At 71.6% G+C, this 56,272-nt stretch carries 52 protein-coding genes and 2 riboswitches (2 of these 54 only partly in view); of the genes, 20 read left to right on the top strand and 32 right to left on the bottom strand.

Features of this window, described 5'->3' with window-relative positions; translation table 11 throughout:
* Positions 1 to 2,433: the start of a DUF7927 domain-containing protein gene (locus AC4IJH_RS02875; protein ID WP_490849858.1), read on the bottom strand. 8,538 nt of this gene lie to the left of the window's left edge; only the first 2,433 of its 10,971 coding nucleotides appear in the window; its start codon is at positions 2,431 to 2,433; its stop codon lies off the left edge, out of view.
* A 205-nt stretch (positions 2,434 to 2,638) separates the two neighbouring features.
* Between AC4IJH_RS02875 and AC4IJH_RS02870 the strand changes: the two genes are divergently transcribed.
* Entirely contained in the window at positions 2,639 to 4,006 is a 1,368-nt protein-coding gene (locus AC4IJH_RS02870) for a glycosyltransferase 87 family protein (RefSeq protein ID WP_490849857.1), read from the top strand.
* Positions 4,007 to 4,019: 13 nt separating this feature from the next.
* Here AC4IJH_RS02870 and AC4IJH_RS02865 read toward each other — a convergent pair whose 3' ends face one another.
* Positions 4,020 to 4,631, bottom strand: a complete 612-nt coding sequence (locus AC4IJH_RS02865) for a fasciclin domain-containing protein (RefSeq protein ID WP_490849856.1) — start codon at positions 4,629 to 4,631, stop codon at positions 4,020 to 4,022.
* Positions 4,632 to 4,911: 280 nt separating this feature from the next.
* Between AC4IJH_RS02865 and AC4IJH_RS02860 the strand changes: the two genes are divergently transcribed.
* On the top strand, positions 4,912 to 6,237 hold the full coding sequence (locus AC4IJH_RS02860; RefSeq protein WP_490849855.1) for an MFS transporter: 1,326 nt from the start codon (positions 4,912 to 4,914) through the stop codon (positions 6,235 to 6,237).
* Positions 6,186 to 6,905, top strand: a complete 720-nt coding sequence (locus AC4IJH_RS02855) for a class I SAM-dependent methyltransferase (RefSeq protein WP_490849854.1) — start codon at positions 6,186 to 6,188, stop codon at positions 6,903 to 6,905. The genes AC4IJH_RS02860 and AC4IJH_RS02855 overlap by 52 nt, the downstream gene beginning before the upstream one ends.
* Positions 6,906 to 6,946: 41 nt before the next feature.
* Here the strand turns inward: AC4IJH_RS02855 and AC4IJH_RS02850 are convergent, their stop codons facing one another.
* From AC4IJH_RS02850 to AC4IJH_RS02815, 8 genes are all read right to left on the bottom strand, one after another.
* Positions 6,947 to 9,085, bottom strand: coding sequence for a putative bifunctional diguanylate cyclase/phosphodiesterase (locus tag AC4IJH_RS02850; protein ID WP_490849853.1), 2,139 nt, complete (start codon positions 9,083 to 9,085; stop codon positions 6,947 to 6,949).
* Positions 9,086 to 9,241: 156 nt separating this feature from the next.
* A complete protein-coding gene (ligA, locus tag AC4IJH_RS02845) occupies positions 9,242 to 11,449 on the bottom strand; it encodes an NAD-dependent DNA ligase LigA (protein ID WP_490849852.1) in 2,208 nt (735 codons plus the stop codon).
* A gap of 43 nt (positions 11,450 to 11,492) precedes the next feature.
* On the bottom strand, positions 11,493 to 12,524 hold the full coding sequence (locus AC4IJH_RS02840) for a methionine synthase (protein ID WP_490849851.1): 1,032 nt from the start codon (positions 12,522 to 12,524) through the stop codon (positions 11,493 to 11,495).
* A gap of 160 nt (positions 12,525 to 12,684) precedes the next feature.
* Complete coding sequence (locus AC4IJH_RS02835) at positions 12,685 to 14,112, bottom strand: MFS transporter (RefSeq protein WP_490849850.1); 1,428 nt, start codon at positions 14,110 to 14,112, stop codon at positions 12,685 to 12,687.
* Positions 14,113 to 14,251: 139 nt separating this feature from the next.
* Entirely contained in the window at positions 14,252 to 14,695 is a 444-nt protein-coding gene (locus tag AC4IJH_RS02830) for a MarR family winged helix-turn-helix transcriptional regulator (protein WP_490849849.1), read from the bottom strand.
* Positions 14,696 to 14,747: 52 nt separating this feature from the next.
* Positions 14,748 to 15,437 carry an SDR family oxidoreductase gene (locus tag AC4IJH_RS02825; RefSeq protein WP_490849848.1) on the bottom strand — a complete coding sequence of 230 codons (690 nt, stop codon included), beginning with the start codon at positions 15,435 to 15,437 and terminating at the stop codon, positions 14,748 to 14,750.
* Positions 15,438 to 15,495: 58 nt separating this feature from the next.
* Positions 15,496 to 16,038: an LOG family protein gene (locus AC4IJH_RS02820; RefSeq protein ID WP_490849847.1), complete on the bottom strand. Its 543-nt coding sequence runs from the start codon at positions 16,036 to 16,038 to the stop codon at positions 15,496 to 15,498.
* A gap of 68 nt (positions 16,039 to 16,106) precedes the next feature.
* Complete coding sequence (locus AC4IJH_RS02815; protein ID WP_490849846.1) at positions 16,107 to 17,117, bottom strand: GlxA family transcriptional regulator; 1,011 nt, start codon at positions 17,115 to 17,117, stop codon at positions 16,107 to 16,109.
* 109 nt (positions 17,118 to 17,226) lie between these two features.
* Here AC4IJH_RS02815 and AC4IJH_RS02810 point away from each other — a divergent pair, with 109 nt between their 5' ends.
* The gene (locus tag AC4IJH_RS02810) at positions 17,227 to 18,219 is read left to right on the top strand and encodes an NADP-dependent oxidoreductase (protein WP_490849877.1); all 993 of its coding nucleotides are present in this window, start codon (positions 17,227 to 17,229) and stop codon (positions 18,217 to 18,219) included.
* Positions 18,220 to 18,354: 135 nt separating this feature from the next.
* Here the strand turns inward: AC4IJH_RS02810 and gdhA are convergent, their stop codons facing one another.
* The 8 genes from gdhA to mnmA form a co-directional block, all read right to left on the bottom strand.
* The gene (gdhA, locus tag AC4IJH_RS02805) at positions 18,355 to 19,743 is read right to left on the bottom strand and encodes an NADP-specific glutamate dehydrogenase (RefSeq protein WP_490849845.1); all 1,389 of its coding nucleotides are present in this window, start codon (positions 19,741 to 19,743) and stop codon (positions 18,355 to 18,357) included.
* 160 nt (positions 19,744 to 19,903) lie between these two features.
* On the bottom strand, positions 19,904 to 21,142 hold the full coding sequence (locus tag AC4IJH_RS02800; RefSeq protein ID WP_490849844.1) for a sensor histidine kinase: 1,239 nt from the start codon (positions 21,140 to 21,142) through the stop codon (positions 19,904 to 19,906).
* Between the two features lie 49 nt (positions 21,143 to 21,191).
* Positions 21,192 to 22,244: a glycoside hydrolase family 113 protein gene (locus AC4IJH_RS02795; protein WP_490849843.1), complete on the bottom strand. Its 1,053-nt coding sequence runs from the start codon at positions 22,242 to 22,244 to the stop codon at positions 21,192 to 21,194.
* A complete protein-coding gene (locus tag AC4IJH_RS02790) occupies positions 22,244 to 23,005 on the bottom strand; it encodes a VC0807 family protein (RefSeq protein ID WP_490849842.1) in 762 nt (253 codons plus the stop codon). Before AC4IJH_RS02790 ends, AC4IJH_RS02795 begins: the two co-directional genes overlap by 1 nt.
* A 274-nt stretch (positions 23,006 to 23,279) precedes the next feature.
* Positions 23,280 to 23,957, bottom strand: a complete 678-nt coding sequence (locus AC4IJH_RS02785; protein WP_490849841.1) for a tRNA-dependent cyclodipeptide synthase — start codon at positions 23,955 to 23,957, stop codon at positions 23,280 to 23,282.
* Positions 23,958 to 24,026: 69 nt separating this feature from the next.
* The gene (locus AC4IJH_RS02780; protein WP_490849840.1) at positions 24,027 to 24,344 is read right to left on the bottom strand and encodes a DUF6092 family protein; all 318 of its coding nucleotides are present in this window, start codon (positions 24,342 to 24,344) and stop codon (positions 24,027 to 24,029) included.
* On the bottom strand, positions 24,304 to 24,894 hold the full coding sequence (locus AC4IJH_RS02775; RefSeq protein WP_490849839.1) for a nitroreductase family protein: 591 nt from the start codon (positions 24,892 to 24,894) through the stop codon (positions 24,304 to 24,306). Before AC4IJH_RS02775 ends, AC4IJH_RS02780 begins: the two co-directional genes overlap by 41 nt.
* A gap of 537 nt (positions 24,895 to 25,431) precedes the next feature.
* Positions 25,432 to 26,559: a tRNA 2-thiouridine(34) synthase MnmA gene (gene mnmA, locus AC4IJH_RS02770; protein WP_490849838.1), complete on the bottom strand. Its 1,128-nt coding sequence runs from the start codon at positions 26,557 to 26,559 to the stop codon at positions 25,432 to 25,434.
* Between the two features lie 54 nt (positions 26,560 to 26,613).
* Between mnmA and AC4IJH_RS02765 the strand changes: the two genes are divergently transcribed.
* Both AC4IJH_RS02765 and AC4IJH_RS02760 read left to right on the top strand, forming a co-directional pair.
* Positions 26,614 to 27,312, top strand: coding sequence for an N-acetylmuramoyl-L-alanine amidase (locus AC4IJH_RS02765; protein ID WP_490849837.1), 699 nt, complete (start codon positions 26,614 to 26,616; stop codon positions 27,310 to 27,312).
* An 82-nt stretch (positions 27,313 to 27,394) separates the two neighbouring features.
* On the top strand, positions 27,395 to 27,925 hold the full coding sequence (locus AC4IJH_RS02760) for a hypothetical protein (RefSeq protein ID WP_490849836.1): 531 nt from the start codon (positions 27,395 to 27,397) through the stop codon (positions 27,923 to 27,925).
* A 31-nt stretch (positions 27,926 to 27,956) separates the two neighbouring features.
* Here the strand turns inward: AC4IJH_RS02760 and AC4IJH_RS02755 are convergent, their stop codons facing one another.
* Complete coding sequence (locus AC4IJH_RS02755; protein WP_490849835.1) at positions 27,957 to 29,126, bottom strand: cysteine desulfurase family protein; 1,170 nt, start codon at positions 29,124 to 29,126, stop codon at positions 27,957 to 27,959.
* A 146-nt stretch (positions 29,127 to 29,272) separates the two neighbouring features.
* On the opposite strand from AC4IJH_RS02755, the gene AC4IJH_RS02750 reads away from it, so the two are divergent.
* A complete protein-coding gene (locus AC4IJH_RS02750) occupies positions 29,273 to 30,097 on the top strand; it encodes an alpha/beta fold hydrolase (RefSeq protein ID WP_490849834.1) in 825 nt (274 codons plus the stop codon).
* Positions 30,098 to 30,271: 174 nt separating this feature from the next.
* Entirely contained in the window at positions 30,272 to 30,871 is a 600-nt protein-coding gene (locus AC4IJH_RS02745; protein ID WP_490849833.1) for a TIGR03086 family metal-binding protein, read from the top strand.
* Positions 30,872 to 30,890: 19 nt separating this feature from the next.
* Here the strand turns inward: AC4IJH_RS02745 and AC4IJH_RS02740 are convergent, their stop codons facing one another.
* Positions 30,891 to 31,739: a thioesterase family protein gene (locus tag AC4IJH_RS02740; protein WP_490849832.1), complete on the bottom strand. Its 849-nt coding sequence runs from the start codon at positions 31,737 to 31,739 to the stop codon at positions 30,891 to 30,893.
* Positions 31,740 to 31,870: 131 nt separating this feature from the next.
* On the opposite strand from AC4IJH_RS02740, the gene AC4IJH_RS02735 reads away from it, so the two are divergent.
* Complete coding sequence (locus AC4IJH_RS02735; protein WP_490849831.1) at positions 31,871 to 32,383, top strand: nuclear transport factor 2 family protein; 513 nt, start codon at positions 31,871 to 31,873, stop codon at positions 32,381 to 32,383.
* Between the two features lie 107 nt (positions 32,384 to 32,490).
* Positions 32,491 to 33,105: a trimeric intracellular cation channel family protein gene (locus AC4IJH_RS02730; protein ID WP_490849830.1), complete on the top strand. Its 615-nt coding sequence runs from the start codon at positions 32,491 to 32,493 to the stop codon at positions 33,103 to 33,105.
* Positions 33,106 to 33,182: 77 nt separating this feature from the next.
* Here AC4IJH_RS02730 and AC4IJH_RS02725 read toward each other — a convergent pair whose 3' ends face one another.
* The 8 genes from AC4IJH_RS02725 to AC4IJH_RS02690 form a co-directional block, all read right to left on the bottom strand.
* Positions 33,183 to 34,595 (bottom strand): M1 family metallopeptidase, encoded by a 1,413-nt coding sequence (locus tag AC4IJH_RS02725; protein ID WP_490849829.1) that lies wholly within the window; start codon positions 34,593 to 34,595, stop codon positions 33,183 to 33,185.
* A gap of 118 nt (positions 34,596 to 34,713) precedes the next feature.
* A complete protein-coding gene (locus tag AC4IJH_RS02720; protein WP_490849828.1) occupies positions 34,714 to 35,826 on the bottom strand; it encodes an ABC transporter ATP-binding protein in 1,113 nt (370 codons plus the stop codon).
* On the bottom strand, positions 35,823 to 36,923 hold the full coding sequence (locus AC4IJH_RS02715; RefSeq protein WP_490849827.1) for an ABC transporter ATP-binding protein: 1,101 nt from the start codon (positions 36,921 to 36,923) through the stop codon (positions 35,823 to 35,825). The genes AC4IJH_RS02720 and AC4IJH_RS02715 overlap by 4 nt, the downstream gene beginning before the upstream one ends.
* Positions 36,920 to 37,930, bottom strand: a complete 1,011-nt coding sequence (locus AC4IJH_RS02710; protein WP_490849826.1) for an ABC transporter permease — start codon at positions 37,928 to 37,930, stop codon at positions 36,920 to 36,922. The genes AC4IJH_RS02715 and AC4IJH_RS02710 overlap by 4 nt, the downstream gene beginning before the upstream one ends.
* Before the next feature lie 95 nt (positions 37,931 to 38,025).
* Complete coding sequence (locus AC4IJH_RS02705) at positions 38,026 to 39,771, bottom strand: ABC transporter substrate-binding protein (protein ID WP_490849825.1); 1,746 nt, start codon at positions 39,769 to 39,771, stop codon at positions 38,026 to 38,028.
* Between the two features lie 66 nt (positions 39,772 to 39,837).
* Positions 39,838 to 40,836 (bottom strand): ABC transporter permease, encoded by a 999-nt coding sequence (locus tag AC4IJH_RS02700; RefSeq protein WP_490849824.1) that lies wholly within the window; start codon positions 40,834 to 40,836, stop codon positions 39,838 to 39,840.
* Between the two features lie 473 nt (positions 40,837 to 41,309).
* Positions 41,310 to 42,098: an enhanced serine sensitivity protein SseB C-terminal domain-containing protein gene (locus tag AC4IJH_RS02695; protein ID WP_490849823.1), complete on the bottom strand. Its 789-nt coding sequence runs from the start codon at positions 42,096 to 42,098 to the stop codon at positions 41,310 to 41,312.
* A gap of 126 nt (positions 42,099 to 42,224) precedes the next feature.
* The gene (locus tag AC4IJH_RS02690) at positions 42,225 to 42,986 is read right to left on the bottom strand and encodes an enhanced serine sensitivity protein SseB (RefSeq protein WP_490849876.1); all 762 of its coding nucleotides are present in this window, start codon (positions 42,984 to 42,986) and stop codon (positions 42,225 to 42,227) included.
* Between the two features lie 308 nt (positions 42,987 to 43,294).
* On the opposite strand from AC4IJH_RS02690, the gene AC4IJH_RS02685 reads away from it, so the two are divergent.
* A complete protein-coding gene (locus tag AC4IJH_RS02685; RefSeq protein WP_490849822.1) occupies positions 43,295 to 43,927 on the top strand; it encodes a hypothetical protein in 633 nt (210 codons plus the stop codon).
* A gap of 41 nt (positions 43,928 to 43,968) precedes the next feature.
* Here the strand turns inward: AC4IJH_RS02685 and AC4IJH_RS02680 are convergent, their stop codons facing one another.
* Positions 43,969 to 44,628, bottom strand: coding sequence for an AAA family ATPase (locus AC4IJH_RS02680; protein WP_490849821.1), 660 nt, complete (start codon positions 44,626 to 44,628; stop codon positions 43,969 to 43,971).
* A gap of 311 nt (positions 44,629 to 44,939) precedes the next feature.
* Positions 44,940 to 45,032: riboswitch (glycine riboswitch) on the top strand.
* Positions 45,033 to 45,143: riboswitch (glycine riboswitch) on the top strand.
* A gap of 33 nt (positions 45,144 to 45,176) precedes the next feature.
* Here AC4IJH_RS02680 and gcvT point away from each other — a divergent pair.
* From gcvT to AC4IJH_RS02655, 5 genes are all read left to right on the top strand, one after another.
* A complete protein-coding gene (gene gcvT / locus AC4IJH_RS02675) occupies positions 45,177 to 46,301 on the top strand; it encodes a glycine cleavage system aminomethyltransferase GcvT (protein ID WP_490849820.1) in 1,125 nt (374 codons plus the stop codon).
* Between the two features lie 94 nt (positions 46,302 to 46,395).
* Positions 46,396 to 46,773 carry a glycine cleavage system protein GcvH gene (gcvH, locus tag AC4IJH_RS02670; RefSeq protein ID WP_490849819.1) on the top strand — a complete coding sequence of 126 codons (378 nt, stop codon included), beginning with the start codon at positions 46,396 to 46,398 and terminating at the stop codon, positions 46,771 to 46,773.
* A gap of 27 nt (positions 46,774 to 46,800) precedes the next feature.
* On the top strand, positions 46,801 to 48,060 hold the full coding sequence (gene glyA / locus AC4IJH_RS02665; protein WP_490849818.1) for a serine hydroxymethyltransferase: 1,260 nt from the start codon (positions 46,801 to 46,803) through the stop codon (positions 48,058 to 48,060).
* Positions 48,061 to 48,277: 217 nt separating this feature from the next.
* Positions 48,278 to 49,957: an APC family permease gene (locus tag AC4IJH_RS02660; RefSeq protein ID WP_490849817.1), complete on the top strand. Its 1,680-nt coding sequence runs from the start codon at positions 48,278 to 48,280 to the stop codon at positions 49,955 to 49,957.
* A 105-nt stretch (positions 49,958 to 50,062) separates the two neighbouring features.
* Positions 50,063 to 51,448: an L-serine ammonia-lyase gene (locus AC4IJH_RS02655; protein ID WP_490849816.1), complete on the top strand. Its 1,386-nt coding sequence runs from the start codon at positions 50,063 to 50,065 to the stop codon at positions 51,446 to 51,448.
* Between the two features lie 19 nt (positions 51,449 to 51,467).
* Here AC4IJH_RS02655 and AC4IJH_RS02650 read toward each other — a convergent pair whose 3' ends face one another.
* Positions 51,468 to 51,719 (bottom strand): hypothetical protein, encoded by a 252-nt coding sequence (locus tag AC4IJH_RS02650; protein WP_490849815.1) that lies wholly within the window; start codon positions 51,717 to 51,719, stop codon positions 51,468 to 51,470.
* 150 nt (positions 51,720 to 51,869) lie between these two features.
* The gene (locus AC4IJH_RS02645; RefSeq protein ID WP_490849814.1) at positions 51,870 to 52,571 is read right to left on the bottom strand and encodes a phosphatase PAP2 family protein; all 702 of its coding nucleotides are present in this window, start codon (positions 52,569 to 52,571) and stop codon (positions 51,870 to 51,872) included.
* A 259-nt stretch (positions 52,572 to 52,830) separates the two neighbouring features.
* On the opposite strand from AC4IJH_RS02645, the gene AC4IJH_RS02640 reads away from it, so the two are divergent.
* Both AC4IJH_RS02640 and nadE read left to right on the top strand, forming a co-directional pair.
* A complete protein-coding gene (locus AC4IJH_RS02640; RefSeq protein WP_490849813.1) occupies positions 52,831 to 53,388 on the top strand; it encodes a GH25 family lysozyme in 558 nt (185 codons plus the stop codon).
* Between the two features lie 79 nt (positions 53,389 to 53,467).
* Complete coding sequence (gene nadE / locus AC4IJH_RS02635; RefSeq protein ID WP_490849812.1) at positions 53,468 to 54,298, top strand: NAD(+) synthase; 831 nt, start codon at positions 53,468 to 53,470, stop codon at positions 54,296 to 54,298.
* A 10-nt stretch (positions 54,299 to 54,308) separates the two neighbouring features.
* Here nadE and kilB read toward each other — a convergent pair whose 3' ends face one another.
* Complete coding sequence (gene kilB, locus AC4IJH_RS02630) at positions 54,309 to 54,779, bottom strand: plasmid transfer protein KilB (protein ID WP_490849811.1); 471 nt, start codon at positions 54,777 to 54,779, stop codon at positions 54,309 to 54,311.
* A 158-nt stretch (positions 54,780 to 54,937) separates the two neighbouring features.
* On the opposite strand from kilB, the gene AC4IJH_RS02625 reads away from it, so the two are divergent.
* On the top strand, positions 54,938 to 55,258 hold the full coding sequence (locus AC4IJH_RS02625) for a hypothetical protein (protein WP_490849810.1): 321 nt from the start codon (positions 54,938 to 54,940) through the stop codon (positions 55,256 to 55,258).
* A gap of 9 nt (positions 55,259 to 55,267) precedes the next feature.
* On the top strand, positions 55,268 to 56,272 hold the 5' portion of the coding sequence (locus tag AC4IJH_RS02620) for a deoxyguanosinetriphosphate triphosphohydrolase family protein (protein ID WP_490849809.1). 321 nt of this gene lie beyond the right edge of the window; 1,005 of the gene's 1,326 nt are visible here — the first part of the coding sequence; it begins with the start codon at positions 55,268 to 55,270; its stop codon lies off the right edge, out of view.

Here is a 56,272-nt window from a genome sequence, read left to right as displayed (position 1 = left end):
GCTGGGCACGGTGATGGTGGCGCTGTTGTCCACGGTGCCGACGTGATCGGAGGGAACGGTCCCGGTGACGGTGTAGGTGACCGTCCGTCCCGCCGCGACGTCCGCGGTGGTGTCGATGTTGCCCGAGCCCGACGCCGCGCCGCACTTGCTGACACCGTCGCCGTCGGCCGAGCACGTCCACCGGGCATTGCGGTAGGCGGCCGGGAAGGAGTCGCGCACCTGCACGCCGGTGGCCGGGGAAGGGCCGCCGTTGAAAACCCTGATGCGGTAGGTGAGTTCGCCGCCCGGTACGTACGTACCGGAGGCCGGGGACTTGGTCACCGACAGGGCGGTCCTGGTGACCCACTCGATGGTGGTTTCGCCGTTGCCGCCGTCGCCGGTGCCGCCTCCGTCGCCGATGCCGGAACGGTAGAGGGGGTCCGACTTGCCCGCCGCTGCGCCTCCCTGGCCACGGGCCTGGCTCTCGCCTCCGGTGGTCGTACTGGCACCGCTCACCCCTTCACCGCCGATGTAGCCGGATCCGCCGCCGCCCATGCCGTTGGCGTTGCCCGTCCCGCTCGTGCTGCTGTTGACCTGGCAGGCGCCGCCACCGCCGCCGTAGTAGCCGCCGCCCCCGCCGCCACCGCCCTCAAAGCCACTGCCGCCCCCGCCGCCCCGGAACTTGCTGCCCGAGATCGCAGGCGAGCTGCACCCTGATTGGGTGGCGGCCGCGCCGCCCTGCGTCTGTGTGCCCTTGCGGCCGGAGATGGCGGGATATCTGTCCTCGGTGCCCTCGGTGCCACCACCGGCCCCCGGCCACGGGTTGAAGATGTCCGCACCCGGTGAGGCGCCGCCGCCGCCACCGGCGACGAGCAGCGCAGTGCCGCCGTAATCGCCGTCCCACAGCGCGCTCATGCCGCCGCCGGCGGAGCCGACTGCCGTATTGCTCTGTCCGGCGAACCTGCCGTTGCCGCCGCCACCGCCGCCCCCGTACACATCCCTGGTCAGGCCCGCTACGCCACCGCTGCCCGAGGTGACGGTCAGTTTCTGGCCCGGCGTGACCGCGACGGTGCCGGTGGTGTAGCCGCCACCACCGCCGCCGTACTGGTTTCCGTAGTAGTTGCCGTTACCCCCGGCCCCACCGCCGGCCCACAGCCGTACCTTCAGGCTCGTCACGCCCGCCGGCACCGTGAACGTCTGGTCGGCGCCGCTGTGGGTGAACCGCGTGCAGTTGGTGAACCCGGACGTCGGTGAGCACGCCTGTGCCGCGCGCTCACCGCTGCGCCGCCCGGTGCGGGGAAGGGGCCCGGCGGCCTGCCCGGCGCCCGCAGTGGCCGAGGCTCTCGCCCGGGGCGCCGCCGCCGCGATACGCACCGGCCGTACCGTCAGATCCCGCAACTCGCCCCCGGCGCCCGCCTCGACGCTCCCCTCCACGCCCTCGTCCCCGCCGGCGGCAGCCGTACCGGTCGGCACCTCGGTCCGGTACCCGGCCTGCGGTGCGTCACCGGTGAACGCGACGACCAGCCGGCCGCCGGCCAGGCCCGCCGCCCGGCGCTGCGCCGCACGGGGCGCGGCGAACGCGTCACGGGACGGCACGGCGGAGGCGGACGGGGACGGCGATCCGGAGGCGGAGGCGGCAGGGGACGGCGATCCGGAGGCAGCCACGGACGGAGAGGCAGCCGAGGAAGCCGAAGCAGCGGAGGCAGCGGACGCGGGAGCGCCGGAAGCCGCCGCGCGCTCCTCGTCCGCCACCGCCACCGCCCCCGCCGCGGCCACCGTCAGCCGCGAGGTGTCGTACGCCCGCCCCGCCCCGTAGTGGACGGGGAACCCGATGCCGTCCAGCCCGATCGCGTCGCCCGTCACCTCCCGCCCGTCGTAGCCGGGCAGCACCGCGCCCCGCGCGTCCCGCACGGTGACCCGCAGCAAAGCCGCTGCACCGCCGCGGGCCCGGTCGATGCGGATCGCCCGCCAGCCGGTGACGTGCTGGGCGGCCGGGCGCCCGTCGGCGTAGAAGTCCTCGGGCCGTACGGTCAGTTGGGCCGCACCGTCCTGGAAGGGGGCGGCGGCCACGGTCGCGGGGCCCTGCACCCCGGCCGGGTAGCTCCCGGTGAGCCGCACGGCGCCGCCCGAGACGTCCCCGGTCACGCCCGGCGGCAGCCGCAGCGAGCCGGGGACGTACCGCAGGCGCCGGTCGATCCGGTCGGTGAGCCGCAGCCCGGCGCCGTCCGCCCCACCGGCTTCCAGGTCGGGCAGGTTCAGGACCCACTGCGCCGGCTCGCCGGGCCGGAGCCGGTCCAGGGCCTGGCCTGCGGGTCCCACGGGGTACTTGGCGCCGGGCCCGGCGGGCGCGGCCGCGCGCGCGGGCAGGCCGAGGCTGCTGCCCGCGCCCACCGGCAGGCCGGTGAGCAAAGCCAGGACGAGCACCACGACGTAGAGACGACGCGCCAGAGTCATGCAGGGCTCCCGCTGGTGAACTGGCCGCCGCACGGGCGCGCAGGTATGCACGGCGGCGGCCGTATGAATCCACCCCATAGATGCCTATATCACCCGGCTTGCTCAGTGGTCTGACACTCAGGCAGACACACTTTTCACGCGTCCGGTCCACAGCCCACGAGCCGCAGACCGCGGCCCGGGCGCGGCGCTGCGGAGCATGAGCGCCATGACAACTCTCCTGCCGCACGCGCCGTCTTGGCGCGGTCCGGCGCTCCTGGCGGGCGGCGCGGGCGCGCTGGCCCTGTCGCTGGCCGGCTGGTTCGACGTGGTCGGCGACTCCCCCTTCGCGCACACCGCGCTGCGCGCCCCCGCCGATCTGAGCGTGTATCAGGACGCGGCGTCCTTCGTGGCCTACGGAGGGGCACCGCCGGACGGGGCGCCGCCGGCGGGCGCGCAGGAGCAGTTGTACGGGCGCCCCTTCGGGGTCGCCGGGCTGCCGTTCCTGTATCCCCCCTTCGCCGCCGTCCTCTTCCGGCCCTTCGCCGCCGTCCCCCTGGACACCCTGGCGCTGTGGACGGCGCTCGCCTCGCTGGCGGCGCTGCTGCTGACGCTGTGGGCGGCGACGGGGATGCTGGGCCGGGCGCGCACGGCGGGCCGGGCCGGGGCGTGTCTGCTGGTGGCCGCCGGGGCGCTGTGGCTGGAGCCCGTACAGCAGAATCTGACCTTCGGGCAGGTCAATGTGGTGCTGATGGCGCTGGTGACCATGGATCTGGCGGTGCCGGATCACCGCTGGTGGAAGGGTGTGGGGATCGGCCTCGCGGCGGGGATCAAGCTCGCGCCGGGGCTGTTCCTCCTCTATCTGCTGCTGACCCGGCGCTTTCGGGCGGCGGCGGTGGCGGCGGGGACGATGCTGGCCACCGTCGGGGCGGGCTGGCTGCTGCTGCCGCGGGCCTCGCGGATCTTCTGGACCAGCGCGGTCGGCGGGTCGCCCGACGGCCGGACGTACCTGCCCAACCAGTCCCTCAACGGCGCGCTGCTGCGGCTGTCGCACAACGCCGTGGACGCCACCGCCGGGCTCCCCTGGCTCCTGATCTGCGCGTCGCTGGCCGCCTTCGGCCTGCTGGGCGCGGTGGCCGCCGCGCGGCACGGCCGGGAGCTGCTGGCGGTGTGTGTGATCGCCGCGCTGATGCTGCTGTGCTCGCCGCTGTCGTGGACGCACCACTGGGTGTGGGTGGTCCCGGCGCTCGCGCTGGCGGGGGACGCGGCGCTGCGCCGTCTGCCGCTGGGTGTGTGGGCACTGCTGGGGATCTGCTGGCTGTTCGCCGCCTGGCCGATGCGGATCACCGGGAGCGGCGCCTGGGACCCCGTCATGCCGCTGCTGCCGTACGGGCTGCTGTGGTACGTACCGCACGTCGGGGAGCGGGAGTTGCAGTGGGACCCGTTCCAGATGATGGCGGGCAACCTGTATGTGCTGCTCGGGGTGGTGTTCGTGGTGGGGGCCGCCCACGCGATGCTGGGGCGGCCCCGGCCCGTACGGCCCGCGAGGGTTCCCGCGCCCGCCACCGAGGCCCCCGTGCCGGCGGCCAGGACCTAGGCGGATCCGGGACTCACGCGCCGCTTCCGGGAAGGGAGTTGAGCAGGTGCAGCCGGGCGTCCTTGGTGGTGACGCTGCCGCACACCACCTGGGCGCCGCCCACCCGGAAGTTCCCGCCGGCGCCGGTGACGCTCACCGACACGCCCGTCTGCAGCGTGCTGTAGCTGCGGTTGGACAGGTCCTCGCGGGTCAGGTCCTCGGGGACGATCAGCGAGCGGATGAAGTCCCCTGCCTTCACCGGGTCTTTCAGGGCCGCCCGCCGCTCGGCGGTGAGGTGGGCGAACGCCTGGTCGGTGGGGACGAAGACGGTGACGTTCTCCATGGACAGGAACATGTCCCGGGCCTTGGCCGTCTTGATCAGGGCGGCGAAGGCGGCCAGCTGCGGGGTGCGGCCGATCAGCTCCAGCGCGCTGGTCCTCGCGGTGTCCGCACCCGCCCGCCCGCCGTGCGCCGCCAGCTGCGCGCAGGCGTCGCCGAAGGGCTTGTCGTCGCGGCGGGGGCCGACGGTGTGGGTGGGATAGCCGTCCGTCCGCACGCCAGCGCACCCCCCGACCGTCATCACCAGCGCGAATACGGCTGCTCCCGTGGCGAGACGGCGGCGGGGCGACCTGCGGGAAGACACCATGACGAGCCCTTTCCTGAGGTGGCCGCCGCGAACGGATGGGAGGGGGCGAGCGGGAGCGGCCGGGGAAACGATGCCACCCCAAGCGGGATGCAACCGGCATATCGCCGCCGCCTTCCCGCCGCCGCCACCCGTGCGCCGTACGCCGCCGCACGGCACACAGGGGCGCACCATGATCGTCGTACCGGTGTCAACGCGCCCCCGCAGCACGTCAGTTCACACTCGGCAGGCGCCGGTGCGCCCAGTAGCGTCCACACCCCGCCCATCCACAGGAGGGATGTCCATGTCCAGTGAGGACGCCACGGCTCAGGTCCTGTCCGCGGCACCTGCCATCGAGGTGCGGCCGCAGGGGATGCGCCGGGTCGCCGGTGCCGCCTTCATCGGCACCGCGATCGAGTTCTACGACTTCTTCATCTACGGCACCGCGGCCGCACTGGTGCTGAACAAGACCTTCTTCCCGACCCTGTCCCCGGTCAACGGCGTCCTGGCGTCGCTGTCCACCTTCGCGGTGGCCTTCCTGGCCCGGCCGCTGGGCTCGGTCCTGTTCGGGCACTTCGGCGACCGGGTGGGGCGCAAGTCCACCCTGGTGGTCTCGCTGCTGCTAATGGGCCTGTCCACGGCGGCCGTCGGACTGCTGCCCGGCTACGACTCCTGGGGTGTGTGGGCGCCGGTGACGCTGGTGGCGCTGCGCTTCCTCCAGGGCATCGGGCTGGGCGGCGAGTGGGGCGGGGCGGCGCTGATGGCCGTCGAGCACGCGCCCAGCGGGCGCCGCGGACTGTACGCGGCCTTCCCCCAATTCGGCCCGTCCATCGGCCTGTTCTGCTCCACCGGGGTCTTTCTGCTGCTGTCGGCCACCCTGAACGACGCCCAGTTCGGCTCCTGGGGCTGGCGGCTGCCCTTCCTGGCCTCCTTCGCGCTGGTGGGCGTGGGCCTGTTCGTACGGCTGCGGATCAGCGAGACCCCGGTGTTCGCGCGGGTGCTGGAGCGCCAGGAGGCCAGCAGGGTGCCGCTGGCCGAGCTCGTACGGCAGCACTGGCGCGAGCTGCTGCTCGGCGGCGGCGCCATGGTGATCTGCTACGGGCTCTTCTACACCGCCACCACCTACTGCCTGGCGTATGCCACCACCACCCTGCAGGTGCCGCGCACCACGATGCTGCTGCTGTCCATGGGCAGCGTGCTGCTGCTGGCGGCCGGCACCGGCTGGGCGGCGGCCCGTTCCGACACCCTCGGCAGAAGGCGCCTGGCCCTGATCGGCGGCACGATGTCCGCGGTGTGGGGGCTGGTGCTCTTCCCGCTGCTGGACACCGGGCAGCCGGTGCTGATCGCGGTGGCGCTCGGCGGTGCGCTGCTGTGCGTGGGCGTCATCTACGGGCCGATGGGCTCCTGGCTGCCGGAGCTGTTCAGCACCCGGGTGCGCTACTCGGGCGCCTCGCTGGCGTACAACCTCGGCGGGGTGCTGGGCGGCGCGGTGGCACCGCTGGTGGCCACCCGCCTCCAGGCGTCGCTGGGGTCGCTGGCGGTGGGCGGCTATGTGACGGTGCTGGGGATTCTGTCGCTGTGGTGCGTGTGGGCGCTGCCGGAGACCAAGGGGCGGGCGCTGGACGGATAGCGCGGGCCGGACCGACAGCGGGCGCCGGGGGCGGCGCGGGCGGCGCGCCGTTCGGACGGTGTGTCCGCGGCGCCCCTCGCGTTGCCCGCGCCTGCCGCCACGGGCGCCGACCAAGGCAGGCCCCGGCCCTGGAGGCAGTCCGTGGGACAGTACGACCTGATCGGCGCCCGCTTCGAGCAGTCGAAGCCGAGCGCCCGCTGGGCATCGAGTACCACCTCGCCGACGCCGGCGATCTGCCGGCCCTGGGCCGCTTCCAGGTCGCCACCGCCGTCTACCTGTTCAACTACGCGCCCACCCGCACCGCGCCGCACGCGATGTTCTCCGGCATCCGCCGCAGCCTCGTCCAGGACGGGCGGCTGCTGGCGATCGTGCCCAACCCCTCGCCGTACCCGGGCGCCAACTGGGACGCCTATGACGTGTCCGTACGGGAGCGGGTCGGCGGCGGGGAGGCGCCGCTGCTGCGCGCCGCGTTCCTGACCGACCCGCCCACGCCCTTCGAGTTCTACGAGTGGCAGCGCGGGGACCTTCGGATCGCGGCGCGGACGGCGGGGTTCGGCGAGGTGGAGTGGCAGCCGACGCGCACCCCGCTGCCCGACGCCGTACGCGACGAGGTGTTCTGGAAGGGCTACCGGGACCTTCCGGTCAGCTCGCTGATGATCTGCCGCTGACGCGGCGTACCGGGGCGCCCGCTGTCGGCGGGACTTGTGTGCTACTGGACGGGGGTGTCCAGGCTCTGGGTCCGCTCCTGCGCCTGGGCGCGGTCCCGCTCGGCCTCGGCGGCCACGGCAGCGGCCGCCACATCGGCCTCGCGGTGCCAGCCGCGCTCGCCGCGGGCGCGCAGCCAGGCCGTGGTCTCGTCCGGCGGCATCGCGGCCGCCACCAGCCAGCCCTGTACGGCGTCGCAGCCCAGGTCGCGCAGCCGCTCCCAGGTCTCGTCGTCCTCCACGCCCTCGGCGACCACCAGCAGGCCGAGCGAGTGCGCGAGGTCGAGGGTGCAGCGGACGATCTCGGCGTCCTCGGTGTCCACCGCGAGCCGGGCCACGAAGGAACGGTCGATCTTCAGCTCGCTGACCGGGAGGCGGCGCAGGTGGACCAGGGAGGAGTAGCCGGTGCCGAAGTCGTCCAACGACATCTTCACGCCGTGCCCGGTCAGCCCGGCCAGGGTGTCGGCGGCCCGCTGCGGGTCCTCCAGCAGGACGTGTTCGGTTATCTCCAACTGGAGCGCGCCGGGCGGGACTTGGTGCCGGGCCAGCCGGGCGGCCACCGCGCCGGCGAAGCCGGGGGTGTGCACATCGCGTGGGGAGACGTTGACGGCGACCGGGACGTCCAGCCCGGCGGCCCGCCACTTGGCGACCTGGCCGAGCGCGGTCTCCAGGACGTACTCGGTCAGACGGGGCATCAGCCCGGAGGACTCGGCGATCGCGATGAACTCGTCCGGCGGGACTCTGCCCCGGTCCGGGTGCACCCACCGCACCAGGGCCTCCAGACCGGCGACATGGCCGTCGAAGCCGACCTTGGGCTGGTAGTGCAGCTCGACGTCACCGGCGTCCAGGGCGCGCCGCAGGTCGCCCAACAGGCCGAGGCGGTCGGGGGTGTTGCCGTCCCGCTTGGCCTCGTAGACCTCCACGCCGCTGCGGTCCCGCTTGGCCTGGTACATCGCGACGTCCGCGCGGCGCAGCAGGCCCTCGGCGTCCAGCGCGTGGTCGGGGAAGACGGCGACCCCGGCGCTGGCCTCCAGCACGAGGGTGAGGCCGTCCAGGTCCAGGGGTGAGCCGAGCGCCGCGACCAGGGTGCGGGCCACGCGCTGGGCGCTGGTGAGGGAGTCGGCGGTGGGCAGCAGGACGGCGAACTCGTCGCCGCCGAGGCGGGCGGCCTCGGCCCCGTGCGGCAGGGCGTGCCGCAGCCGGTCGGCGATCTGCAGCAGCAGGCGGTCGCCCGCCAGATGTCCGAGGGTGTCGTTGACGGAGCGGAAGCGGTCCAGGTCGATGAGGACCAGCGCGGAGCGGGCGCCGATCCGCTCGGCCTCGTCCAGCGCGGTCCAGGTGCGCTCCAGCAGCCACTGGCGGTTGGGCAGGCCGGTGAGCGGGTCGCGCAGCTGCTCCTCGGCGCGGGCCCGCTGGATCCACAGGGTGGAGTCCAGGGCGATCAGCGGTACGGCGAACAGCGGCAGCAGGAAGGGCGAGTGCACCGCGGCTACCACGATCAGCGGGGAGATGCCGAGCAGGGCGACGCCGACGAGAGCCTGGCGGACCACGGCCGTTCGGGCGATGGTGGGCAGCCCGCCGCTGCGCGGGGCGAGGGTGAACCAGAGCAGGGCGCGGGTCACCACGAGGTAGGCGGCGGCCGCCGCGACTATCTCGGGCAGCACCGTCAGGTCCCAGGCGTCGGGCTGCCAGGGGTGGCGTACGGAGGGCACGACGCCGAAGGCGGCCAGGGTCAGCGCCGCGGCTCCTATGCCCAGGATGTCCACGGAGCCGTGCAGCATGGCCTGTCGCCAGCGGTGCCGGCGGGCGGCGCCGACCAGCACCACCACGGCCAGGCTCACCAGGATGGCGGGCACCCAGCCGTAGAGCATGAGGACGGCCAGGGCCAGGGCGGCGCCGGAGCCGGTGCCGCCCCACCAGCGGTCGCGGCCCAGCGCGACCAGATGGCCCACGATGATTCCGGTGAGGATCGCCAGGGACCAGCCCACCGTGCCGGACGGGAAGAGCGCCTCGCCCTCACCGAGGGTGCGGATGACTCCCGTGGCGAGGGCGAGGCCCGCCATGACGACCATGGCCGCGGGCAGCGCGGGCATGACGAGCCGGCGGAGCCGCGACGCCGGAGCGGCGCTGTCGGTCGGTTTCATTCCGATACCTCTCACAGCCGGCTGTGCCCGCGCCACGGCAGGCGCACACCTCAACAGTAGGCCGCAGAAGGCCGCCACGGGCAGCGATCGGCAGCGGTTGCCCGAATGCGACCCGGCCACCCGTAAGCATCTGGTATGCGCCGATGAGGTGACGCCTCACTCCTCCTCAGGCGGAGTGACGGCTACCGCTCGCGCCGCGTCGGGCCCCTGCTCAAGCAGCACCGTGAAGCCGTCATCGTCCAGTACGGGGACCTTCAACTGCATGGCCTTGTCGTACTTCGATCCTGGATTGTCACCCACCACGACGAAACCGGTCTTCTTTGAAACGGAACCGGTCACCTTCGCTCCGAGACTTTGCAGGGCTTCTTTCGCGCCATCTCTGGTGTGTGACTGAAGTGTGCCCGTTACAACGACGGTGACGCCTTCAAGCGGACGCGGACCTTCATCGCCTGTGGACTCCTCCTCCATCCGGACGCCGGCCGCCCGCCACTTCTCGACGATGTCGCGGTGCCAGTCCACGGCGAACCACTGCTTGAGGGAGGCGGCGATGGTGGGCCCGACGCCCTCGACCGCGGCCAGCTCCTCCTCGTCGGCCTCCTGGATACGCTCCAGCGAGCGGAACTCGCGGGCCAGCGCCTGGGCGGCGACCGGGCCCACATGGCGGATCGACAGTCCGGTCAGGATACGGGCCAGCGGGCGCTCCTTGGCCGCCTGGATGTTCTCCAGCATCGCCAGGGTGTTCTTCTTCGGCTCGCCCTTCTGGTTGGCGAAGAAGGTGACGATCTTCTCCTCGCCGGTCTTCGGGTCGCGCTTGGGCAGGCCGGAGTCCGGGTCCAGGACGTAGGACTTGATGGGCAGCAGCTGCTCGACGGAGAGGGAGAACAGATCGCCCTCGTCCTTCAGCGGCGCCTCGGCGGGCTCCAGCGGCTGGCTCAGGGCCGTCGCGGCGACATAGCCGAAGTTCTCGATGTCCAGGCACTTGCGGCCCGCGAGGTAGAACAGGCGCTCGCGGATCTGGGCGGGGCAGGCGCGGGCGTTGGGGCAGCGCAGGTCGATGTCGCCCTCCTTGGCGGGCTGCAGGGCAGCGCCGCACTCGGGGCACTCGGCGGGCATCACGAACTCCCGCTCGCTGCCGTCGCGCAGATCGACCACCGGCCCCAGGATCTCGGGGATGACATCGCCGGCCTTGCGCAGCACGACGGTGTCACCGATGTAGACGCCCTTGGCCTTGACCACGTCCTGGTTGTGCAGCGTGGCGAACTCGACCTCGGAGCCGGCCACCGTCACCGGCTCGACGACGGCGTAGGGGGTGACCCGGCCGGTGCGCCCGACGCCGACGCGGATGTCCACCAGCTTGGTGTTGACCTCCTCGGGCGGGTACTTCCAGGCGATCGCCCAGCGCGGGGCGCGCGAGGTCGCGCCCAGGCGCCCTTGGAGCGGGATCTCGTCCAGCTTGACGACGACGCCGTCGATCTCGTGCTCGACCGCGGTACGGCGGGTGTCCGCGTCGCCGTAGTGGGCGATGAATTTCCGTACGTCCTCCAGCGCGTCGACGACCCTGTTGTGCTGGGCGGTGGGCAGGCCCCACTCGCGCAGCAGGTCATAGGCGTGCGACTGGCAGTCGATGTCGAAGCCCTCGCGGGCGCCGATGCCGTGGACGACCATGTGCAGCGGCCGGGTGGCGGTGACCTTGGGGTCCTTCTGGCGCAGCGAACCGGCCGCGGCGTTACGGGGGTTGGCGAAGGGCGGCTTGCCCTCGGCGACCAGGCGCTCGTTGAGTTCGAGGAACTTCTCCATCGGGAAGTAGACCTCGCCGCGCACCTCCACCAGCGCCGGGACGCTGTCTCCCTTGAGGCGGTCGGGGATCTCGGAGATGGTGCGGACGTTGGGCGTGATGTCCTCGCCGGTGCGTCCGTCGCCGCGGGTGGCGGCGCGGGTCAGACGGCCGTTCTCGTACGTCAGATTGACCGCGAGGCCGTCCACCTTCAGCTCGCACAGGAAGTGGTAGCCGGCGCTCTTGGGGTCGCCGCCCAGCTCGGAGGCGAGCCGCTCGGCCCAGGCGGCCAGCTCCTCGTCGTCGAAGGCGTTGTCCAGCGAGAGCATCCGCTCGCGGTGCTCGACCTCGGTGAACTCCGTCTCGTAGGAGCCCGCGACCTTCTGCGTGGGGGAATCCGGGGTGCGCAGCTCCGGATACTCCTCCTCCAGCGCCTCCAGCTCGCGCAGCAGCCTGTCGAACTCCGCGTCGCTGACGACCGGAGCGTCCTTGACGTAGTACCGGAAGCGGTGCTCCTCGACCTGCTCGGCGATCTGCGCGTGCTTCTCGCGCGCCGTCGCCGGCACTGCTGCGTGCTGTTCGCCAGCCACCGTTTCGTCCTCCCGTGGTCCTTGAGTGATCCTCGATTTTCCGTCACTCAGGGTTGTCTGCGAGTGATCTCGCCGCCCGGGCGCAGTGAGCGAGGGCCGTACGGGCATATGCGGGCGAAGCGCCCGCCAGTCCGCACGAGGGAGTGACGACCACGGACTCGGCGAGAGTCCCCGGTGACAGCCCCAGCCTGCGCCACAGCGTCCTGACACCCATGACGCTACCGGCAGGGTCTGACAATGGGCCGTCCACGCCCGGCACCACGCCCGCCAGGAGCGTCGTACCGCCCTCGACGGCCTCACCGATCGCCTCGTCCTCACGCTCGGTGAGCAGTGAGAAATCGAACGAGATGCCCGCGGCGCCGGCCCGCCGCAGCAGGCCGAACGGGACCTGGGGCGCGCAGGAATGGACGATCACGGGCACCTGGAACGCGGCGGCGGCCCGTACGAGCTCGCGCAGCGCGCCCTCGACCACGGCCCGGTCCACGGCCCGGTGGGTGCGGTAGCCGCTGGCGGTCTTCACCCGGCCCTGGAGGACGGCGCTCAGCGAGGGCTCGTCGAGCTGGAGGACGGGGCGGGCGCCGGGCATCCGGCGCCGTACGTCGGCGAGATGGGCCCGCAGGCCCTCGGCGAGGGAGGCCGTCAGGTCGCGGCAGGCGCCCGCGTCGCCGAGCGCGGCCTCGCCGCCGCGCAGCTCCAGTGCGGCGGCCAGGGTCCACGGGCCGACCGCGCTGACCTTGAGCGCGCCCTCGTAGCCCTGCGTGAACTCCTCCAGGGCGTCGAGGTCTTCGCCCAGCCAGGAGCGGGCGCGGCGGGTGTCGCGGCCGGGCCGGTCGCTGATGCGCCAGCCGCTGGGCTCCACGTGTGCGTAGACCTCGACGAGCAGTCCCGTGGTCCGGCCGATCATGTCGGCGCCGGGGCCGCGGGCGGGCAGCTCGGGGAGGTACGGGAGGGCCTCCAGGGATCCGGTGACCGTCTTGGCGGCCTCGCGGGCGTCGCCGCCGGGCATCGAGCCGATGCCGGTCGCCGTACCGGCGGGCAGTGCGATCTTGGTGTCGTCCGTTGCGTCCGTGCTCACCAGGGAAGGGTATGTCGCTGCGGGACGTGGGTGGTTATCGCGGCCTGGCGGCCGCTCGTCCTCGAACGCCGGACGGGCTGGGTTTGGCCGGGCTCGCGCTCCGACGCCGGACGGGCCGGACTCGGCTGGGCCCGTACTCGGACGCCGGGCGGGCTGAAACTTACGAGCGGGTGCGGATGCCGAGCCAGGTGATGAGGGCTGCCAGGGTCAGGGCTGCTGCGGTGAGGGCGAAGGAGAGGGCCGTGCCGTGGTGGCCGCCGCCTGTTGCGGCGACGGTGGCGCCGACGCCGGCGATGCCGACCAGGGAGCCGATCTGGCGGTTGGCGTTCAGGGTCGCGCTGCCGATGCCCGCGTGCTCGCTGCCCGCGGCCTCCATCAGGGCGCCGGTCATGGCCGGGGACGCGACGCCGCTGGCGATGTTGATCAGGGCCAGGAGCGTGGCGAGGACCCCGTACGGCAGGTCCGGGGAGAGGAGGAGGAAGAGGACGGCGTAGCCGATCGCACTGAGGGCCAGGGCCGCGGTCAGGGTGCGGCGGTTGCCGAAGCGGGCGCCGACGCGGGTGTAGAGGATGTTGCCCAGCGGGATGACCAGGACGGCGGGCAGCATCTGCAGCCCGGCGGTGACCGGGCCCTCGCCGCGGGTGGTGCGCAGGTACAGGCCGAGTGCGAACAGCACGCCGTAGAAAGCGAAGTTGAAGAGGAAGCCGACGGCGTTGGCGGCCGAGAAGCGGGAGTCGGCGAACAGGACGACGGGCAGGATCGGCGTACGGCCCCTGCGCTCGCGCACGACGAAGCCCGCCGCCGCGGCCACGGCCACGGCGAACGCCCCCAGGACCGGCGCGGAGGTCCAGCCCGCCGCCGGGCCCTCGATGAGCGCGTAGCTGAGCGCGCCCAGGGCGAGGAATCCCAGGACGTGGCCCAGGGCGCCCAGCGGCGTACCGGTGCCCTGCCGGGCGACGGGGGCGACCACCCGCCGGGTGAGGGCGAGCCCCGCGATGCCGATGGGGATGTTGATCAGGAAGATGCTGCGCCAGCCCAGCGTGCCGACCAGGACGCCGCCGACCGTCGGCGCGAGGCCGACGGAGGTGGAGACGATCGCCGACCAGATGCCGAGCACCTTGGCGCGGCGCTTCTGCTCGGGGAAGGCGTTCATCAGCAGCGTCAGCGAGCTGGGCATGAACAGGGCCGCGCCCACGCCCTGGGCGAAGCGGGAGACCACCAGGACGGGGCCGTTGAGGGCGAGGGCGCCCAGCAGCGAGGCGGCGGTGAAGACGGCGAGGCCAGCCAGGTAGACGCGGCGGGCGCCCAGGCGCTGGGCGAGCGAGCCGGCCAGCAGGAGGAAGGCGGCGAAGGCCAGGACGTAGCCGTCCACGACCCAGGTCAGGCCGGACATCGTCAGACCGAGGCCGGCGCGCAGGTCGCCGGAGGCGACGTTCATGATGCCGGTGTCCAGGCTGGCCATCACGAACCCGAGGGCGAGGACGAGGAGTTGGCGGCCGCCGCCGCGGGGAACGGCCGGGGTGCCCGCCGTGCCGAGCGGGTGTGCCGTCGCTGTGAGGGCCGGTTTCGGAGCCGTCTTGCCGATCATGAGAGATAGTTAAAGCTGTAGCCATATTCGACGGCAATGGTTACAGCTATAACTTTACTGAACGCATACGAAAGGCCCCGGGCCACGATCGGCACCCGGGGCCCGAAGGCTCGCCGTACTCCTGCTCCCCGACGTACTCCTACTCCCCGACCCGGTCCAGCGCCTTGAGCAGCTGGTCGCGCAGCTCGGAGCGCTCCGCCAGGGAGAGGTGGTCCAGCGGGGTGTCCTCGCCCATCCGCCGGAAGATCTCCAGCCGCACCTCGCGCCCCTTGTCGGTCAGCACCAGCTGCTTGGCCCGCCGGTCCTGCGGATGCGGCTCCCGTACGACCAGCCCCTGCTTCTCCAGCTTGGAGACGACGTAGGTGACGTTCGGCGGCTCGCACTGGAGCAGCTCGGCCAGCTCGCGCGCCGTCTTCGGCTCGCGCAGCTCCTCCAGGGCGTGCGCCTGGGTCGGCGTGAGGTCCATCTCGGAGATCCGGCCGCGCCGGTGCGCGTCCATGCGCCGGCTCAGCTCGGTGACGAGCGCCCGCAGGTCCCTGAACCCGCACCCCGCCGCCGCGGTCGACTTCGCTTCACTGCTCACCCGTGCAGCGTACGTCGGCCGCGGCCGCGGCCGCGGCGGGCCGGTGCCCGCCTCAGCGCCCCGGCCGCACCGTCAGGTCGTTGATCTCCGCGTCCCGCGGCAGGTCGATGGCGGTCAGCACGGTCGTGGCGACGGACTCCGGGTCGATCCAGCGCGCGGGGTCGTACTCCTTGCCCTCCTGCTGGTGGGTGCTGGCCTGCATGGGCGTGGCCGTGCGCCCCGGGTAGACGGAGGTGACCCGTACGCCGTTGCCGTGCTCCTCGGCCCGCAGCGAGTCGGCCAGCGCCTTCAGGCCGTGCTTGCTGGCGGCGTACGCGCCCCAGTTGGCGTGGGCGTTGAGCCCGGCGCCGGAGTTGACGAAGACGACATGGCCCTGGGAGACGCGCAGCTGCGGCAGCAGGAGGCGGGTCAGCTCGGCGGGGGCGACGAGGTTGGCCGCCAGCTGGCGCTGCCAGCTCTTGGCGCTCAGCTCGCCGACGGCGCCCAGCTCGATGACGCCCGCGATGTGCTGGAGGGAGTCCAGGCGGTCCGGGAGCGTCTGGTGGCCGAAGGCCCAGGAGAGCTTCTCGGGGTCGGCGAGGTCACCGACGAGCGTGTGGGCGCCGGGGAATCGTGCGGCCAGTTCCTTGGCGCGGCCCGCGTTCCGCGCGAGCAGCCACAGCTCCTCGCCCCGGTCGGCCAGCCGCTGCGCGACCGCCTCCCCGATGCCCGAACCGGCGCCCGTGATCAAGTGCGTACCCATACCCTCGATCCTAACGAGGAGGTCAGGGGCGAAAAGGAGGCCGTCCGGGAGCCGGGGCTCAGCCCTGCATACCGGCCTGCTCCTCCAGGTGGGCGATGGCGCCGACGGGCTCCTCGGCGAAGAAGACCAGCTCGGTCAGCGGGAGGGGCAGAAAACCCTCCCGCTCCATGCGCTGGAACTGCTCCTTGAGGCCGTCGTAGAAGCCCGCGGTGTTCAGCAGCACGACCGGCTTGGTGTGCATACCGTGCTTCTTCAGCTCCAGGATCTCGGTGGCCTCGTCCAGGGTGCCGGTGCCGCCGACCATGACCACGACGGCGTCGGCGCGCTCGAGGAGCTGGGCCTTGCGCTCGGCGAGGTCCTTGGTGATCACCATCTCGTCGGCGTCCGCGTACGCCTTGTGCGCCAGGAACTGAACCGAGATGCCGATGAGCTTGCCGCCGCCCGCGCGCACGCCGTCGGCCATCACCTTCATCAGACCGGTGTCCGAGCCTCCCCAGACCAGCGCGTGGCCGCCCCTGCCGATCAGCTCGGCGAACTCGCGGGCGGGGGTGGTGTAGCGGTCGTCGAGGTCGGCGGCGGAGCAGAAGACGCAGATGTTCATGGGGCTCACGATACGAGGGCGCCGAGGCGGGCGGCGGGGCGGGCGGCGGCCGGGAAGGCGGGCATAGATCAGGCCGCAGGGGGTGCGGGCGCGGGTCGGGCCGCGGGGGGCGCGGTGGCGTGGAAGGTGCGGCGGTAGGCCACCGGTGAGACGCCGATGGCCGCGCGCAGGTGCTGGCGCAGGGAGTTGCCCGAGCCGAAGCCCGCCCGGTGCGCGACCACGTCGACGGGCAGATCGGTGGTCTCCAGCAACTGCCGTGCCAGTTCGACGCGTTGGGCGGTCAGCCACTGCCCGGGGGTCATCCCGACCTCGTCGCGGAATCTGCGGGTGAAGGTGCGCAGGCTCATCCGCGCGTGCGCCGCCAGTTCGGCCAGTGACAGCGGGCGCTGAAGGCGCTCCAGGGCCCAGGCGCGGGTGGCGGTGGTGGTCGTGGCGGCCGGTTCGGGCACCGGCCGCTCGACGAACTGGGCCTGCCCGCCCTCGCGCCACGGGGGCACCACGCAGCGCCGGGCCACCAGGTTGGCCACCGCGCTGCCGTGGTCGCGGCGCACCAGGTGCAGGCACAGGTCGATCCCGGCCGCGGCGCCCGCCGAGGTCAGTACGTCGCCGTCGTCCACGAAGAGCACGTCCCGGTCGACCTTGATCCGCGGGAAGGTCCGCTGGAAGGACTCGGCCACCCGCCAGTGGGTGGTGGCGGGCCGCCCGTCCAGCAGGCCCGCCGCGGCCAGGACGTAGGAGGCCGTGCAGATCGAGACCAGGCGGGTGCCGGGGCGGATACGGGCGAGCGCGCCGGCCACCGGTGCGCAGAGCGGGCCGCCCTCGGTGAGCGGGCCGAGAGCGTAGGTGGGCGGGATCACCACCGTGTCGGCCGTGGCCAGCGCCTGCGGCCCGTGCTCGACCGCGACGGCGAACCCCGCGTTGCTGGTGACCGGGCCGCCGTCGGCCGTGCAGACCACGGTCTCGTACAGCGGCTCGCCGTCCGGCCCCTCGGCGCTGCCGAAGACGCGGGAGGGGATTCCGAGCTCGAAGGGGATGACGCCGTCCAGCGCGAGGACGGCCACCCGGTGCACAGCGGCCATGGCCAGATCCTGTCACACCATGGCCAAACGGCCAGCACCACGCGGCCTCCCCGGGGCGCACTCTGATGGCTCACCGCATTGGAGAGGACTTCTCATGACCCGCACCACCATGCCCGTGACCAGCGCCGACGTGGCCGCCGAGGACAGTTCGGCGCCCGCCCGGATGCGGGCGGTCAGCCCCCGCGAGTGGGGCGCCCCCGACGTCCTGAGGGAGGTCGAGCTGGACCGTCCGGTGCCCGGCCCGACCGAGATCCTGGTGCGGGTGCACGCGGCCGGGGTCAACCCGGCGGACTGGAAGTCCCGGGCGAGCGGCGGGTTCGGCCTGTGGGGCACGCCGCCGGTCCTCGGCTACGACGTGTCGGGGGTGGTGGAGGCCGTCGGGACGGGCGTGACGCTCTACGCGCCGGGTGACGAGGTGTTCGGCATGCCGCGCTTCCCGCACCAGGCGGGGGCGTACGCGCAGTACGTGACCGCGCCCGCCCGCCACTTCACCCGCAAGCCCGCGGGGATCGACCACATCCAGGCCGCGGCGCTGCCGCTGGCCGCGCTCACCGCCTGGCAGTCACTGGCGGAGACCGCACAACTCAGCGCGGGACAGCGGGTGTTGATCCATGCGGCGGCCGGCGGGGTGGGGCATCTGGCCGTGCAGATCGCCAAGTCGCTGGGCGCGTACGTCATCGGCACCGCCAGCGCGGGCAAGCACGCCTTCCTGCGCGGCCTGGGTGCGGACGAGTTGATCGACTACACCCGTACGGACTTCAGCGAGGCGGTACGGGAGGTGGACGTGGTCCTGGACACCATCGGCGGTGACTACGGGCCGCGCTCGCTGAAGGTGCTGCGGCGCGGCGGCACGCTGGTCTCGATCTCCTCCCGCACCGAGGTGCCGCCGCTCGCGCAGGCCCAGGCCCTGGGCGTGCGGGCCGGGTTCACGCTCGTCGAGCCGGACTACGCCGGGATGCAGAAGATCGCCTCGCTCGTCGAAGCCGGTCTGCTGCGCGCGGAGATCGACTCCGTCTTCCCGCTGGAGCAGGCCGCGCGGGCGCATGCGCACGGCGAGAAGCGGCGGACGAGGGGGAAGATCGTTCTGCGGGTGGCCGAGTAGGGCGGCCGGGCGGGCGCCATCGCGTGCGGGGCCGGGCGGCCCCTGCCTGTTGGGGGAAGGCAGGGGCCGCCCTTGGGCGTACGGGCGCCGGGCCGGGCGTACGGGCACCCTCGGCGTACGGGCGCCGGGCCGGGGCTAGATCAGGCCCTGGGCCAGCATCGCGTCCGCGACCCTCTCGAAGCCCGCGATGTTGGCGCCGACGACGTAGTCACCGGGGACGCCGAAGCGGTCGGCGGTGGCGTAGCAGGTGTCGTGGATGTTCCGCATGATCGCGGCGAGTTCGCCCTCGGTGCGCTCGAAGGACCAGGAGTCGCGGCCGGAGTTCTGCCGCATCTCCAGCGCGCTGGTCGCCACACCGCCGGCGTTGGCGGCCTTGGCCGGGCCGAAGGCCACGTTGGCCTGCCGGAACACCGCCACCGCCTCGGGGGTGGTGGGCATGTTGGCGCCCTCGGAGACCGCCTTGACGCCGTTGCAGACCAGGACCCTGGCCGCGTCGGCGTCCAGCTCGTTCTGGGTGGCCGAGGGCAGGGCGACATCGGCGGGGACGTCCCAGACCCGGCCGCCGGGCACGTACGTGGCCGAGGTGCCGCGCCGCTCGGCGTACTCGCTGATCCGGCCCCGCTCGACCTCCTTGACCTGCTTGAGCAGGGCGAGGTCGATGCCCTTCTCGTCCACGACACAGCCGCCGGAGTCCGAACAGGTCAGGACGTTGGCGCCGAGCGCCTGGGCCTTCTCGATGGTGTAGATGGCGACATTGCCCGACCCGGAGACCACGACCTGCTGGCCGTCCAGCTCCTCGCCGCGCTGCTGGAGCATCTCGGCGGTGAAGAGCACATTGCCGTAGCCGGTGGCTTCCGTACGGGCCTGCGAGCCGCCCCAGTCCAGGCCCTTGCCGGTCAGCACGCCCGCCTCCCAGCGGTTGGTGATGCGGCGGTACTGGCCGAAGAGGAAGCCGATCTCGCGGCCGCCGACGCCGATGTCGCCCGCGGGGACGTCGGTGTGCTCGCCCAGGTGGCGGTGGAGCTCGGTCATGAAGGACTGGCAGAACCGCATCACTTCGGCGTCCGAGCGGCCGCGCGGGTCGAAGTCGCTGCCGCCCTTGGCCCCGCCGATGCTCAGGCCCGTAAGGGAGTTCTTGAAGATCTGCTCGAAGCCGAGGAACTTGACGGTGCCGAGGGTGACCGAGGGGTGGAAGCGCAGCCCGCCCTTGTAGGGGCCCAGGGCGCTGTTGAACTCCACCCGGAAGCCGCGGTTGACGTGGACGGTGCCCCGGTCGTCGTGCCAGGGGACCCGGAAGATGATCTGCCGCTCCGGCTCGCAGATCCGCTCCACGAGCCTGGCCTCGGCGAACTCCGGGCGGGCGGCCAGCACCGGGGCCAGCGTCTCCAGCACTTCCAGGGCCGCCTGGTGGAACTCCGGCTCGCCGGGGTTGCGCCGGACCAGCTCCGCGTGCAGCGAGGCAAGTCCGGCCGCGTCGGCCCCGGGCTTCGCCCCCGGCTGCTCCTCGGTTCGAACATTCGCCATGACGTGCCCTTCCTCTCCTGGCCTGCACACGGCCGCCCCACCCGGACGCCACCGCCGTTCGGCCGGACGACCCTTGACGTTACGTCGCTGCTTCGACCCTATTTGCCACGGCGTCAACCGGGGACGCCCGGCCCTGTACGCTGTCACGTCCACCGGCCCCTCAGCCAGTCCCCCTGTCCTGCGCCGCCTCGCGTACCGCACCCGGTAACTCCAGTACCGCGCGCGCCCCGCCGTCCTGCGCATTGGTGAACTCCAGCCGCCCGCCGAGCACCTGGGTCTGCCCCACGGCGATGGTCAGGCCCAGCCCGAGCCCGGTGCCCTGCGCGCCGGTACGGAACCGCTGCGGGCCGCCGGTCAGCAGGTCCGCCGGAAAGCCCCGGCCGTGGTCGCGCACCACCACCCGCCCGGCCCCGCCCGCCACCTCCACCACCACCGGTTCGGCGCCGTGCCGCAGGGCGTTGGTGACCAGGTTGGTCAGCACCCGCTCCACGCGCCGGGGGTCGGTCTCCACCACGGCGTCGGAGGTGATGCGCACCGCCACCCGCGCGGGGTCCGCCTCCCGGTCGGCGGTGGCGGCCCGCACGGCCCGGCGGGCCAGCACGCCCAGCTCCGCCTCCCGCCACTGGGCCCGTTCCGCTCCCCCGTCCAGCCGCGCCACCTCCAGTACGTCCTCCATCAAGTCCCGCACCCGCCCGGCCCGTTCCCTGACCATGTCCTCGGTACGGCCCGCAGGGAGCAGTCCGGCGGCGGTGACCATGCCCGCGACGGGGGTGCGCAGTTCGTGCGCGATGTTCGCGGTCACCTCGCGCTCGGCCTGGAGGCGGGCGGCCAGCGCCTCGGCCATGATGTTGACCGCGCCGTTGAGCCGGGCGATCTCGTCCGTACCGCCCTGGGGCAGGCGCTGCGCCAGGTCACCGTCGGCGATCTGCACGGCCCGCCGGGCCGAGACGCGCAGCCGCCAGCCGAGGCGGGTCGCCAGGCCCAGGCCGATGAGTGTGGCGACGGCCGTGCCCACGGTGCCGGCCTGCCACATCACCTCCTCCAGGTCGTCGGTCAGCAGACGGTCGTAGGACTTCCTGATGGCGAAGACCTTGCCGTGCGTCTCGGCCGCGGCCCACAGCTCGGCGGAGCCGGGCGAGTCCCCCTCGACCAGGAACGTCGCCCGCTTGCCCGGCGCGAGTTCCTCGCGCAGCGGCCGCGGCAGGTCCGGCGGGTCGATCTGCAGTCCGGGGAAGCTCCCGTGGTTCTGCTCATGGACGCGCTGGGCGAACTGCAGGGTCTCGGCGGCCGCGTCCCGGGCGTTGTCCTCCAGCATGCGCGGCACTTGAGCACCGGTGACCGCCGCGGCCATCGCCGCGGTGGCGGCGATGGTGACACCTATCTTCAAGCGCAGACCCATGTCCCCATTCCAACAGGTGCCCCCTGCACGGACCGCGCCCCAGGTGTCCCTACGCCCCCTTCCCGCGGCCCTCTTCGCGCCCTGCCGCGTACAGGCGCGCCATCGCGGCGAAGGCGGCCTTGGGCGCCCAGCCCACCTCGGGGCGGGCCTGCCCCCGCGGTTCGTGCGCAAGCATCTTCACCACCCCGTAGGACGCCATGTCCAGGTCGTGGACGGGGTCGTCGGGCGCATGCGGCAGGCCGTACCCGGCGAAGGTGAACCAGAACGCCGCATCCACGCCCTCCTCCCGGAAGACCGCCAGGAGTTCTGTCAGACAGCGGACCTGCTCGTCCTCGTCGCGCTCGTAGCGGCCGTCCAGGCGCGGCGGATCGGACTCCCGGTCGACGATGGTCCAGCCCGCGCCGCCGCGCTCCCCCGCGCCCCGGTAGGTGCAGCAGCCGAACTCCGTGACCGCCACCGGCTTGCCGTGACGGAAGTGCTCGCGCACTTCCTCCCGATAGCTCGCGGCGTTGTACCGCGCGCGATAGGCATCCACGCCCACGATGTCGAAGGGCGCCCAGTCGATCTTCTCCCAAGGACCCGCCGCGTACGTCACACGTCCGCCGAAGGCGGCTCGTACGGCCCGTGCCGCCTGCGCCAGGAATTCCTCCAACTCCCGCATCACCCGCGGGAATTCGCCGTGCCACCACTGCTCGCCGGCGCCCAACAGGGCGTTCATCCGCCCGTAGAGGCCCTCCCCCGCCAGGAAGCCCGGGTTGAACATGCTGATCTCGCATCCGGCGACGAACACCACCTCGGCTCCGGCGGCCCGCAGCCGCTCGGCCCGCCGCGCGCAGTCGGCGAGGAAGCCGAGCAGTTCTTCTCGCGTCAGCTCGCACGGGAAGGGCGCGAACCAGATCTCCAGCCCCTCGGCGGCCGCCGCCTCGGCCGCCGTCGTGAGCCGGTCCGCGTCGCCGCCGGAGATCCGGACGGCGTCGCAGTGCAGCTCGCGGGCGATGACCCGCATCTCGCGCCGCACCACCGCCGGGTCCCAGGCCGTACGGGAGGTGCCGTCCCCGTCGGGGCTGAACCCCGTGTCGTAATTGATGCCCTGACGGCGCATCAGATTCCGGCCCCCGCGCCCGCGCCAGCCTTCGTACCGGCGGCCGGTGTCTCCGCGGACGCCGCCGCGGCCTGCCGTCCGTCCTCCAGGGCGCTCGCCGCGCCGGCCGCCGCCTCGGCCGCGACCATCTTCTCCATCGGGTCGGCCGCCGCCCCTCCGGCGACGACCATGGCCAGCAGAATCGCGACGATGAGGATCACCGTGCCCAGCCACACCATCGTGTCGACGGGGAGGGTGTACGCGCCGATCACCTTGGCCACGCACTCGGCCACGAGCGCGCCGCCCCATATCAGGGAGAAGACCCGCTCAAAGCGCCGGAACCGCGCCGACCCTGCCAGCAGCCGGTCCCAGGCCGCCGTCCGCGCCGCGTCCCCCTTGGTGACCCAGGGCTTGAGCCCGGCCGTCATCAGCGGCCGCCTCCCGAACGCCGAGACCACGACCGCGATGCCGATGACGCTGCTCACGGCGCTGTCCTTGGCGAGCATCAGACGGGCGTCGCCGGTGACCGAGGCCAGCAGCAGGCTGACGATGTTGGTGGCCAGGATCAGCAGGGCCAGCCCGTTGAGCGTGCGCTCCTTGACGATGCCCCAGAGCGTCCGGGCCGCCGGCAGCACACTGCTCCAGCCCAGCGCCGCCACCGTCCCCATCCCGAACCCCTTGCTGAGGAGGTAGTACGCGCCGATGGGGAGCGCGGCGTCCACGATCAGCGGCGTGAAACTCTCCAGCAGCGGGTTGCGGCGGCTGGTGGTGGCCTTGCTCATGAGGTGCTCCCCCGGGTCCCTGTTCGCGTGGTGCGGTCCGACGCGTACAGCTTCGCCTCCGGCCCCCGCGCACCGGCAGAAGCGACTGTCCCGTCCTCGGCATGACATTTGTCAGGTCGGGGGCCCGCCAGGTGCCGGACGGGGCAGTGGTCAGGTGCCGGACCGGAAGCCGTCAGGTCCCGGGAGGGGCAGTTCACCGGGCACAGCGCAGAGCCGGCGGAGCGGCCCCCAAGGACCTCCCCGCCGGCTCGCACCGCGCCTGCCGTCGGTACGGCTACGCCGGGTACTCCCGCGGCCTGACGACCACGTACGCCTGCTCGGGAGCGGCGCGAAAGCCGGTCTCCTGCTTGGCGAGGTGCTCCGTGATCGGGGTACGGATGTGGTAGCAGAGCACCGAGGAGCCCACCGAGAAGACGCCCGGGGAGTCGACGAAGAGCGGGGCCTCGGCCATGACGTAGCTCAGTCCGGCCTGCAGGTGCTGCTCGGTGATCCCCGCCTCCTCCCCCGGCCGGTTCGTCACGACGGCGCGCACCATCTGCTCGCAGACCGAGGCGAAGTCCCGGTCCTCCTCGAAGGCGCGGTCCGTACGGGCGCGCACGGCCCGGTACTCCGGGGTCTCCTGGAGCTCGGACAGCGCCCGGACGCGGAACCGGGTGATATCGGGTCCCACGCTCTCCAGCGAGCGCCGGATTCTGCGCCGCAGGTCCTTGAGAGTTCTTTTCACGGATCTCTCGGCGTCCTCGGCGGAGCGGCCGTCCGCGATCAGCATCGCGTCGATATGCGTGTCCACATAGACGACATCGACATCGGAGAAATTCTGCCCGGCCCATTGCAGCAGCGAAATGAGGCGCTGCTGATTGAAATAGCTGTTTCCAGCACTTATCCCGATGAGGGCGTGCTCCCCGCGCCGACGGATTTCCAGGCTCTTGTCGTTGAGTGATTCCTCCCGCATGTCATGGGAGATATCCGGAGCTAAGCCAGTTTGCATGTCCTGCAGTCCTTTGGATCGCTTGAACAGCCGTCAGGGGGTCTCGATTTCGGGAAGCGCGACCGCCATCTGGTGACACAGCTCGTCCAGAATCGTTCCCATGTCCTTGTCCCCGCCCATCGGCGCGAACATGACCTCGTCCAGGCGGTCGCGGACCGCGGACAGCTGGGGCGTGCTGATTCCGTGTTCCTCCAGGAGTCCGAGGGCGCGCCGGGCACCGTCGGTGCACCGGTAGATCCCGTAGTCGGCAGGCTCGTCCAGAAGCCCGCGCCCGCTGCTCAGGAGATAGACGGCGAGGAGGGCGATGTCCTCACGCAGTCGGGGCGGCAGCACCGTTTCCCCAGGCTTCATAGCTCACGACCTCATTCTTGTTGCGACGCTCGGACGGGACGACTTCTTTCGCGGGGCGGCCGATGGGGACGACCAGCATCGGCTCGATGTGTTCCGGGATGTTCAGCAGCATCTTCACGATCTCGGACCGGAAGCTGCCGACCGGGCATCCGCCCAGGCCGAACGCGTGGGCGGCCAGGAGCAGGTTCTCCACCGCCATGGCCACGCAGAGCTTGCTGGTGTCGTAGATCGTCTGCGAGAGCTTCGGCGACAGGTTGTCGGTCAGGCTCCTGTCGACACAGGCCACGACGAAGAATGCCGGGGTTCCCAGAACGCCCGGGGAGAACGCCCGTATCCGGCGGACACTGGCGGGCTTGCGCACCACGGTGAAGGACCACGCCTGTCGGTTGGACGCGGTCGGCGCCGCCAGCATCGCTTCGAGCAATCGCTGGATGAGCGCGTCGTCTACCGGCTCCGGTGCGTAATTTCGCACCACACTGCGCGTGTTGAGGACGGTGAGCGCGTCCGGCAGCACTTCCCGCAGTGTCTCCGGTGAAGAGTTGGTTAACATCTACGCCCTTCTTTTCCGCAGCACTCGGCAGGCGCCGTCGGGTAGTAGGTCGGAGTTCCACTGCCTCACCACGCGCCACTGAGGGGGGAATGGCAGGGAGCGGCGGAGAGGGGGCCGCACCGATTGTGATGGAGCCGGTCACTCCGCCGGCCCGCTCGGGCTGTTGATTTGTCAGCTCCGGCGCATCTCCAAGGAAAACGCCCTCGTGACACGAATCACATCACTGCCCCTGTTCTTACCTGCTCGCCAAGATCGTCCGCACGCAGAAATTTAGTATGCACACGGACAAGTGCTCGGACAAGGGGGTGATCAAGGGAGCAACATCACCTTGACGAGGAATTAAGGAAATCACGGGGAGGAATTTCCGCCGCCGACACGACAGGCAAACGGAGTTCCACGTTCCGATAGTTTCCCGTTGAAAGAAAACCTTCCGGCCGGTATGCGGAAGCTCCCGCTCAGCGCAACGGCCCGCCGCCACGAAGGCGGCGGGCCGCAGAAGCGCCCTGGCGAGCGGGCCGGAAGACCCTGGCGGGCAGGTCACGCCGCGGACGGCACCCGCTGTGTCGTGGCGATCGTCGCCGAGCCCACCACGCGGGTCCCGTCGTACAGGACGACGGCCTGGCCGGGGGCGACGCCGCGGACCGGCTCGGCGAAGGCGACCCGCAGCTCAGCGCCGTCCACGAACTCCGCGGTGACCTCGGTCTCCTCGCCGTGGGCGCGCAGCTGGGCGGTGTAGGAGGCCGGGCCCGAGGCCGGGGGCGTGCCGCACCAGCGGGGCTTGACGGCGGTCAGGGCCGTCACGTCCAGGGAGGCGGCCGGGCCGACGGTGACGGTGTTGTTCACCGGGGAGATGTCCAGGACGTAGCGGGGCTTGCCGTCCGGCGCGGGGGTGCCGATGCGCAGGCCCTTGCGCTGGCCGATGGTGAAGCCGTACGCGCCCTCGTGGGTGCCGAGCTTGTTGCCCGCCTCGTCCACGATGTCGCCCTCGGCACTGCCCAGGCGCTTGGCCAGGAAGGCCTGGGTGTCGCCGTCGGCGATGAAGCAGATGTCGTGGCTGTCGGGCTTCTTGGCCACGAACAGGCCGCGGCGGGCGGCCTCTTCGCGGATCTCGGCCTTGGTGGTGAGGGTGTCGCCGAGCGGGAACATGGCGTGCGCCAGCTGCTTCTCGTCCAGCACGCCCAGCACATAGGACTGGTCCTTGGCCATGTCGGAGGCGCGGTGCAGCTCGCGGCTGCCGTCCTCGTTGACCACCACGGTGGCGTAGTGGCCGGTGCAGACCGCGTCGAAGCCCAGCGCGAGGGCCTTGTCCAGGAGGGCCGCGAACTTGATCTTCTCGTTGCAGCGCAGACAGGGGTTGGGCGTGCGCCCCGCCTCGTACTCCGCGAAGAAGTCCTCGACCACGTCCTCGCGGAAGCGCTCGGCCAGGTCCCAGACGTAAAAGGGGATGCCGATGACGTCGGCGGCCCGGCGGGCGTCGTGCGAGTCCTCGATGGTGCAACAGCCCCGGGCGCCCGTACGGAAGGACTTGGGGTTCTCGGAGAGCGCGAGGTGCACGCCGGTCACGTCGTGGCCGGCCTCGGCGGCTCGGGCGGCGGCAACGGCGGAGTCGACACCGCCGGACATGGCGGCGAGCACGCGGAGGCGGCGGGGGGCGTCAGTCGTCATAGCCCTTCAAGAGTAGACGGAACCGCGGACGGGCCCGTAAGCGTTATCCAGCGCATGGGAGAGGCTGACGAAACGGCTGACCGGGCGCCCCGGAGGGGCATCGGCAGACGGGCCCTGCTGATCGGGGGCGGCGGCGTGGTGGCCGCGGGAACGGGGACGTATCTGGCGCGCGGGCCGCTGTCGCGGTGGTGGTACCGCCTGCCCGGCGTGGACCGGCCGCGCAGGGAGGGCGAGGTGGACTTCGCGGGCGCCCAGTGGGTGGCCGCCTCCCCCGCGAACCTGCGGCGGGCCGACCGCCCGGCCGACTACACCGTCGACCGGGTCGTCATCCATGTCGTCCAGGGCAGCTTCCCGGTCGCCCTGAAGGTCTTCCGCGATCCGCTGCACGGTGCCGCCGCGCACTATGTCGTACGCAAGGACGGCCATGTGGCGCAGATGATCCGCGAGCTGGACGTGGCGTACCACGCGGGCAACCGCGCCTTCAACGAGCGCAGCATCGGCATCGAGCACGAGGGCTTCGTGGACCGCCCCGGCGACTTCACCGACGCGATGTACCGCGCCTCGGCGCGGCTGACCGCCGGGATCTGCCGCCGCTACGGCATCCCCGTGGACCGCGAGCACATCGTGGGGCATGTGGAGGTGCCGGGCACGGACCACACCGACCCCGGTCCGCACTGGCAATGGCAGCGCTATCTCAGGCTCGTACGGGAGGCTGGAGCCGGAAAGGCGGGGGCGGGCGCCGGGGCGGCATGAGCGCACCGCCCCGCGCCCGGCCGACGGGCACGCCACCGCTACGGGACACGACCATGAGCAGGTACTAGCGAAGGACACCGCGATGACCACGGCACCGCGACCGGCCCCCTCCCCCGTCCTCGTCGAGGACCCCCGCTTCGGTCAGATCTCGCTGCTGCTGGACAGCGCCGCCGGGGAGCTGTCCGTGCACGGCGAGCAGATCCCGCCGGCGACCCTGCGGCGCCTGCCCACGGCGAAGAAGAACAAGCACGTGCCCATCGGGACGCGCAGCGGCGAGGGGCTGGCGCTGTGCGTCGACAACCGGTCGGTGCGCATCCTCCCCGCGCGCGGGCGGCTGCTGCGCCGCTCCTTCCGGGTGGACGTGACGTGCCAGGGCGTTTCCTACCGCCTGGTCCCCGACTCCGTGGCGGGCAGCCGGCTGCTGCGCGACAACCGCCGCGTGGGGAGCTTCACTTCGGCCGGCAACGGCGCGGCGGGCGCCGAGTGGGCCACGGACCGGAAGGCCACCGCGCAGGACGCGGCCGTGGGATACACCCTGGCCACCGCGTTCGGCACGGGCGCCGACCCGTGGTGGATGCTCACGATCGACTTCGTGGGCGGTCTGATCCCCTGAGACGGGGCGCGGCCCTCACGGCTTCCGGCGCTCAGCTCAGGCCCGCGCTGCGCGCCCGCTCCACCACCGGCCCGATCGCCTCCGCCAGCGCCGCCACGTCCGCGGCGGTGGAGGTGTGCCCCAGCGAGAAGCGCAGCGTGCCGCGGGCCAGGTCCGGGTCCATTCCCGTGGCCAGGAGTACGTGGCTGGGCTGGGCGACCCCGGCGGTGCAGGCCGAGCCCGTCGAGCACTCGATGCCCTGCGCGTCCAGGAGCAGCAGCAGAGAGTCGCCCTCGCAGCCGGGGAAGGAGAAGTGCGCGTTGGCGGGCAGCCGGCCCGACGGGTCCGGGTCGCCGCCCAGGACGGCGTCGGGGGCCGCGGCCCGTACGGCCTTGACGAGGTCGTCGCGCAGCGCGCCGATCCCGCGGGCGAACTCCTCGCGGTGCTCGGCCGCGTGCCGGCCCGCGGCGGCGAAGGCGGCGACGGCGGGGGTGTCGAGCGTGCCGGAGCGGACGTGCCGCTCCTGGCCGCCGCCGTGCAGGACGGGGACGGGGGTGTACTCGCGGCCCAGCAGCAGCGCCCCGATGCCGTACGGCCCGCCGATCTTGTGGCTGGAGACGGTCATGGCGGCCAGCCCGCTGGCGGCGAAGTCCACCTCGATCTGCCCGAAGGCCTGGACCGCGTCCGCGTGCAGCGGAACGCCGAACTCCGCCGCCACCTCGGCCAGTTCGCGCACCGGCATGATCGTGCCGATCTCGTTGTTGGCCCACATGACGGTGGCCAGCGCGACATCGTCGGGATCGCGGGCGATGGCCTCGCGCAGCGCCTCCGGGTGCACCCGGCCGAGCGGGTCGACCGGCAGCCACTCCACGCGCGCGCCCTCGTGCTCGGCCAGCCACTCGACCGCGTCCATGACGGCGTGGTGCTCGACGGGGCTGGCGAGCAGGCGGGTACGGGCCGGGTCGGCGTCCCTGCGGGCCCAGTACAGGCCCTTGACGGCGAGGTTGTCGGCCTCGGTGCCGCCGGAGGTGAAGACGACTTCGCTGGGGCGGGCGCCGAGCGAGCGGGCGAGGGACTCGCGCGCCTCCTCGACGGTGCGCCGGGCCCGCCGGCCCGCGGCGTGCAACGAGGAGGCGTTGCCGGTGACGGTCAGCTGGGCGGTCATCGCCTGCACCGCCTCCGGCAGCATCGCAGTGGTGGCGGCGTGATCGAGGTAAACCATGGTGCGCACGATTCTACGAGCGGCTCCCGCGCGCGCCGGGGGCGCATGCCCGGCGCGCGGAGGCGCCCCCGGGGTGGGCGGGGCGGCACCGCCCCGCACGGCCGTCGCTCTCGACGCGCAGGTAAGGAGTCACTAGCATTATGGTCATGACACCGTGGCTCCTGGACCGCACGTTCACCAGCTCCTGCGGCGAGGTGCGCTGGGCGCGATGGGGAGCGCCCGACGCCCCGCCCGTCGTCCTCCTGCACGGCACCCCGTTCTCCTCCCGCGTCTGGCAGGACGTGGCCCACGCGCTCGCCGGGCACCACCGCGTCTTCGTCTGGGACATGCCGGGGTACGGGGCCTCCGGGAAGTTCGCCGGGCAGGACGTCTCCCTCGCGGCGCAGGGGCGCGTCTTCACCGAGCTGCTCGCGCACTGGGGGCTGGACCAACCCGCCGTCGTCGCCCATGACTTCGGCGGCTGCGTGGCGCTGCGCGCCCACCTCCTGCACGGCGCCCGCTACCGCCGCCTCGCCCTCGTCGATCCGGTCGCCCTCGCCCCCTGGGGCTCCCCCGCCTACCGCCTGCTCGGCGCGCACGCCGAGGTCTTCGGCCAGCTGCCGCCCGCCCTGCACCGGGCGCTGGTACGGGAGTACGTCAGCTCCGCCAGCCACCCCGGGCTGCCCCCTGCCGTACTGGAGGAGCTCGTCGAGCCCTGGTGCACCGAGGAGGGGCGCCCCGCCTTCTACCGCCAGATCCAGCTCAACGACCAGCGCTTCACCGACGAGATCCAGGGGCGCTACGGGGAGATCCCGGTGCCCACGCTGGTGTGCTGGGGCACCGAGGACACCTGGATCCCGGTGGCCAAGGCCCGCGAGCTGGCCTCACTGATCCCCGGCGCGCGGCTGCGGCTCATCGAGGGGGCGGGGCATCTCGTACCGCTGGACGCTCCCGCGGAACTGGCGGGCGCGGTGGCGCGGTTCCTGCGCTGAGCGGGCCGCCGGGCCCGCGGTGCGCCGTCCGCTGCGGGCGCGCCGTGGCCGGTCGCGCCCACGCGGCGCAGCCGCATACCGACGCGGTCCCGCGCCCCTGCGGGGCACAGCCGGCTCGCACCCGGATTGTGAATATGACGGAGGGTGTCAGGTTTTCGCGGCAGGGTCTGCGCCATGAACACCCACACCTTTGACCCCCGGACCTTCGACGCCCGCGCGCTGCGCGAGCGCGCCGCGGAGCAGGCGGCCCGGCTGATCGCCTCCGTACGGCCCGATCAGCTCGAATCCCGCACGCCCTGCGCCGAGTTCGACGTACGGCAGCTGCTCGGGCACCTCGTCGGCGGCGCCCTGCGCTTCACCCACGCCACCGCGGGCGGGGCCCTGGCCGACCTGCCCGCCGACCCCCGGGCCGTACCGGACGACGGCTACGCCAAGGCCTACACGGACGCCCAGGAGCGCCTCGCGCGCACCGTCGCACAGACCCCGCTGGACACCGTGGTCACCCTGCCCTGGGGATCGCCGCCGCTGCGCATGGCGCTGGGCGTTGCGCTGATGGAGACCGTGACACACACCTGGGACCTGTGGCAGGCGCTCGGCCGCCCCGGACAGCTCGACCCGGAGCTGGGGCGCGTCGCCCTGGATGTCGCCCGCCTGTCACTGGCAGCGGACCGGCGGGGCGAGGGCGTACCCTTCGGCCCCGTACAAACCGTGCCCGAAGGGGCCGATGTGCACGAGCAGTTGGCGGCGTGGCTGGGACGCACACCGCTGACCTGACCCTCCCCAGGACAGGCCCTCAGCCGGCCAGCGGCGCGCGGGCCAGCTGGCGGGACTGGGCCACCAGGCGGTCCTGGCTGTCCCAGACCTCGGCGTCCTCCTCCAGGAAGCCGCCCGCCACATTGCGCGTGGTGATGGCCACCCGCAGCGGGCCGGGGGCGGGGCGGCTGCGGATGTGGGTGGTGAGTTCGACGGTGGGCACCCAGCCGCGCAGGCCCAGTTCGAAGGCGGTGGGCGGCAGGGCGTCCACCGTCAGCAGCAGCGAGAGCGGGTCGGGGTCGCGCCCGTCGGCCAGCCCGAACCAGGCCCGCATCTCACCCTTGCCCGAGGGCGCGCCGACGGCCCAGCCCGCGGTGGCCGGGTCCAGCCGCAGGTCCAGGCGGCCGGCGATCGCGGAGCTGCCGGGGATGGCGGACGTGCCTTCGGGGGCGCTGTCGGCGCCCAGGCAGTGCTCGTAGGGCGGGATCGCCGGGGGCTTGGCGCTGGTACGGACGTCGTCGGGCAGGGCGGACAGGTCGCCGTAGGAGGCCAGCAGGCGCAGCCGCTCGACCTCGGTGCCGTCCTCCTCGAACTGGACGAGGCTGGCGGTGCCGGTGGACATGGTGCGCCCGGCCCGTACGGTCTGGGTGCGGATGACGGCCGGGCCCGGCACGGACGGTGTGAGGTAGTGGGCGGTGACCGAGAAGGGGTCGGGGTGCGGCAGGGCGTCGCCCAGCGCGCGGGCCGCGGTCGCCAGCAGATAGCCGCCGTTGACCGCGCGGATGATGGTCCAGCCTTCGGAGAGCCGGGCGTCGTAGATCCCCGGGGCGCGGCGCACGACGGCGGTATCGCGGTCGAACTCACTGTTACCTATGGTCACCTGTGCCATGTACGGCACGCTACACCGAAAAGTTACCCGCCGGTAGTGAACGGCTCAACGACCCCGCCGGCCTTGACCGCGCCGGCCCCGGTGCGATGCTGGGCGCATCGCATCAGCTCACCGCCGCGGGGAGGCGGACCATGGGCAGCCACGTGAGCCGTAACGACCATGAGGTGTGCGCCGCCGACGCCGGACCCGGGCTGCTGAGCCCCCGCCCCGGCCGTACCGCCGGCCATCTCGCCACGCACCAGGAACTCACCCGGTGCTTCAACCGGCGCGACTGGTCCGGCGCCCGGACCCTGTTCGCCGACGACGCGAGCTACACCGACCACGGGCAGCGCACCACCCTCAAGGGCCTGGGAGAGATCGCGGACCATATGCGGCAGTGGGGCGCGGCCTATCCGGACGGCCGGGCCGAACAGCCGCGGTATCTGGACGCCGGGTGCCACACCGTCTGCCTCTTCCACGCGCGCGGCCGCAACGACGGGCGGCCGCTGCCGGGCGTCGCGCCCACCCACAAGCGGGTGGACGTGCCCTTCTGCGAGGTGCTGACCTACGACCGGCAAGGGCGGATCGTGGCCGGGGAGCTGTTCTACGACTGCGCGACCCTGCTCGCCCAGCTGGGGATCATGGAGCCGCCTCAGCTGGCGTGACGTGGAGGGCCACCCCCGGCAAGGGGCGGCAACCGCACGCGGCCCGTACCGGCCTCCGTATACGGACGGTGGCCGGAACCCGACCCATGGCCTGAGATCATGGGCCCATGCTTCACGTGCTCTACCTGGTCGGCGTCTCCGCCTTCGCCGCGAGCGGGGTGCTGGCCGCCTACCGCGCCAACATGGACCCCTTCGGCGGGCTGGTGCTCGCCTTCGCCGCGTCCATCTCGGGCGGAACGCTGCGCGATCTGATCCTGAACCGCCACCCGCTGTACTGGACCCACGACTGGGTCCTGCTCACCGTCATCATCTGCGTCGGTGTGGGCACCATCATCTATCTGCGCTTTTGGTCCCTGCCCCGTAAATCGCTGCTGGTCGTCGACGCCATCGGGCTCGCCGTGGTCACCGTGATCGGCGCCCGCGCGGCCATCGACGCGGGCGCCACCCCGCTCGCCGTGATCATCCTGTCGGTGCTGACCGGGGTCGCGGGCGAGGTCATCCGCGATGTGCTGTGCGGGGAGTTCCCGCCGCTGCTGCTGCGCGAGGACGTGTACGCGATCGCCGCGCTGGCCGGCGGCGCCTGCTACCTGGCGCTGCACCACCTCGGGGCGGGCGCCAACCCCGCCGCGGTGGTCTCGGCGGGGCTGGTCTTCGCCCTGCGGATGGGCGCGGTCTACTTCGGCTTCCACCTGCCGCGCCCGCAGCCGCTCAAAAGCAAGTAGCCCCCCACGAAGCCGCCCTACACAGCGCCCTACTCAGCGCCCATGAGGCGACCCCACGAGGATCCCGGGCAGGGCCGTCAGGAGCCCTGCGGCAGCGGCGGCTTGGACGTCGTGTCCAGCCAGGTGGCGAACAGGTCGCCCAGGTCCTGCCCGGAGATCTTCTCGGCGAGATCGATGAACTGCTCGGTGGTGGCGTTGCCGTAGCGGTGCTGCCGGGTCCAGGTGGGCAGCAGGTTGAAGAACGCCTGGTCCCCGATGCGCTCGCGCAGCGCCTGCAGCGTCATGGCGCCCCGCTGGTAGACCGCGCTCGCGAACATGGTGTCGCGCTGCGGGTCGGAGACCTTGGTCTTCCAGAACGGGGAGTCGGCGGGGCGGGAGTTGTAGGCGTTCAGGAAGGCCTCGTGCGCCGTGCGGCGCCCCTTGTGCTCGTCCCACAGCCACACCGCGTACGAGGCGAACCCCTCGTTGAGCCAGATGTTCTTCCACTGCTTGACCGAGACCGAGTCGCCGAACCACTGGTGGGCGATCTCGTGGACGATGGTGGCCTCGCTGCGCACGGCCGAGTAGACCGGCTTGGTCTGCACCTCCAGGGAGAATCCGGCCTGCGGCATGTCGTCCACGATCGCGCCCGTCTCCTCGAACGGATAGGGACCGAAGATCTTGGACCAGTGGTCGGTGGCCTCGGCGGTGATGCCGTAGATGTCCACGTTCCCGGTGGGCAGCGTCGGGTCGACGGCGACATAGATGGGCACGCCGCCGGGCGTGGTGCCGGTGCGCACGTCGAACCTGCCGATGGTGGCGGTGGCCAGGTACGTGGCCATCGGCTTCTTCTCGCGCCAGTGGAAGTAGGAGCGCCCGCCCTTGTCGTAGGAGCTGACCAGCCGCCCGTTGGAGACGCCGGTCAGGCCCTTGGGGGCGTCGATGCGGATGTCGTACGTCGCCTTGTCGCCCGGGTGGTCGCTGGAGGGGAACCAGGTGGAGGCGGCGTTGGGCTCGCAGGCCACGAAGACGCCGTCCTTGGTCTTCATCCAGCCGTAGTCGGAGCCGAAGACGATGGGGCCGCTCAGCGGCAGGGGTATCCCGCCGTAGGCGACCTTGACGGTGAACTTCTTCCCCTTGGCCAGGCGGGACGCGGGGGTGACGGTGATCTCGTCGCCGGATCTGGTGAAGGCGGCCTTCTTCCCGTTCACCGTGACCGAGTCGACCTTGAGCTTGTGCAGGTCGAGGTTGAAGGCACTCAACGTACGGGTGGCGCGGGCGGTCAGGGTCGTGCGCCCGTCCAGCAGGCCGCTCTCGGGGTCGTAGCTGACGCCGAGGTCGTAGTGCAGGGCGTCGTAGCCGCCGTTGCCCAGGTTGGGGAAGTAGGGGTCGCCCGCGCCCGGGGAGCCGGGTGAGCTGCCCGGGGCGGCGGCGATGGTGAAGGCCGAGGCCGCCGCGGTGGCCAGGGAGAGCAGACGGGTGGTGCGACGTGCCGATCGGGAGAGTGCCATGAGCCGTCCCTTCTAGCGCGCGATCGTGACGTCAAGAGACAGCTGTCTCTTGAGCAACCGCGCCGACTCTGCACCCTCCCGTCACATTTCACTCAGGATTTTGCCAACTTGTCATGCACTACTGATCAGTTGGGGCCTTGCTCGCTTCACTTTCGGTCACAGCTGACTCCTTTGCCCCTTCTGCCGCAGCCCCCTCCGGCACGTTCTCCGGGTGGTGACAGGCCACCTGGTGGCCGGTCCTGAGTGCGGCGAGCGGCGGCTCCGTGGTCGTGCACACCTCGGTCGCCTTCCAGCAGCGGGTACGGAACCGGCAGCCGGAGGGCGGGTTGATCGGCGAGGGCACATCGCCCTTGAGCAGGATGCGGTCGCGCTGGGTGCGCCGCTTGGGGTCGGGCACCGGCACCGCGGACATCAGCGCCTTGGTGTACGGGTGCATCGGCGTCTCGTACAGCGAGGTGCGCTCGCCGATCTCCACGATCTTGCCGAGGTACATCACCGCGATCCGGTCCGAGACGTGCCGGATGACCGACAGGTCGTGCGCGATGATCACGTACGTCAGGCCGAGTTCCTCCTGGAGGTCGTCCATGAGGTTGACCACCTGCGCCTGGATGGAGACGTCCAGCGCGGAGACCGGCTCGTCGGCCACCACCAGCTTGGGCCTGAGCGCCAGCGCCCTGGCGATGCCGATGCGCTGGCGCTGGCCGCCGGAGAACTCGTGCGGATAGCGGTTGTAGTGCTCCGGGCTCAGGCCCACCAGCTCCAGCAGCCGCTGCACCTCCTTCTTGACCCCGCCCTCGGGCTCGATGCCCTGGAGGCGGAAGGGGGTGCCGATGATGCCGCCGACGGTGTGCCGCGGGTTCAGCGACCCGTACGGGTCCTGGAAGATCATCTGTACGTCGCGGCGCATCGGGCGCAGCTTGCCCATGGACAGATGGGTGATGTCCTGGCCCTCGAACTCGACGCTGCCGCCGGTGGGTTCGTCCAGCCGCGTGATCAGCCGGCCCATCGTCGACTTGCCGCAGCCGGACTCGCCGACCACGCCCAGCGTCTCCCCCGGGCGCACCTCGAAGTCGATGCCGTCCACCGCCTGCACCGCGCCCACCTGGCGCTTGAGCAGGCCCTTGGTGATGGGGAAGTACCGCTGCAGGCCGCGCACCCGCAGCAGCGGCTTTGCGTCCTCCTCGGCCGTCTTCTGCGGCGGGATCTGCTTGCTCTGGTCGGTCTGGGTCACAGCTTCGGCGCAATCTCTTCGGTCCAGATACGCTCCCGCTCCTCCTGCGACATATGGCAGGCGGAGTAGTGCCCGTCCGCCGACTCGCGCAGCTCGGGACGGACGGTCCGGGTGACGTTGTCCTTGGGCACGTCGGCGTAGGGGCAGCGCGGGTTGAAAGCGCAGCCGGAGGGGATGTTGATCAGGCTGGGCGGCGATCCCTTGACCGGGATCAGCCGCTCGGTCTGCTCCCGGTCGATGCGCGGCATCGACCCCAACAGGCCCCAGGTGTAGGGGTGCTGGGGGTGGTAGAAGACCTTCTCGGCCGGGCCGCGCTCCACGCACCGGCCGCCGTACATCACCAGCAGGTCGTCCGCCAGCTCGGCGACCACGCCCAGGTCGTGGGTGATGATGATGACCGCGGAGCCGAACTCCTTCTGCAGATCGCGGATCAGGTCCAGGATCTGTGCCTGGACGGTGACGTCCAGGGCGGTGGTCGGCTCGTCCGCGATGAGCAGTTCGGGGTTGTTGACCAGCGCCATGGCGATCATGGCGCGCTGGCGCATACCGCCGGAGAACTGGTGCGGGTGGTCGTCCACGCGCTTGTCGGGCTGCGGGATGCCGACCCGGTCCAGCATCTCCACGGCCCGCTTGCGCGCGGTCTTCTTGTCGACGTCGTTGTGGACCCGGTAGGCCTCCACGATCTGCTGGCCCACCGTGTAGAAGGGGTGCAGCGCGGAGAGCGGGTCCTGGAAGATCATGGCCATCTCGCGGCCGCGCAGCCGGCGCACCTCGTCCGGGTCGGCGCCGACCAGCTCCTGCCCGTCCAGCCAGATCTCCCCGGTCATCCGTACCTTGGCGCGCTGCTGGCGCGAGGCGCGGTGCAGCCCCATCACGGCCAGCGAGGTCACCGACTTGCCGGAGCCGGACTCGCCGACGATGCCGAGGGTCTTGCCCTTCTCCAGCTGGAAGGTGAGCCCATCCACGGACTTGACCACACCGTCGTCGGTGGAGAAGTGCACCTTGAGGTCGCGCACTTCCAGGAAGGCGGTGGGCGGCGCGGAGTCGGCGGCCGTCGGCTCGCCCACCGCGGCACCGGTCTTGTTCAGGTTGTTCACGACAGCCTCACCCGCGGGTCGACGGCGGCGTACAGGACGTCCACCAGCGTGTTGCAAATGACGATGAAGAAGGCGGCGAGCAGGGTGACGCCGAGGATGTTCGGCAGGTCGTTGTCGGTGATCGACTGGACCGCGAAGGCGCCGACTCCCTTGAGGGAGAAGACCTGTTCGGTGATGAGCGCGCCGCCCAGCAGCAGGCCCAGGTCCATGCCGAAGACCGTGATGATCGGGGTGAGGGCGGCCCGCAGGCCGTGCCGTACCACGACCTTGCGCTCGCGCAGGCCCTTGGCGCGGGCGGTGCGGATGTAGTCCTCGCTCAGCGTCTCCAGCATGCCCGCTCTGGTGAGCCGGGCGTAGAGCGCGGAGTAGAGGAAGGCCAGCGTCACCCAGGGCAGGACGAGGGTTCTGGCCCACAGGAAGGGATCATCGGTCAGTGGTACGTAATCACTGCGCTCGAAGATGGGCCACTGATAGGTGAACAGGGCCAGTGCCAGGGCGCCGGTGAAGAACATCGGCAGCGAGACGCCGGCCAGCGCGATGCCCATGGCCGCGCGGTCGAAGACGGAGCCGGGGCGCAGCGCGGAGAGCACGCCGGTGGCGACGCCGGAGACCAGCCACACCACGGCGGCACCGAAGGCCAGGGAGGCGGTCACCGGGAGCCGGGACTGGATCTCGGGCCAGACCTCCAGGTGGGTCTTGAAGGAGTAGCCGAAGCACGGCACCTCACAACGTGCCTTCGTGGGGCCGAACTTGTAGTCGACGCCGACGAAAATGCCCTTGAGGAAGTCCCAGTACTGCTCGTACAGCGGCTTGTCCAGGCCGAGGTTCCTCTTCACCGCGAGGATGTCGGCCTTGCTGGGGGCCTTGCCGATGTACTGCTGGGCGAGCTGGTCGGTGGTCTGCCCGGCCAGCTTCGGCAGCAGGAAGAAGATGCCGAAGGTGACCGCGCTGACGATCAGCAGCAGAATCACTGCGCTGATCACCTTGCGGATGATGTACGAGAACACGGGAACTCGGCGTCGGTGCCGCGCTCCGGCCGGGGCCGGTCCGCGGCACCAATGCCTTCACCTTCCTTCCGGGGCTTCCTGCGCTTGCGGGAGGGCTACTTCTTGACGCCGACGTTGAGGTAGTCGTACTGACCGCTGAAGGCCGAGGTGGAGACGAGGTTGGTGGCCTTGGGCGAGCGGTACATCAGGACCTTGAAGTAGGTCAGCGGGACGATGACGGCCTGCTCCATCGCCTTCTTGTCGATCTCGGCGTACGTCTTCTCGCGGGCGCCCTTGTCGAGGTTGGTGATGGCCTCGTCCAGCAGCTTGTTGATCTGCGGGTCGTCGATCTGCGAGAGGTTGGTGTTGCCGGACTGGCTGATGGCCTTGCCGTTGAGGATCTGGTTCAGATAGCCGAAGCCGGTCGGGAAGTCCGAGCCCCACTGCATCATGATCAGACCGACGTTGTTCTTCTCGTTGAACTTCGGCACACCCGCGTAGTCCGAGAAGTACTTGCCGGTGGGGTACTTCTGGATGTTGACGGTGATGCCCAGGCCCTTGAGGGAGTCGCGCACGGCGGTCGCCGCGTCCACCTCGTCCTGGCGGTCACTGCGGGCCAGGATGGTGGTGGAGATGTTGCCGGCGCCGCACTTGTCCCACAGCTTCTTGGCCTCGGTCAGGTCCAGCTTGGAGCCGTTGTACTTCTGCGGGTACAGGTCGAACTTCTGGTATCCGGCCAGGTCGTTGGGCAGGATCGTGGAGGCCAGTTCGCCGCGCACCGGGCCGCCGAGCGAGGTCTGCACGGCCTTCTTGTCGATCGCCAGCTGAACGGCCTTGCGGCAGTCGAGCTTGTCGAACGGCTTGGCCGTGGTGTTGATCGCGGTGTAGACCAGGCGCTGCCCGAAGGCGTTGTCGGTGTTGCCCTTCTCCTTGGAGTCGGTCAGCAGCTGGGCCTGGGTCTGCGCGTCCACGCCGCGGCCCGCCAGGTCGATATGGGTGTTGCCGGCCTTGAGGTCCTTGTCGATGGTGGACTGGGTGACCTTCAGGTTCAGCACGATCTTGTCCGGCAGCTGCTTGCGCAGCGGGTCGGTGGCGGCCGACCAGTTGGGGTTGCGCACCAGGGTCAGGCGCTTGCCCTCCTCGTAGCTCTCGAACTTGTAACTGCCCGAGGAGAGCACGTGCTTGGTGTAGTCCGCGCCCTTGTCCTTGGCCTGCGGCACCGGCGCGGTCTGCGGGGCGCTGACCAGGTAGTCGAACTCCGCGAACGCCTTCTTGAGGCGGAAGACGACGGTGTGGTCGTCCGGGGTCTCGATGGACTTCAGGTCCTTGCCCTTGTCCTTGTACGGGCCCTTGTAGCCGTCCGGGTTCTCCAGCAGGTTCTGGAAGTAGTTGGGCCCGAGCGAGAGCACGTCACGCGCGAAGTTGCTGCGCTCCACCGCGTACTTGACGTCCTTGGCGGTGATCGGGGTGCCGTCGTCGTACTTCAGACCCTTGCGGATCTTGTACGTCCAGACCTTGCCGCCCTCGCTGGACTTGCCCAGCGACTCGGCCAGGTCCGGCACCAGCTCGTTGCCCTTCTCGCCGGGGCCCGGCTTGAAGGTGGTGAGCGGACGCGCGTACAGGCGGCTGAAGTTGTAGATGAACGCGTAGTAGGTGTTGCCCGGGTCGAAGGACTCCGGGGCGTCGCTCATCGCGTAGGTGACCGTGCCGCCCTTTTCGTCGGAGGCATTGACGATGCCCTTGGTGGCGGCGTTGGCCTCCCCGGATTCGCCCTTGGAACCTTTGCTCCCGCTGCAGCCGGCCAGCAAAAGGCCCGCACTGGTGATGGCCGCGATCGTCGCGACCGGAACTGACCTTCGCATGGTGGTCGGTGTCCCCTTCGTTGGTCGGAAACTCTTGGGTGGGGCAGATGGGCTGTGGGACCGGCGTCAGCGGCTGCGCGGGTCCAGCGCGTCCCGCAGGCCGTCGCCGAGCAGGTTGAAGGCGAGCACGGTGACGAAGATCGCCAGGCCGGGGACGAGCATGTACTGGGGGTCGACCTCGTAGAACTTGACCGCCTCGTTGAGCATCCCGCCCCAGGACGCCTGCGGCGGCTGGATACCCACGCCCAGGAAGCTCAGCGCCGCCTCGAAGAGGATGTTGGAGGGGATCAGCAGGGTCGAGTAGACGATGACCGGGCCCGCGAGGTTGGGCAGCAGCTCGCGGAAGACGATGAACATGCCGCGCGCGCCCATGCCGCGGGCCGCGTCCACGAACTCCCGCTCGCGCAGCGAGAGCGTCTGGGCGCGCACGATCCGGCCCATGTAGGGCCAGTTGAAGAAGCCGATCACGAAGATCAGGACCGAGATGTGCAGCGGCAGTCCCGTCAGGCCGAACGCGCCGCCCTGCAGCGAGGCCGAGATGGCGATGGCGAACAGCAGCAGCGGGAAGGCGAGGAAGACGTCCATCAGACGGCTGATCAGGGCATCGACCCGGCCGCGGTAGAAGCCGGCGATGACGCCCATGACGGTGCCGATGGCCACCGACAGCATCGTGGCGCCGAACGCCACGATCAGCGAGACCCACGAGCCCTCCAGTACGCGGGCGAGCAGATCGCGGCCGAACTTGGGGTCCACACCGAGCGGGTGCTCCGCGCTCATACCGCCGAAGTCGCCCAGCGGCAGGGTGGTGTTGGGGTCGACGAGGTCCTGGTGGAAGGCGTTGGGGTCCAGGCCCAGCCAGGACTGGATCGGCCGGGAGAGCGCCGCGATCACGATGAGCAGGATGACAACGATGGCGCCGACGACGGCGACCTTGTCCCGCTTGAAACGCAGCCAGGCGATCTGGCCGAGCGAACGGCCCTCGATCTTCTTGCTCTCGACGCCTTCCAGCACCGCTTCCGGCTGCGCCTCAGCAGCCGCCCCGGTGGTCTCGATCGGTGCGGTCACGGTGCTTTTGACCCCTCTCGGCCGGCTTCGGCCGGCCCACGCTGCCGCGAGTGCGGCCTGGTTCACATCACTGGTGCGATTGGGTGCGAAACGGACCGGCGGTGCGTCCGTTCGCATGGTGCGCAGGTGCGGATGGTGCGAGAAGTGCGGGAAGTACAACAGGCGGTGCGGTACGTGCAGGCGGTGCGCTGGTGCAGGCGGTGCAAGTCGTACGGATGACGCGGACATTCCCGTGACGCCGCCCGTTCAGGCGGTCGTACACAGGGCCGAAGCCCTTTGTTGCGGGGAGTCTTCATCCGATTCGCGATCACTCACCAGCCCTGGCGGGGAAAGGATGCGCAACTGTGATGTGACCCACCGACTTCCGTTATACGGACAGGTGTGCCGTGTGAGCGGTGGGTACAGGCATGGGAAAAAGGCCCAACTGCGGGGCCTATATGGTCAGTTCGCCCGCCGGCGGCGGGGCGCCGAGATCAGTAGGAGCGCGGGTAGCCGTAGCCGTAGGACGGCGCGGGCGCGGGCGCCCGGCCGTAGGCGTCACGGTCGAAGAACGGCCGGGCGTTGGCCCGCATCCACATCCCGACCGGGTCGTACTCGTCGCTCATCGCGACGGTGGAGACGGGCAGCCCCTCCGGAACCGCTCCGATGGACTGCTGGATCATCAGCCGCACCGCATCCACCGCTTGCTGGCCGCTGTCGTACAGATCCAGACCGATGGCCAGGTACGGGGCGCCCAGAGCGGGCTGCACCCAGGCCCTGCGCAGCGCGCGCACGGCCGGGGTGTGATGGGCGTTCTGCCCCAACAGCGCGTAGAACTGCGGGATTTCGATCATCGGCTCGCTGATCCGCAGCGGCCCGGCGGGCAGCCGGTCCAGGCCCAGCGCGATCCGGCGCAGGTCCGCCCAGGGGATGCCGACGCCGCCGCCGGGGGCGTGCGGATTGAGCCACAGACCCCAGCGGTCCGGGAAGAGCGCGGCGGCGATCTCCCGGCCGCCGACGACCTCGTGGGCACGGTTCCAGCCGCTGGCGGCCAGCTCGGGCGCGGAGGTCACGCACGGGGCGTAGCCCAGGCCCTCGACCTCCATGTTCCCGTACTGCGCGTCGGGCGACCCGGCCTGGCCCTGCCACAGCAGCATCCACACCTGCCCCGCCGCCAGGGCCTGCAGCAGCGCCTCGTAGGCGTCGTACCGGCCGGGCTGGACCTGCTGCAGCATCTGCTCGACCTGTCCGGCCGCCGCTCCCTGATGCGCACCCGCGCTCACGTGGTCCGTCCCTTCTTCTGGCAGGCACGTGGGGTATGCCCGCCCGGTCATCCAACCAGCTTAGGGGGTGGCCGACGGGCCGGAGCGGGAGAAGGAGCGGCCCCGCTGCGGCCCGTCGGCCACCGCCTAGTAGGGGTCGCGGGAGAAGAAGGGGCGTACCCGCTCCAGCATCCAGTCGGCGACCGGGTCGCCCTGCGCGATGTCCAGCATGACCAGCTGTACGGGCCAGGGCACGGGCACCGCGCCCAGCGCCCGCCCCAGTGCGGCCAGCGCCGCATCCCGGTCCCCGGGCTCGCAGCTCTCGCTCTGCACGCCGATGAACAGCGCGGGGTCCTGGCCCTCGACGCTGGCCAGCGCGCGGCGCGCGGTGCGTACGACACCGGCGGCGGAGAACTCCAGCCCGGCGGCGGCGAGGAAGTCCACCGGCTCGTGCTGCCAGTCCGGCTCGAACAGCCGCACCCGGCCGCCGCTGGGTGCGCCCGCGGCGCTCGCTTCGTGCCCCCGGCCCGCCCGGCACAGCTCGGCCACCGCGGGCGGCGGCAGCGGCACGCCGATGGTGCCGTCGGGGTTGAGCGCGATGCCGATCATCGGCGGCAGGCCGCGCGCGAACTCCACCGCGGGCGCCACCGCGAAGGACATGTGCGGCCCGACGGCCTTCATGAACTCCTGCTCGGAGCTGAAGACCGGGACATAAGCGGCCCCGTCGATCTCGACGGTGGGCAGGTCCAGGCCCGGATTCCCCGGGCCTGCGCTCTGCGGGCCGCCGCCCTTGGGGAGCGGCACCCATATACGGCTGCGGCCCAGCGTCTCGACGATGCGGCCGCCCGCTCCGGGGTGCCCCACGGAGGCGGCCAGCACCTCCTCCAGCTCATTGGCCGGCCACGCCAGCTGCGGAATGCCCTCGTCCGGCAGACCGGCTCCGGGGGCGTGCCACCCCGAACGGCCCTCGCCCGGATGCCCCTCGCCCGCATACGGCTGCCCCGGCACGCCCTGCCCTGGAAAATCCACGTCACCCACCCGCTCATCACCGCGCACTACCTGGTCGACGACCCTAGCGCCAGCCGGGGTCGCGACCGGCCGGTGCACCCGATTGATCACTTTGCGCATCCGTGCGGTTGCGGACGGTCCCGACCGCTTCGAGGGTGACAGGAGGGCGTCCCTGCCCTGCCACCGCCTCTGCGAAAGGACTTCCCCCCATGGCAACGAACCGGACCGCCCTCGCCTTCGTCAGCGCCGCCATCGCCGGCGCCATGACCCTGGGCGTCGCGGGCACCGCCGCCGCGGCCGCCCCCGAGCGGGCCACGGCGCGCACCGCGACCCCCCACCCCCACGTGGCGAAGGCCGAGGCCGCCGCATTCCACGCCATCAGCGACCTGCTCAGGGCGGCGAGCAAGGTGTGCCAGCAGGCCCATCACGACCGGACCAAGATCAAGCCGGCCGAGACCGCCGCGCTGCAGCACAAGCTCGACCACGCCATCCACGCCACCTCCCGCGCCGCCTACCTGCTCAAGCACTCCAGCCCCCGGCGGGCCGGCGCCCCGGTGGACGACGAGTGGCTGAAGAAGGCCCAGAAGAAGCTCGACACGCAGGTCAAGGCGCTTCTCGCCGGTACGAAGGAGGGTGACTTGATCAAGGTGGCGGTCACGCTCAAGCCCCTGACGGAGGCAGCGCTCGAAGTACTGGCGGCGGTCAGCATTGGCAAGGCCTTCAAAGGCATGAAGCTGCCGAACGTCCCGGGGCTGCCCAAGCTCCCCGACCTGCCCAAGCTCCCCGGTCTGCCGGAGACCCCGAAGCTGCCCGAGTTCCCCGGTCTGCCGAAGATCTTCTGAGCCGACACCCGGCGCCGCAGCGCGGCCGGGCCCGGAGGCCGTCATTCGAAGGTGACGGCCTCCAGGGCGTCGGCGGCCGGGCGGTCCAGCAGGACCACCGAGCGAAATCCCTTGGGCAGACGGGCCGTTTGCGCCCGGGAGACCAGGGCGCCCACCGCCCTGCGGTGCCGCCCGAAGGCGTACCCCGTCACCCCGCGGCCCCTGGACTCCTGCCCGGCCAGGGCCACTTCGGGCGCCACGTCCAGCAGCACCAGATGCGCGCCGCGGCCCGAGCGCCGGGCCTGGCGCGCGATCCAGCGGCGCACCCAGGCCAGCGTCCCGCAGTCGTGCACGACCACGCTGCGGCCCGAGCGCAGCGCCCGCCGCAGCCCCAGATAGTGCGCGCCGCGCACCAGGGGGCGGTACAAGCCGTACGGCAGCGCGCCGAGCCGGCCGGCCGCCCACCGCTCGCGCACGTCCTGGGAGTCGATGCGGTACACGGCGGCGCCGCGCTGGTCCAGCCCCGGCACCACGCGGTGCATCAGGGTGGACTTGCCGCTGCCCGGCAGCCCGGAGACCACCACCAGATCGCCCGCGGAGAAGCGCATCTCACCCCCGGCGCGCTCCTGCTCCCCGCGCAGGTCCAGCACGCCGGGTCCGCTGCCGAGCCCGGGGCGCAGCAGGGCGCCCGGCGCGCGCCGGGGCCGGGGAAGCGTGCCCACGGGCTCCTGCCGGACCACGTCCGCGGCAGCACCCCCCGACGTTGTCGCGAATGCGGCTTGCCTGTGCACCGTGATCGCCCCTCCCGGTCCGGTTAGGTCCCGCCCTACCCGCACAGTGTCAAGAAAAGGTAATGCCGTTCAAGGTGATTGCCGACTCACCACCCCACGCGGGGACAGGTGACGGTGTTCCCTCAGTGGTTCGGACAGCCGTTCCGGCCCCGGGGGTTCCCGTGCAATGATGTGCGCGCCATGTGCGGATCCGTGCACAACGCTCCGTACGTACGAGCACAGCCAACTGCATACCGGCCGCTTGAATCCGCGCGGGAGAGTCCCCGGCCGCGCCGGGGCGCCGAAGGAGCAAGTCCTCCCTTGAATCTCTCAGGCCCCTATACCGCGTGGGCGAGGCAGATCTGAAAAGCGAGCCGCGGTTGCTGTGGCTCCACCCAAGGTGCAAGCCGCGGGCCCGTAAGGGGCTTTCGGTGAACCTCTCAGGTTCCGATGACAGATGGGGAGGACGTCTTGTCACCCATGCCTGGGAGTCTGAAGCAATGACTGATGCCCCCCGCCGTACGGCGCTGGACGCAACGCACCGCGCCCTCGGCGCGACCATGACCGACTTCGCCGGCTGGGACATGCCGCTGCGCTACGGGAGCGAGCGCGACGAGCACGTCGCGGTGCGCACCCGCGCCGGCCTGTTCGACCTCTCCCACATGGGCGAGATCACCGTGACCGGCCCGGCCGCCGCCGACCTGCTGGACTTCGCCCTGGTCGGCAACATCGGCTCGGTGGCCGTGGGCCGCGCCCGCTACACCATGATCTGCGACGCCGAGGGCGGCATTCTGGACGACCTGATCGTCTACCGCCTGGGCGAGCAGGAGTACATGGTCGTCGCCAACGCCTCCAACGCCCAGGTGGTGCTGGACGCGCTGGTCGAGCGGCAGGCCGGTTTCGACGCCGCGGTGCGCGACGACCGGGACGCCTACGCGCTGATCGCCGTGCAGGGCCCCGAGTCCCCCGGCATCCTCAAGTCCCTGACCGACGCCGACCTGGACGGCCTGAAGTACTACGCGGGCCTGCCCGGCACGGTCGCCGGTGCGCACGCGCTGATCGCCCGTACGGGATACACCGGCGAGGACGGCTTCGAGCTGTTCGTACGCCCCGCCGACGCGGTCACGGTCTGGGAGGCGCTGACCGAGGCGGGCGCGGGCGCGGGCCTGGTGCCCTGCGGCCTGTCCTGCCGCGACACGCTGCGCCTGGAGGCGGGCATGCCGCTGTACGGGCACGAACTGACCACCGCCACCACGCCGTTCGACGCGGGCCTGGGCCGGGTCGTGAAGTTCGAGAAGACCACCAACGGCGGTGACTTCGTGGGGCGCAAGGCCCTGGAAGCGGCGGCCGAGCGGGCGAAGACGGCGCCGCCGCGCAAGCTGGTCGGGCTGGTCGCCGAGGGCCGGCGGGTGCCGCGGGCCGGCTACCAGGTCGTCGCCGACGGCGCGGTGATCGGCGAGGTCACCTCCGGTGCCCCCTCCCCCACCCTCGGCAAGCCGATCGCGATCGCGTACGTGGACGCGGCGCACGCCGAGCCGGGCACGCCGGGGGTCGCGGTGGACATCCGCGGCAGCCACGAGCCGTACGAGGTCGTGGCGCTGCCCTTCTACAAGCGCCAGAAGTGACGGACACCCCACACACCTGTCACTTCTGACACTTTTGTCTCACGCTTCAAGACGCACGCACAGATCACGCCACCGCATCCAGGAGAATCACCTCATGAGCAACCCCCAGCAGCTGCGCTACAGCAAGGAGCACGAGTGGCTGTCGGCCGCCGAGGACGGCGTCGCGACGGTCGGTATCACCGAGCACGCCGCCAATGCGCTCGGCGATGTCGTCTTCGTGCAGCTTCCTGCGGTCGGTGACACGGTCACGGCGGGCGAGACCTGCGGTGAGCTGGAGTCGACCAAGTCCGTCAGCGATCTCTACGCGCCCGTCGACGGCGAGATCACCGAGATCAACGAGGATGTCGTCAACGACCCCTCGCTGGTGAACTCCGCCCCCTTCGAGGGCGGTTGGCTGTTCAAGGTGAAGGTCACCGGTGAGCCGGACGAGCTGCTCTCGGCCGACGCGTACACCGCCTTCACCGCCGGCTGAGCCACACCCCCCTCCCTAGGAAGACTCATGTCGCTTCTCAACAGCTCCCTCCACGAGCTCGACCCCGACGTCGCCGCCGCCGTCGACGCCGAGCTGAACCGCCAGCAGTCCACCCTCGAAATGATCGCGTCGGAGAACTTCGCTCCGGTCGCCGTCATGGAGGCGCAGGGCTCGGTCCTGACCAACAAGTACGCCGAGGGCTACCCGGGCCGCCGCTACTACGGCGGCTGCGAGCACGTGGACGTCGCCGAGCAGATCGCCATCGACCGGGTCAAGGACCTGTTCGGCGCCGAGTACGCCAACGTCCAGCCGCACTCCGGCGCCTCCGCCAACCAGGCCGCGCTCTTCGCGATCGCCCAGCCCGGCGACACGATCCTCGGCCTGGACCTGGCGCACGGCGGCCACCTCACCCACGGCATGCGCCTGAACTTCTCCGGCAAGCAGTTCAACGTGGTCGCCTACCACGTCGACGAGGCCGGTCTGGTGGACATGGCCGAGGTCGAGCGCCTGGCCAAGGAGAACAGCCCCAAGGTGATCATCGCGGGCTGGTCCGCCTACCCGCGCCACCTGGACTTCGCCGAGTTCCGCCGGATCGCCGACGAGGTCGGCGCGTACCTGTGGGTCGACATGGCGCACTTCGCCGGTCTGGTCGCCGCCGGTCTGCACCCCAACCCGGTGCCGTACGCGGACGTGGTCACCTCCACCACGCACAAGACGCTGGGCGGCCCGCGCGGCGGCATCATCCTGGCCCGCAACAAGGACTTCGCGAAGAAGCTGAACTCCGCGGTCTTCCCCGGCTTCCAGGGCGGCCCGCTGGAGCACGTGATCGCGGCCAAGGCCGTCTCCTTCAAGGTCGCCGCCTCGGACGACTTCAAGGAGCGCCAGCAGCGCACCCTGGACGGCGCCCGCATCCTGGCCGAGCGCCTGGTGCAGGACGACGCCAAGGCCGCCGGCGTGGACGTCCTGTCGGGCGGCACGGACGTGCACCTGGTCCTGGTGGACCTGCGCAACAGCGAGCTGGACGGCCAGCAGGCCGAGGACCGCCTCCACGAGGTCGGCATCACGGTCAACCGCAACGCGGTCCCCAACGACCCGCGCCCCCCGATGGTCACCTCGGGCCTGCGGATCGGCACCCCGGCGCTGGCCACGCGCGGCTTCGACGCCGACGACTTCCGCGAGGTCGCCGACATCATCGCCGAGGCGCTCAAGCCGTCCTACAACGCCGAGTCGCTCAAGGCCCGGGTCACCGCGCTCGCCGACAAGCACCCGCTGTACCCCTCGTTGTAAAGCCGTCGCACAGCGATTGTGACGCGATTCACGAGCTAGGGCCTCAGGGCGCTTTTTGATCAGCGCTCCGAGGGTGAACGGGCCGTGTGCCCGGGGCCGTTGGTCCCCGGCACGCGGCCCGAACGGCTGTCTTGAGCCATTTTTTCGGCAAATAGGGTGTCGCCGGACTCCCTCAAGGACGAGGGCTTCTCAACGACAGCAGGATGGACAGCACGTCATGGACATGAGCGCGGGCAACAAGAAGGGGCTCAGCCTCTTCGCCTTGATCATGATCGGGCTCGGCTCGATATTCGGCTCCGGCTGGCTCTTCGGCGCCGGCCAGGCCGCCCAGGTCGCGGGCCCGGCAGCCCTGCTGGCGTGGGTCATCGGAGCCGTGTTCATCGGCATGATCGCCATGTCCTACGCCGAGGTGGGCGCCGCCTACCCGCTGCCCGGCTCCATGGCCCGCTTCGGCGCCATCTCGCACGGCCCGGTGCTCGGCTTCATCACCGGCTGGGCCGTGTGGATCGCGATCGCCGCGCTCATCCCCATCGAGTCCATCGCCGGTACGCAGTACATGTCCTCCTGGAACTTCGGCTGGGCCAAGGGCCTGGTCGAGGACGGCAGCCTGACCACCAGCGGCATGGCGATGGCGCTGTTCCTGACGGTGGCGCTGTGGCTGGCCTGCTACTGGTCGGTGGCCGTCCTGGCCCGCGCCAACAACATCCTCACCGTCGTGAAGTTCGCCATCCCGGTGCTCGCCGTGATCGCGCTGATCGCCTCCGGCTTCCACACCGGCAACTTCACCGACCACGGCGGCTTCGCCCCCAACGGCTGGTCCGCGGTGCTCACCGCGGTGACCACCTCCGGCGTCGTCTTCGCCTTCAACGGCTTCCAGGCCGTGGTCAACCTCGGCGGCGCCGCCAAGAACCCGGGCCGGGCCATCCCGCTGGCCCTGGTCGGCGCGCTCTCCCTGGGCCTGGTGATCTACCTCGCCCTCCAGGTCGCCTTCCTGGGCGCCGTACCGCCGGAGAAGCTCGCCGAGGCCGGCGGCTGGCACGGCATCAACTTCGCCTCACCCTTCGCCGACCTCGCCAAGCTCCTGATGCTGCACTGGGTGGTCACCCTGCTCCAGTTCGGCGCCTTCATCTCCCCCTCCGGCGCCAACATCGGCAACGTCGCCTCCGCCTCGTACATGGCCCAGAACCTCGCCCAGACCGGCTTCTTCCCCAAGAAGATCGCCTCGGTCCACCCCAAGTACGGCACCGCCCGCCCCGCGATGTGGCTCAACCTCGGCTTCTCCGTCCTGCTGCTGGTCACCATCGGCCACAGCTGGGAGGCGCTGGCCGGCGTGGTCTCCGCCGCCATGGTCGTCTCGTACCTCATCGGCCCGATCGCGGTCGGCGTCTTCCGCGTCACCAAGCCGGAGCTGCCGCGCCCCTTCAAGCTGCCCTTCGCCACCGTGCTGTGCCCGCTGACCTTCGCCTTCGCGGCCTGTGCCCTGTACTGGACCAAGTGGCCCGAGACCGGCAAGGTGACGCTGCTCACCCTGGTCGCCGTGCCGATCGCCGCGGTCGTGCTGCGCCGCAAGGGCGAGCGCAACCTTGTGCGGCAGTTCGCGCCCGCCTGGTGGATGGTCGGCTTCCTGCTGTGGATCTCGCTGCTCTCGGCGCTGGGCAGCTCCGACTTCGGCGGCCGCGGCGTGATCCCGGGCGGCCTGGACATCACCTTGGTGGCCGTCTCGGCCCTGGGCTTCTACTTCTGGGCCGTACGCGCCGGCATCCAGGCCCACCGCGCGGGCCTGCCGGGCCCCGACCCCGTACTTGACACACCCGCCTCCGGTGACGGGGCGGCCGGTAAGGAACCGGCCACCCCGGTCGTTACCCCGGAAGACGGTCGTCCGATGGCATCCGTCTGAAAGCCTGACCGCCGTCCGGGTTAGGCTCGACAGTCGGCGCCGATTACGTACCGTCCGCCCCATTGCTCCACCGTCCACCACGAGCAGACAAGGGAGTCAGCCACCGTGGCCATCTCCGTCTTCGACCTCTTCTCCATCGGCATCGGCCCCTCCAGCTCCCACACGGTCGGCCCGATGCGCGCCGCCCGTATGTTCGTGGGCCGGCTCAAGAAGGACGGTCTCCTCGCGCAGACGGCCTCGGTACGCGCCGAGCTGTTCGGCTCGCTCGGCGCCACCGGCCACGGCCACGGCACCCCCAAGGCCGTCCTGCTGGGCCTGGAGGGCCACTCCCCGCGTTCGGTCGACGTGGAGAGCGCGGACGACGAGGTGGAGCGCATCCGCACCACCAAGCGGCTGCGGCTGCTGGGCGCCGAGATAGGCACCGACCACGAGATCGACTTCGACGAGTCGACCGAGCTGATCCTGCACCGGCGCCGCGCCCTGCCGTACCACGCCAACGGCATGACGCTGTTCGCCTACGACGCGAGCGGCGCCCCGCTGCTGGAGAAGACCTACTACTCGGTCGGCGGCGGCTTCGTGGTCGACGAGGACGCGGTGGCCGGCGAGAACCCGATCGTGCCGGACGACACGGTCCTGAAGTACCCCTTCCGCACCGGCGACGAACTGCTGCGGCTGACCGAGGAGACGGGCCTTTCCATCTCCGCGCTGATGCTGGAGAACGAGAAGGCCTGGCGGACGGAAGAGGAGATCCACGAGGGTCTACTGGAGATCTGGCGGGTCATGCAGGCGTGCGTCACCCGCGGCATGTCCCGCGAGGGCATCCTGCCGGGCGGCCTGCGCGTCCAGCGGCGCGCGGCGAAGACCGCCCGCAAGCTGCGCACCGAGGGTGACCCGGCCGCTCTGGCCATGGAGTGGATCACCCTCTACGCGATGGCCGTGAACGAGGAGAACGCGGCCGGCGGCCGGGTCGTCACCGCCCCGACGAACGGCGCGGCCGGCATCATCCCCGCCGTCCTGCACTACTACATCAACTTCGTGCCCGGCGCGGACGAGGAGGGCGTGGTCCGCTTCCTGCTCGCGGCCGGCGCGATCGGCATGCTCTTCAAGGAGAACGCCTCCATCTCCGGCGCCGAGGTCGGCTGCCAGGGCGAGGTCGGCTCCGCCTGCTCCATGGCGGCGGGCGCGCTCGCCGAGGTCATGGGCGGCTCCCCGGAGCAGGTCGAGAACGCCGCCGAGATCGGCATGGAGCACAACCTCGGCCTGACCTGCGACCCGGTGGGCGGTCTGGTGCAGATCCCGTGCATCGAGCGCAACGGCATGGCGGCGGTCAAGGCCGTCACCGCCGCGCGCATGGCGCTGCGCGGCGACGGCTCCCACAAGGTCTCCCTCGACAAGGTCATCAAGACCATGAAGGAGACCGGCGCCGACATGAGCGTGAAGTACAAGGAGACGGCCCGCGGCGGCCTGGCGGTCAACATCATCGAGTGCTGACCCGCCTCGGGGAGGCGGGTCAGCGGCCCGTCTCCCAGGCGAAGGGCGGCAGTTCACGGGCCCTGGAGTAGACCTCCAGGGCCTGTCCCGCCGGGGCGAAGGGATGCAGCCTGGCGCCTTCCAGGCCCGGCAGCAGGCGGGCGCAGTGGTGCACACAGCCCGCGGTCTCCCTTCCCTGGCGGTCGATGACGGTCACGGCGTCCGGCGGCCCCTCGCACGGCGTGGGGTCCTGGGCCGGCGCCGCGGCACAGCGGATCTGCGAGCTGTCCATGTCTGCCCCCTGGTGAACGGCCCTGGCCTCGGTGGCCTTCGGGCGTCTGTGCCGGTGGCCTGTGCGGCGCGCCACCGGCACAGGGGGTGTTGCTCGGTGGCCGGCCGCTTCATGCGCGCTTGGGGAACACCTGGTGGAGCCCTGAAGCGTTCATGACGAAAATTCATCGGTCGCTCGTACGTTCCGGCTCCCCGTGCCGCCGCGGTCCAGGAGGCCGGAGGCCACCGGCAGGGCCAGGGCCAGCCAGACGGCGGCCAGCAGCCAGCCGGCCAGGACGTCGCCGGGCCAGTGCACCCCCAGGTAGACGCGGGTCAGCCCGACCGCCAGGGCCCAGGCGGCCAGCACCGCGCACCACAGGCGGGACGTGCCGGGGCGGGCGCGCCGCAGCACGGCCCAGGCCAGGATTCCGGCCGCCAGGACCGCCGTGGTGCTGTGGCCCGAGGGAAAGGAGTAGCCGGTGGGGTGTCCGGCCCAGTCCACGACCGGCGGGCGGGGGCGGGCGATCAGCGCCATGAGCCCGTAGCGGACGGCCTGTCCGAGCCCCAGGACGGCCAGGGCGCACACCGCGGCGCGCAGCCGGCCGCGCGCGTCCCGCCCCGCGATCAGCCCGGCGAGCACGGCCATGGCGTACGGGAAGGCGCCGGTGCCGGTCGCGGAGACGGCGCGGGCCAGGGAGAGCAGCGGCTCGCCGCGGCGGGCCACCGCCCAGTCGTGCAGCGCGCGCTCCACGGGCAGCGGCGCCCCGTCGCGCAGGGCCAGGACCGTGGCGAGGGCGGCGAGCAGCAGCGCGCACACGGCGGCCGCGGCGGGCACCGGGGCGGCGGGTCGGGAGAGCGGACCGCGGGTGGTCACTGGGCGTACTCCTCGGCGAGGGCCGGTGCGGCGCCGGAGCGGCGGGGTCTACGGAACAGTAGACGGACGAAACGGTAGGAGCGTTCCATGTCGGGCACGAAGCACTCATGCCCCCACAGCCCCATTTCGACCCACTGCCCGCACCGGCTCCCTCAACCGGCCGTCGCCCTGCGGAACTTCGCGCGCGACGCCTGGCGCACCCCGTCATGCACATGTTGAATTTCGATGGACTGCTCGTTCGGTCGGCAGGAGGACGCTCATGCTGCACGGTGTCGACGTCAGCTCGCACAACCCCTCGTACTCCACGAAGGGGCTGGACTTTGTGATCATCAAGGCCACCGAGGGCCGCTCGTACATCAACCCGCGCCAGAAGGCCCAGGCGGCCCAGGCCCGGCAGGCGGGCTGCGCGGTCGGCTTCTACCACTTCCTGTGGCCCGGCAACATCGCCGCCCAGGCCCGGTACTTCGTGGAGCAGTGCGACTCGGTGGAGGGCGACATCCTGGCCGCCGACTGGGAGCGCACCGGCGAGGGGACGTACGCGAGCAACGCGCAGAAGGACCAGTTCCTGCGGGAGGTCAAGCGGCTGCGCCCGACCCGGCACCGCGTGATCCTGTACTGCAACCGCGACTTCTGGCTCAACCACGACACCACCTCCTACGCCGCCGACGGCCTGTGGATCGCCGACTACGTGGCGCAGGGCAAGCCGCGCATCAAGGCGAAGTGGCGCTTCCACCAGTACACCGACCGGCCGCTGGACAGGAACGTCGCGGACTTCGAGAGCAGGGCCGCGATGAAGCAGTGGGCGGACCCGGAATAGAGTTCCCTCGTGCGACGAGCCTGCCAAAGGGCTCCGGGTGCCCAGCGCACCACCACTGATCCGAGAGTGAGGAGCAGCCGTGACCGACCCGGCGTCCATGGCCCTGCAGCAGGAGATCGCCCGGGATCTCCAGGTGAGCGCGTCCTTCGACGCCGAGCGGGAGATCGAGCGCCGGGTGGCCTTCCTCGCCGACCGGCTCACCTCGACGGGGCTGCGGTCCCTGGTGCTGGGCATCAGCGGCGGCGTGGACTCCACGACCGCGGGCCGGCTGTGCCAGCTCGCGGTCGAGCGGGCCCGCGCCACCGGGTACGAGGCGACCTTCTACGCGATGCGGCTGCCCTACGGCGTCCAGGCCGACGAGAAGGACGCCCAGCTGGCGCTGGACTTCATCCGCGCCGACCAGGTGCTCACCGTGGACGTGAAGCCGGCCAGCGACGCGGCCCTTCAGGCGGCGGTGGCCGGCGGCGTCACCTTCCGCGACGCGCACCACCAGGACTTCGTGCAGGGCAACATCAAGGCCCGGCAGCGCATGATCGCCCAGTACGCGGTCGCCGGGGCGCACGACGGCCTGGTGGTGGGCACCGACCACGCCGCCGAGGCGGTCTCCGGCTTCTTCACCAAGTTCGGTGACGGCGCGGCCGATGTCGTACCGCTCACCGGCCTGACCAAGCGGCGCGTACGGGCCGTCTCCGACGCGCTGGGCGCCCCCGCCTCGCTGGTGTGGAAGACCCCCACCGCCGACCTGGAGACCCTGGACCCGGGCAAGCCCGACGAGGACGCGCTGGGTGTGACCTACGACGACATCGACGACTTCCTGGAGGGCAAGCCTGTCGACGAGGCCGCCTTCGCCGCCATCGTGCGCCGCTACCGCCTCACCGAGCACAAGCGGCAGCTGCCCATCGCTCCCTGAGCGGTCCCTGTCAGGGGCGGACCTGGAGGCCGGCGGCGGTGATGAACCGCTCGACGGCCTCGCGGGCCGCCCGGTGCTGCACCGTGAGCACCTCCATGTCCTGGGCGTCGTGCAGCGTCTTGACCAGCTCCACGGCGGCGTCGGCCAGCTCGGTCAGCTCGTGGTCCATGGCGAGCATCTTGGCCTGGTAGAGGGTGTCCCAGGTCGCGGCCCGCAGCCGGTAGGACTCCTCGCGCAGCTTCTGCTGCTCCGCCGCGTCGCCGCCGGCCAGCCGCAGCCGGCAGCGGCCGGCCTGGGCCGAGCGGAAGCTGAGCACCGTGCCGACGAACGAGCTGTAGACGGTCAGCCGCTGCTGACGCAGCCACTCCTGCCGGGCGAACTGTTCCTGCCGCTCCCCCCTGCGCTGCTGCGAGAAGTGGTTCACATACGCTCCGGCGAGCGTTCCCAGGACGGCCACAATGGCCGCGACGGCACCTTCCATGGCGCCTATGTGATCACGAACATGTCATGCTCCCGCAAGGGGCCGGTCACCGGCAGGGGGCTAAATCGTGGCTCAGGGCGGGCATGCATGGCCTCATGGAGAGCCGCACAGTGCGATCGGAAGATCAATTGTCAGTGGGGGCGCCTACGCTCCGAGGTATGAGTTACGCAGAGCTGCGCGAACTCCAGACCGCGCTGACCACCGCGTCCGATATCGCCTCGTCCCTCCAGGCCTCGCCCACCCGCAGGGACGCCGACCAGCTCGTCGATGTGCTGCGGCGGGCGCTGAGCGCCGCCAGTTCGCTGGGCGCCGAGACCGGCCCGACCGGCTGCGCCGTGCATCCGCACGGGGCGGTCGACCCGCTCTACGGCGACCCGGAGGACCCGCTCCCGCCGAGCTACGGCAAGTGCCTGCTGTGCAACGACCGCCGGCGGCGGGCGGACGCCCATCCGCACCAGCGCCGGCGCAGGAGCGCGTAGCATCCGCGCATGCGACCTGCGATGTACGGCGACGAGGACCTCGAACAGCACTCCCTGCGCCGGAGGGTGCTCGACGACGGGCAGCGCTCGGCCTTCGAGCACGACGTGGACCGGATCCTGTACTCCACGCAGTGGCGGGCGCTGGCGGGCAAGAGCCAGGTCGTGGCCAGCGCCGAGCTGGGCGCGTACCACACCCGCCTGACGCACTCCATGAAGGTCGCCCAGCTCGGGCGGCGGATGGCCGAGCGGCTGGAGCGCAGGTACGGCGGCCCCAGCCCGGCGCTGGTGGAGGCGGCCTGCATGGCGCACGACATCGGCCACCCGCCTTTCGGGCACGCCGGTGAGCTGGCGCTGCGCGCGACGATGGACGAGCTCCACTTCGCCGACGGGGTGCTGGACAGCTTCGAGGGCAACGCCCAGACCCTGCGGGTGCTCACCTTCCTGGCCGCCCACAAGTACCCCGGCCACCGCGGGCTGCACCTGACCCGGGCCTGCCTGGACGCCTCGACGAAGTACCCCTGGGAGCGGGCCCCCGTCGACCAGGACCCCGCGCGCCATGTGAAGTGGGGCGTGTACGTCGCCGACCGCGCGGCCTTCTCCTGGATACGCGCGGGCCGCGAGGACACCGCGGTCCCGGTCGAGGAGCAGATCATGGACTGGGCCGACGACGTCACCTACGCCTGCCACGACGTGGAGGACTTCTACCGCACGGGCCTGATCCCGCTGGCCGCGCTGTTCCCCGTGGACGGCACGGGCGGCGCCGAGACCGAGCGCGAGACGGCGCGGTTCCTGGACTTCGTGCAGGCCAAACGGCTGCGTGGGGGCGGGGAGTTCGACCGTGCGCAGGCGCTGGGGCTGATGGCCGACATCGGCAAGCGGCTGGCGGTGCCCGCCCCGTACAACGGCAGCCACGAGGACGCGGTCGCGGTCAACCGCCGCACCGCCGACCTGATCGCGTACTTCATCCGGGGCGTCGAGCTGGAGGTGGGCGGCAAGGACGCGATCCGCTACGGC

The sequence above is a fragment of the Streptomyces sp. UF-297 genome (genome assembly GCF_058245575.1).
This window is presented reverse-complemented; position numbering and strand designations above follow the sequence as displayed.

Bases quoted from the DNA above. Each gene is read 5' to 3' on its own strand.
- AC4IJH_RS02870 (WP_490849857.1), top strand. From the start codon at position 2,639: ATGACAACTCTCCTGCCGCACGCGCCGTCTTGGCGCGGTCCGGCGCTC.
- AC4IJH_RS02865 (WP_490849856.1), bottom strand. From the start codon at position 4,631: ATGGTGTCTTCCCGCAGGTCGCCCCGCCGCCGTCTCGCCACGGGAGCA.
- AC4IJH_RS02860 (WP_490849855.1), top strand. From the start codon at position 4,912: ATGTCCAGTGAGGACGCCACGGCTCAGGTCCTGTCCGCGGCACCTGCC.
- AC4IJH_RS02850 (WP_490849853.1), bottom strand. From the start codon at position 9,085: ATGAAACCGACCGACAGCGCCGCTCCGGCGTCGCGGCTCCGCCGGCTC.
- AC4IJH_RS02835 (WP_490849850.1), bottom strand. From the start codon at position 14,112: ATGATCGGCAAGACGGCTCCGAAACCGGCCCTCACAGCGACGGCACAC.
- AC4IJH_RS02825 (WP_490849848.1), bottom strand. From the start codon at position 15,437: ATGGGTACGCACTTGATCACGGGCGCCGGTTCGGGCATCGGGGAGGCG.
- AC4IJH_RS02820 (WP_490849847.1), bottom strand. From the start codon at position 16,038: ATGAACATCTGCGTCTTCTGCTCCGCCGCCGACCTCGACGACCGCTAC.
- AC4IJH_RS02815 (WP_490849846.1), bottom strand. From the start codon at position 17,117: ATGGCCGCTGTGCACCGGGTGGCCGTCCTCGCGCTGGACGGCGTCATC.
- AC4IJH_RS02810 (WP_490849877.1), top strand. From the start codon at position 17,227: ATGCCCGTGACCAGCGCCGACGTGGCCGCCGAGGACAGTTCGGCGCCC.
- gdhA (WP_490849845.1), bottom strand. From the start codon at position 19,743: ATGGCGAATGTTCGAACCGAGGAGCAGCCGGGGGCGAAGCCCGGGGCC.
- AC4IJH_RS02800 (WP_490849844.1), bottom strand. From the start codon at position 21,142: ATGGGTCTGCGCTTGAAGATAGGTGTCACCATCGCCGCCACCGCGGCG.
- AC4IJH_RS02795 (WP_490849843.1), bottom strand. From the start codon at position 22,244: ATGCGCCGTCAGGGCATCAATTACGACACGGGGTTCAGCCCCGACGGG.
- AC4IJH_RS02790 (WP_490849842.1), bottom strand. From the start codon at position 23,005: ATGAGCAAGGCCACCACCAGCCGCCGCAACCCGCTGCTGGAGAGTTTC.
- AC4IJH_RS02785 (WP_490849841.1), bottom strand. From the start codon at position 23,957: ATGCGGGAGGAATCACTCAACGACAAGAGCCTGGAAATCCGTCGGCGC.
- AC4IJH_RS02780 (WP_490849840.1), bottom strand. From the start codon at position 24,344: ATGAAGCCTGGGGAAACGGTGCTGCCGCCCCGACTGCGTGAGGACATC.
- AC4IJH_RS02775 (WP_490849839.1), bottom strand. From the start codon at position 24,894: ATGTTAACCAACTCTTCACCGGAGACACTGCGGGAAGTGCTGCCGGAC.
- mnmA (WP_490849838.1), bottom strand. From the start codon at position 26,559: ATGACGACTGACGCCCCCCGCCGCCTCCGCGTGCTCGCCGCCATGTCC.
- AC4IJH_RS02765 (WP_490849837.1), top strand. From the start codon at position 26,614: ATGGGAGAGGCTGACGAAACGGCTGACCGGGCGCCCCGGAGGGGCATC.
- AC4IJH_RS02760 (WP_490849836.1), top strand. From the start codon at position 27,395: ATGACCACGGCACCGCGACCGGCCCCCTCCCCCGTCCTCGTCGAGGAC.
- AC4IJH_RS02755 (WP_490849835.1), bottom strand. From the start codon at position 29,126: ATGGTTTACCTCGATCACGCCGCCACCACTGCGATGCTGCCGGAGGCG.
- AC4IJH_RS02750 (WP_490849834.1), top strand. From the start codon at position 29,273: ATGACACCGTGGCTCCTGGACCGCACGTTCACCAGCTCCTGCGGCGAG.
- AC4IJH_RS02745 (WP_490849833.1), top strand. From the start codon at position 30,272: ATGAACACCCACACCTTTGACCCCCGGACCTTCGACGCCCGCGCGCTG.
- AC4IJH_RS02740 (WP_490849832.1), bottom strand. From the start codon at position 31,739: ATGGCACAGGTGACCATAGGTAACAGTGAGTTCGACCGCGATACCGCC.
- AC4IJH_RS02735 (WP_490849831.1), top strand. From the start codon at position 31,871: ATGGGCAGCCACGTGAGCCGTAACGACCATGAGGTGTGCGCCGCCGAC.
- AC4IJH_RS02730 (WP_490849830.1), top strand. From the start codon at position 32,491: ATGCTTCACGTGCTCTACCTGGTCGGCGTCTCCGCCTTCGCCGCGAGC.
- AC4IJH_RS02725 (WP_490849829.1), bottom strand. From the start codon at position 34,595: ATGGCACTCTCCCGATCGGCACGTCGCACCACCCGTCTGCTCTCCCTG.
- AC4IJH_RS02705 (WP_490849825.1), bottom strand. From the start codon at position 39,771: ATGCGAAGGTCAGTTCCGGTCGCGACGATCGCGGCCATCACCAGTGCG.
- AC4IJH_RS02685 (WP_490849822.1), top strand. From the start codon at position 43,295: ATGGCAACGAACCGGACCGCCCTCGCCTTCGTCAGCGCCGCCATCGCC.
- gcvT (WP_490849820.1), top strand. From the start codon at position 45,177: ATGACTGATGCCCCCCGCCGTACGGCGCTGGACGCAACGCACCGCGCC.
- gcvH (WP_490849819.1), top strand. From the start codon at position 46,396: ATGAGCAACCCCCAGCAGCTGCGCTACAGCAAGGAGCACGAGTGGCTG.
- glyA (WP_490849818.1), top strand. From the start codon at position 46,801: ATGTCGCTTCTCAACAGCTCCCTCCACGAGCTCGACCCCGACGTCGCC.
- AC4IJH_RS02660 (WP_490849817.1), top strand. From the start codon at position 48,278: ATGGACATGAGCGCGGGCAACAAGAAGGGGCTCAGCCTCTTCGCCTTG.
- AC4IJH_RS02650 (WP_490849815.1), bottom strand. From the start codon at position 51,719: ATGGACAGCTCGCAGATCCGCTGTGCCGCGGCGCCGGCCCAGGACCCC.
- AC4IJH_RS02640 (WP_490849813.1), top strand. From the start codon at position 52,831: ATGCTGCACGGTGTCGACGTCAGCTCGCACAACCCCTCGTACTCCACG.
- kilB (WP_490849811.1), bottom strand. From the start codon at position 54,779: ATGGAAGGTGCCGTCGCGGCCATTGTGGCCGTCCTGGGAACGCTCGCC.
- AC4IJH_RS02625 (WP_490849810.1), top strand. From the start codon at position 54,938: ATGAGTTACGCAGAGCTGCGCGAACTCCAGACCGCGCTGACCACCGCG.